Annotated in this window: 35 protein-coding genes, 2 tRNA genes and 1 pseudogene (2 of these 38 running past the window's edge); 12 read left to right on the top strand and 26 right to left on the bottom strand. The window is 26.8% G+C overall.

Annotated elements, in window-relative coordinates; genetic code table 11:
• On the top strand, positions 1-502 hold the 3' portion of the coding sequence (gene fmt / locus AB4W73_RS02585) for a methionyl-tRNA formyltransferase (RefSeq protein ID WP_367680289.1). The gene continues 461 nt to the left of window position 1, outside the view; 502 of the gene's 963 nt are visible here — the last part of the coding sequence; the start codon falls outside the window, past its left edge; the stop codon is at positions 500-502.
• 14 nt (positions 503-516) lie between these two features.
• A complete protein-coding gene (gene rsmB, locus AB4W73_RS02580; protein ID WP_367680288.1) occupies positions 517-1812 on the top strand; it encodes a 16S rRNA (cytosine(967)-C(5))-methyltransferase RsmB in 1296 nt (431 codons plus the stop codon).
• 352 nt (positions 1813-2164) lie between these two features.
• Here the strand turns inward: rsmB and wzz(fepE) are convergent, their stop codons facing one another.
• The 4 genes from wzz(fepE) to AB4W73_RS02560 all read right to left on the bottom strand — a co-directional run bounded on the left by wzz(fepE) (position 2165) and on the right by AB4W73_RS02560 (position 7482).
• The gene (wzz(fepE), locus tag AB4W73_RS02575; protein ID WP_367680287.1) at positions 2165-3280 is read right to left on the bottom strand and encodes an LPS O-antigen length regulator Wzz(fepE); all 1116 of its coding nucleotides are present in this window, start codon (positions 3278-3280) and stop codon (positions 2165-2167) included.
• A gap of 47 nt (positions 3281-3327) precedes the next feature.
• A complete protein-coding gene (gene galE, locus AB4W73_RS02570; protein WP_367680286.1) occupies positions 3328-4359 on the bottom strand; it encodes a UDP-glucose 4-epimerase GalE in 1032 nt (343 codons plus the stop codon).
• 38 nt (positions 4360-4397) lie between these two features.
• Positions 4398-5774 (bottom strand): phosphomannomutase CpsG, encoded by a 1377-nt coding sequence (locus tag AB4W73_RS02565; protein WP_367680764.1) that lies wholly within the window; start codon positions 5772-5774, stop codon positions 4398-4400.
• A gap of 751 nt (positions 5775-6525) precedes the next feature.
• Complete coding sequence (locus AB4W73_RS02560) at positions 6526-7482, bottom strand: NAD-dependent epimerase/dehydratase family protein (protein WP_367680285.1); 957 nt, start codon at positions 7480-7482, stop codon at positions 6526-6528.
• A 542-nt stretch (positions 7483-8024) separates the two neighbouring features.
• Between AB4W73_RS02560 and AB4W73_RS02555 the strand changes: the two genes are divergently transcribed.
• The 5 genes from AB4W73_RS02555 (at position 8025) to coaE (ending at position 15222) form a co-directional block, all read left to right on the top strand.
• Positions 8025-9269, top strand: a complete 1245-nt coding sequence (locus AB4W73_RS02555) for an aromatic amino acid transport family protein (protein ID WP_367680284.1) — start codon at positions 8025-8027, stop codon at positions 9267-9269.
• A gap of 928 nt (positions 9270-10197) precedes the next feature.
• Positions 10198-10950, top strand: coding sequence for a UDP-2,3-diacylglucosamine diphosphatase (locus AB4W73_RS02550; protein WP_367680283.1), 753 nt, complete (start codon positions 10198-10200; stop codon positions 10948-10950).
• Positions 10951-11174: 224 nt separating this feature from the next.
• Entirely contained in the window at positions 11175-11699 is a 525-nt protein-coding gene (gene purE, locus AB4W73_RS02545; protein ID WP_367680282.1) for a 5-(carboxyamino)imidazole ribonucleotide mutase, read from the top strand.
• Complete coding sequence (purK, locus tag AB4W73_RS02540) at positions 11696-12778, top strand: 5-(carboxyamino)imidazole ribonucleotide synthase (protein ID WP_367680281.1); 1083 nt, start codon at positions 11696-11698, stop codon at positions 12776-12778. The genes purE and purK overlap by 4 nt, the downstream gene beginning before the upstream one ends.
• A gap of 1826 nt (positions 12779-14604) precedes the next feature.
• Positions 14605-15222, top strand: coding sequence for a dephospho-CoA kinase (coaE, locus tag AB4W73_RS02535; RefSeq protein WP_367680280.1), 618 nt, complete (start codon positions 14605-14607; stop codon positions 15220-15222).
• Positions 15223-15731: 509 nt separating this feature from the next.
• Here coaE and truB read toward each other — a convergent pair.
• From truB to clpP, 13 genes are all read right to left on the bottom strand, one after another.
• Positions 15732-16697, bottom strand: a complete 966-nt coding sequence (gene truB, locus AB4W73_RS02530; RefSeq protein WP_367680279.1) for a tRNA pseudouridine(55) synthase TruB — start codon at positions 16695-16697, stop codon at positions 15732-15734.
• Positions 16697-17116 carry a 30S ribosome-binding factor RbfA gene (gene rbfA / locus AB4W73_RS02525; RefSeq protein ID WP_367680278.1) on the bottom strand — a complete coding sequence of 140 codons (420 nt, stop codon included), beginning with the start codon at positions 17114-17116 and terminating at the stop codon, positions 16697-16699. The genes truB and rbfA overlap by 1 nt, the downstream gene beginning before the upstream one ends.
• 101 nt (positions 17117-17217) lie before the next feature.
• Positions 17218-19830 carry a translation initiation factor IF-2 gene (infB, locus tag AB4W73_RS02520; protein ID WP_367680277.1) on the bottom strand — a complete coding sequence of 871 codons (2613 nt, stop codon included), beginning with the start codon at positions 19828-19830 and terminating at the stop codon, positions 17218-17220.
• A 20-nt stretch (positions 19831-19850) separates the two neighbouring features.
• Positions 19851-21377 (bottom strand): transcription termination factor NusA, encoded by a 1527-nt coding sequence (gene nusA / locus AB4W73_RS02515; protein ID WP_367680276.1) that lies wholly within the window; start codon positions 21375-21377, stop codon positions 19851-19853.
• 753 nt (positions 21378-22130) lie between these two features.
• Positions 22131-22207, bottom strand: a tRNA-Met gene (locus AB4W73_RS02510).
• Between the two features lie 60 nt (positions 22208-22267).
• Positions 22268-22354: transfer RNA gene (locus tag AB4W73_RS02505), tRNA-Leu, on the bottom strand.
• Between the two features lie 49 nt (positions 22355-22403).
• Positions 22404-22730: a preprotein translocase subunit SecG gene (gene secG, locus AB4W73_RS02500; protein ID WP_367680275.1), complete on the bottom strand. Its 327-nt coding sequence runs from the start codon at positions 22728-22730 to the stop codon at positions 22404-22406.
• 186 nt (positions 22731-22916) lie between these two features.
• Positions 22917-24263, bottom strand: a complete 1347-nt coding sequence (gene glmM, locus AB4W73_RS02495; RefSeq protein ID WP_367680274.1) for a phosphoglucosamine mutase — start codon at positions 24261-24263, stop codon at positions 22917-22919.
• Positions 24260-25120 (bottom strand): dihydropteroate synthase, encoded by an 861-nt coding sequence (gene folP / locus AB4W73_RS02490; protein WP_367680273.1) that lies wholly within the window; start codon positions 25118-25120, stop codon positions 24260-24262. Before folP ends, glmM begins: the two co-directional genes overlap by 4 nt.
• Positions 25121-27168: 2048 nt before the next feature.
• The gene (ppiD, locus tag AB4W73_RS02485; protein ID WP_367680272.1) at positions 27169-29043 is read right to left on the bottom strand and encodes a peptidylprolyl isomerase; all 1875 of its coding nucleotides are present in this window, start codon (positions 29041-29043) and stop codon (positions 27169-27171) included.
• A gap of 76 nt (positions 29044-29119) precedes the next feature.
• Complete coding sequence (lon, locus tag AB4W73_RS02480; protein ID WP_367680271.1) at positions 29120-31486, bottom strand: endopeptidase La; 2367 nt, start codon at positions 31484-31486, stop codon at positions 29120-29122.
• A 193-nt stretch (positions 31487-31679) separates the two neighbouring features.
• Positions 31680-32939: an ATP-dependent protease ATP-binding subunit ClpX gene (clpX, locus tag AB4W73_RS02475; protein ID WP_367680270.1), complete on the bottom strand. Its 1260-nt coding sequence runs from the start codon at positions 32937-32939 to the stop codon at positions 31680-31682.
• A gap of 260 nt (positions 32940-33199) precedes the next feature.
• Entirely contained in the window at positions 33200-33868 is a 669-nt protein-coding gene (gene clpP, locus AB4W73_RS02470) for an ATP-dependent Clp endopeptidase proteolytic subunit ClpP (RefSeq protein ID WP_367680269.1), read from the bottom strand.
• Positions 33869-35684: 1816 nt separating this feature from the next.
• Between clpP and AB4W73_RS02465 the strand changes: the two genes are divergently transcribed.
• Positions 35685-36401: a 1-acylglycerol-3-phosphate O-acyltransferase gene (locus tag AB4W73_RS02465; RefSeq protein WP_367680268.1), complete on the top strand. Its 717-nt coding sequence runs from the start codon at positions 35685-35687 to the stop codon at positions 36399-36401.
• A gap of 1337 nt (positions 36402-37738) precedes the next feature.
• On the opposite strand, the gene hemX is transcribed toward AB4W73_RS02465, so the two are convergent.
• Complete coding sequence (hemX, locus tag AB4W73_RS02460) at positions 37739-38839, bottom strand: uroporphyrinogen-III C-methyltransferase (RefSeq protein WP_367680267.1); 1101 nt, start codon at positions 38837-38839, stop codon at positions 37739-37741.
• Between the two features lie 1654 nt (positions 38840-40493).
• Here hemX and msbA point away from each other — a divergent pair.
• The 4 genes and pseudogenes from msbA (at position 40494) to AB4W73_RS02440 (ending at position 46934) form a co-directional block, all read left to right on the top strand.
• Positions 40494-42239, top strand: a complete 1746-nt coding sequence (gene msbA, locus AB4W73_RS02455) for a lipid A ABC transporter ATP-binding protein/permease MsbA (RefSeq protein ID WP_367680266.1) — start codon at positions 40494-40496, stop codon at positions 42237-42239.
• Positions 42239-43216: a tetraacyldisaccharide 4'-kinase gene (gene lpxK / locus AB4W73_RS02450; RefSeq protein ID WP_367680265.1), complete on the top strand. Its 978-nt coding sequence runs from the start codon at positions 42239-42241 to the stop codon at positions 43214-43216. Before msbA ends, lpxK begins: the two co-directional genes overlap by 1 nt.
• A gap of 2264 nt (positions 43217-45480) precedes the next feature.
• The gene (locus AB4W73_RS02445) at positions 45481-45708 is read left to right on the top strand and encodes a twin-arginine translocase subunit TatA (RefSeq protein WP_367680264.1); all 228 of its coding nucleotides are present in this window, start codon (positions 45481-45483) and stop codon (positions 45706-45708) included.
• A gap of 484 nt (positions 45709-46192) precedes the next feature.
• Positions 46193-46934: pseudogene (locus AB4W73_RS02440) on the top strand (twin-arginine translocase subunit TatC).
• A 1001-nt stretch (positions 46935-47935) separates the two neighbouring features.
• Here the strand turns inward: AB4W73_RS02440 and AB4W73_RS02435 are convergent.
• The 8 genes from AB4W73_RS02435 to tolB all read right to left on the bottom strand — a co-directional run.
• Positions 47936-48211 carry an HU family DNA-binding protein gene (locus AB4W73_RS02435; protein WP_367680763.1) on the bottom strand — a complete coding sequence of 92 codons (276 nt, stop codon included), beginning with the start codon at positions 48209-48211 and terminating at the stop codon, positions 47936-47938.
• 100 nt (positions 48212-48311) lie between these two features.
• Positions 48312-49997, bottom strand: a complete 1686-nt coding sequence (rpsA, locus tag AB4W73_RS02430; RefSeq protein ID WP_367680263.1) for a 30S ribosomal protein S1 — start codon at positions 49995-49997, stop codon at positions 48312-48314.
• A gap of 77 nt (positions 49998-50074) precedes the next feature.
• Positions 50075-50833, bottom strand: a complete 759-nt coding sequence (gene cmk, locus AB4W73_RS02425; protein WP_367680262.1) for a (d)CMP kinase — start codon at positions 50831-50833, stop codon at positions 50075-50077.
• A gap of 1420 nt (positions 50834-52253) precedes the next feature.
• On the bottom strand, positions 52254-53345 hold the full coding sequence (gene serC / locus AB4W73_RS02420) for a 3-phosphoserine/phosphohydroxythreonine transaminase (RefSeq protein ID WP_367680261.1): 1092 nt from the start codon (positions 53343-53345) through the stop codon (positions 52254-52256).
• 816 nt (positions 53346-54161) lie between these two features.
• Positions 54162-54716 (bottom strand): L-threonylcarbamoyladenylate synthase type 1 TsaC, encoded by a 555-nt coding sequence (gene tsaC, locus AB4W73_RS02415; RefSeq protein ID WP_367680260.1) that lies wholly within the window; start codon positions 54714-54716, stop codon positions 54162-54164.
• 498 nt (positions 54717-55214) lie between these two features.
• Positions 55215-55985, bottom strand: a complete 771-nt coding sequence (gene ybgF / locus AB4W73_RS02410; protein WP_367680259.1) for a tol-pal system protein YbgF — start codon at positions 55983-55985, stop codon at positions 55215-55217.
• Complete coding sequence (pal, locus tag AB4W73_RS02405; RefSeq protein WP_367680258.1) at positions 55986-56507, bottom strand: peptidoglycan-associated lipoprotein Pal; 522 nt, start codon at positions 56505-56507, stop codon at positions 55986-55988.
• A gap of 45 nt (positions 56508-56552) precedes the next feature.
• Positions 56553-57671: the 3' portion of a Tol-Pal system beta propeller repeat protein TolB gene (gene tolB / locus AB4W73_RS02400; protein ID WP_367680257.1), read on the bottom strand. The gene runs 180 nt beyond the window's last position; only the last 1119 of its 1299 coding nucleotides appear in the window; the start codon falls outside the window, past its right edge — the gene reads right to left on this strand; the stop codon is at positions 56553-56555.

The following is a 57671-nucleotide window of genomic DNA, read 5'->3' as shown; positions in this document are numbered from 1 at the left end:
CATGTTATATAAGGTTACCTGTAGTATACAACCTAATGATAATAGTGCTACTTTATATCTTAAACTAGCAAAATTAGGATCAATTGGATTACTAAATATACTTAAACAGTTTAACAATAACATACAGGGAGAAAAACAAGATGAAAGACAGGTTACTTATGCAGCAAAACTTAGCAAAGAAGAGGCTAAACTTAACTGGTCACTTTCTGCTTCCCAGTTAGAACGTTGTATTCGCGCATTTAATCCATGGCCTGTTAGTTACTTTACTATTAATCAACAACGTATAAAGGTTTGGAAAGCAGAAGTACTACCTGAAATAAATCAACTAAATCTCCATTATGGTACAGTTATTAATGCTAATAGCAATGGCATTCAGATTATAACTACTAATGGTGTGCTTAATATTACACAACTACAACCTGCAGGAAAAAAAGTAATGTCCGCTGCTAATTTCCTAAATTCTCGACGTGAATGGTTTTCTATTGGAAATCAACTTGAATAATAATTTTTTTAACTATGAAAAATACTTATAATCTGCGTAGTATTGCTGCTAATGTAATTAGTCAGGTATTAGATCATGGGAAGTCATTAAATACTATACTGCTAGACTTACAACAAAATATCTCTGTTAAAGATCGTGCATTATTGCAAGAGTTATGTTATGGTACATTACGTATTTTACCTAAACTTGAATATTATATTCAACAATTAATGATACATCCAATGATAGGTAAGCAGCGTGTATTTCATTATTTGCTAATGATTGGTATCTATCAGTTAATTTATACAAGAATCCCTGCGCATGCAGCATTATTTGAAACAGTTTCTGCCGTAAATACACTAAAACAACCAAAATTAAAAAAATTAATCAATGGTGTATTGCGTCAATTTCAACGTAAACAGATTAAATTATTAAAACAAATAGAAGAAATAAATAAAGATGAGATTTATTATTTACATCCTAACTGGTTATTAACCCGTATTCAACTAGCTTATCCACATCAATGGCAACAAATCCTAATAGCAAATAATCAAAAACCACCCATGTGGCTACGAGTAAACAGGCTTCATCAATCTCGTTGTAAATATTTAGCACTATTACAACAGGTAGGAATTAAGGCATACGCTCATCCATCCTATAAGGATGCAATTCGTTTAATAGCACCTTGCTCAGTTAATAAACTACCTGGTTTTACACTTGGCTGGATTACTATTCAAGATATCTCAGCACAAGGGTGTGTTTACTTGCTTGATCCACAAAATGGTGAGAAAATTCTTGATTTATGTGCGGCGCCAGGAGGAAAAACTACTCATATTCTTGAAGTAGCACCTAATTCTCAAGTATTAGCTATTGATATTAATAAACAACGATTACAGTGTATTAAAGAAAATCTACAACGTCTGCAATTACAAGCTACAATTAAAATAGGCGATGGTCGCAATCCTAAGGCGTGGTGTGGTAATCAAATATTTGATCGGATATTATTTGATGCACCTTGTTCTGCTACTGGCGTGATTCGTCGTCATCCTGATATAAAATGGCTACGTCGAGATAATGATATTGTTAAGCTTACACGATTACAGGCAGAGATTATGGATGCTATCTGGCCAAAATTAAAAAAAGGAGGGTTAATGCTCTATGTTACCTGTTCTATTTTACCAGAAGAAAATCAACAGCAAATTATATCATTTTTGCAACGTCATCCAGATGCGCAATTTATAAAAACTGAAACAACAGACACCTTTGGTAAACAATATTTACCTCATCCTGAAGGAGGGGACGGTTTTTTTTGTGCTAAATTAACTAAATAATTGAAAGAAAAAAATTAATCCATGAAATCTTATTTAAGAACGAAAAATAAAGAAGATAAAAATAATTATTTCTGAAGCAAGAAAGAGAAATTTAATTTATAAGATATATAAATGAGATACTTATCATCAAATATTATAAAAAACTAATACTAAAATATAGACATGTTAGTTATATAATTAAATACAATGAGACTAACATAATTATTTATTAAACCACTTATTTATTATTAATAGATTAAATAATATTACTTATATTGCTATTTTGCCATAACTCAAAATTGATTAGCATATAATTTAAATAAATTTATTCTATTATCTAGAATGTATAATAAAAAAGAAATAAATTATTTAATTAACTAATTTTTCGTTTAGTAATAATATGCTGACTTAAAACATAACCTACTGAACAAAATAATCCCATTAATATACTAAGAAGAATAATAAAAGTACTTTTTGATGAATTTTTTTTTATTGAACCAGAGGCTTGTTGTAAATATTGGAAAGGCATTACAACTAGTTTAGGAATAGTTAATATGTTTAATTGATTCAAGTGTAATTTATAATTTAAAAGATCAGCATTAATAGTGGTGATATCACTAATAGCTTGTAATGCTTCTAATTTTTTGTTGAGAGCATAAGAACCGATAGTAATAGGAAAAGTATCGTCATCATTAAATACATTACTACCATTTATTGGTTTTTTTACTCCAGCCACATCAGCAATTGAAATTGCAATTTTTAATTTCTCAATATTAACATTCAAATTATTTTTAGCTTTTAATAGATCAAACTTATATTGTTTATCTGTATTTAATTTTGCTATATCTACTGCCCGTTTAATTTTTATTTCTATATTTTGATTAACAACAGAGTTAATATAATTAATATATCCTTGTAATAAATTACAAGCGTCCTGTGGCGTTTCAGCACTATAAGATATGATATAAAAATTATAATGCTTATTATCCTTATCTTTTTTATCTAAAAATGATCTAGAAAGAATATTATTATTTACGATATTTTCAATTAATATACGTTGTTCAATTTTATTTATTGGATTCTTTTTTATTTTTGATTTAAAATAATCAGAGTTAATTAAATATTTTTCACGTAAATCAGTAGATTCAAAATTTTGTTTAAAAATTTCTAGTAAATAATTTGAATCAATACCTATATTGATACCTAATATCATAAGTTCAATAGATAATTTATCTAATACTTGTAACTGTCGATCAGTAGCATAGGTAATAATTGCTGTACTAGTCCATTTTTGTGGCAATAAATAACAAACTCCAGCTGTAATAATAGCGAATAATAAAGTTACTAATAAAATAATTTTTTTAGATTTAAAAATAATTAAAAAAAGATCAAATAAATCAATTTCATCTCTTGATGATGACAGAGTTGAAAAATTATAATTATTTGATTCTATATCAGTACTTTGATTATGTTTAATTTCTTTATTCATTAATAGATATCCATATTATTAATTAATTATGTTTCACTAAAGATTTATTACTTATTATAGCCATGGGGATTTTTTTGCTGCCATCGCCATGTATCACTAATCATGTCATCTAAACTTTTTTTTGCTTGCCAACCTAATTCTCTATAAGCTAACTTAGTATCTGACCAACATTCAGCAATATCTCCAGGGCGACGAGCAACAATATCATAAGGAATTTTTTTTCCAGAGATAGTTTCAAATGTATGTATCATTTCAAAAACAGAAACTCCAATACCAGTACCTAAATTATATACTTTAAAGCTAAGATTTTTAGTAGTATCGTTTTGAGTAATATAATCTAAAGCACTAAGATGACCTTCAGCAAGATCCATTACATGAATATAATCACGGATTCCTGTTCCATCTCTAGTAGAATAATCATTACCATATACTAATAATCTAGTAAGTTTACCTGTTGCTACTTGAGTAATATAGGGTAAAAGATTATTAGGTATTCCACGAGGGTCTTCACCAATTAAACCAGAAACATGAGCACCAAGTGGGTTAAAATAACGTAATATAATAATCGAATAATCAGATTGAGTATAAGAAAAATCTTTAAGTAATTGTTCTACCATGAATTTAGATGTACCATAAGGATTACTTGTTATGCCTATTTGTGCATTTTCAGTTAGTGGCACTGATTTTGGCTTACCATAAACAGTAGCAGAAGAACTAAAAATAAATTTTTTTACTCCTGCAGCAATCATTTCTTTAAGTAGAATTAGTGAACCTATTACGTTATTTTGATAATACTTAATAGGATGGCTAATAGATTCTGCTACTGATTTTAATCCAGCAAAATGCATAACAACATCAATTGTATGGTGAGAAAAAATATTTTTTAAACTATTCCTATCTAGAATATCAACGTGATAAAACGTTACTGTACATCCAGTAATAGTTAAAATTCGCGATAATGATTCAGCAGATGAATTAGATAAATTATCAATAATAACTACATTATCACCACGTTCTAATAATTTTAAAACAGTATGTGACCCAATATAACCAGTACCACCTGTAACTAAAATAACCATTTTAGTCTCTTTTAATTGTTATTTAATATAAAATTAGATTAATGTATTCGTCTTAGTAATTCTAATATTTCATTTGTTTTTTTATTTAACAGTGTTTTATTAGCACGAGATTCTACATTGAGTCGTACAACAGGTTCGGTATTTGAACTGCGTAAATTAAAACGCCAATCGGTAAATTCTAAATTAATACCATCAATTTCATCAGAATAAAGTGCATACTGCTGATATGCTGTACGGATGTATTCCATTGCTATAGTAGGGTTAACTAATTTAAAATTAATTTCTCCTGAAATAGGATAAGTTGCTATACGATGTTTAATAACTTGTTCAAGTGTTTTATTTTTAACACATAATAATTCTATTACTAGTAACCAAGGGATCATGCCAGAATCACAGTAAGAAAAATCACGAAAATAGTGATGAGCACTCATCTCTCCACCATAGATCGCATTTTCTTTACGCATACACTGTTTAATAAAAGCATGACCTGATTTAGATATTATAGGCTGTCCTCCTATGGCCCTAACTAATTCTATAGTATTCCAATTTAAACGTGGATCATAAACAATCTTAGCACCGGGTTCTTTTTTTAAGAAAACTTCTGCTAGTAAACCAACAATATAATATCCTTCAATAAACTCACCTCTATGGTTAAATAGAAAACAACGATCAAAATCACTATCAAAAGCAATGCCAATATCTGCGCCATGGGCTAGTACTATATTGCTAGTATCTTGTCGACATTCTGGTAATTGTGGATTGGGAATTCCATTAGGGAAAGTTCCATCAGGTTGATGGTGAATTTTAATTAGGGTAATAGGTATTTTTAATTGCTTAAATCTATTTTCTAAAGCATCAATTACATGGCCTGCAGCTCCATTACCACTATTAATCACTAATTTTAAGGTTTTAAGGTGAGCTGGATTAAGATAACTCATTAAGTGATCAATATAAGCATCAAGGATAGAAATCTGTCGATAACTTCCCATGTTTATTGAATTAATAGATGAAAATTTATTTAATTTTACTAAGCGTTCAATATCTAATAAACCAGTATTACTACTAATAGGACGAGCTCCTGCACCTACTAATTTCATACCATTATAATTAATAGGATTATGGCTAGCAGTTACCGCAATACCACCATCTATTGCAAGATGGAAAGTAGCAAAATAAATTTCTTCAGTGCCTGCAAGACCTATATCTAAAACATTAACTCCAGCATCCCGTAAACCACTACTCAGAGCTAGTTTAAGACTTTTACTGGTCAAACGAACATCATTTCCAACAACTACTACTTTAGGTTTAATAAATTCAGCATAAGCACGACCAATACGGTAAGCAATATCTTCATTTAATTCTTCACCTAACTGTCCACGAATATCATAAGCTTTAAAACAAGATAATTTTGTCATCATATTATTTTTAAAATTGTAAATAGGACAGTATATATCTAATAAATCTAGAGTTATAGTAAAGTAGTAATTAATCTAGTTCTCAAATATATTAGAACACATAACCTAGATTAGTACGTATAACTAAAGTTATAGTAATTTAAATATGAAGGATATATAGTCTAATGACTTGCTTAAAATTTTTATAATTACTATTTTGATCAAGTAGTTTATTAAAAATATATTGAAAACAATTATGCTATTTAATAAAAATTATTTAGTAATCTATAAATTTAGCTTATTTATACTCTAATATAAATTCTTATTGTATATCTTATTGTATATCTTATTGTATATCCTATTGTGCGTACTATATTATAGTTAAATTCTATTTTATTATATAGTTTAGCATAATACGTTATATGTATACGCATTTAATTTTTATTTATAATAATTATATTTAAATTAAGTTATAAGAAAAATAGAAAAATGATATTACATATTAATTTTTGCAAAGTACTTTGACTTAATCTAATTTATATTTAATAGAATTTTAAACCTAGGAAATAAGTAAAAATATATAATGCTATCATATCTATTTAGTATTATACTTATTACTTATTAAGCAATTTATTTAACTATTAGATTAAATTTATGCTTTCTATACCAAAATTAATTACTATTTTGTATATATCATAGTTTTTTTTATTAGAGTTTATTTTTATAAAGTTAAATTACTATTAATAGTATTACAGTCTATAAAAACTTATATTTATTTTATAAATTCACTATGTATAGTTTTAATAATTCCCTCTTTTAATGATACTGGTGCTTTAAAATTATACTGTTTAATATTATTAGATTTAAATTGTGTACATGCGCAAAATTTTTTAATTCGAATATAACTAATAGGATATTTCTTTCCTGTTATCTTAGTTAATAAATCAAAGCAATAACCTATAAACAACCCAATAATATAAGGTATGTGAAAATTATTTCTTTTTTTATTTAATGTATAATAAATGATTTGAGTTAATTCATTCATAGTAAAATCAGGTTTATCGACATAATTAAATACATATCGATTAATAGGTAACATAGTTACATAATGCAAAAACGCAGTAATATTATCAATATATGCCATTGATTTTTTATTATTACCTGTTCCTATCATAAAAAATTTACCAAAAACAATCTGCTTAAATAAATTATAAACATTACCACGATTATTTTTTCCAAAAACAACAGTAGGACGTATTATAACTAATGTTCTGTTTGCATTTTTTGCGACCCACTTATCATAAACCTGCTCAGCCGCTAATTTTGATTTACCATAATTATTAAATGGTTGATAAGCACCATCCTCAGCAGTTTCATGTTCTATAAAACCATAAATAGCAACAGAAGAAGTAAAAATAATATACTTAATATTTAAATATTCAGCTACTGCACAAATATTTTTAGCACCTTGAACATTAACATCATAATACAAACTTTTTGGTTCAATATTATCTTGGTGTTCTGCAGCTAAATTAATAATAACATCAACTGCTGATAATGTTTTATGCAATTCTAATGGTCGGGTAACATCAGCAAATTGCCATTTTTTAGGAAATTGAATGCTTTGAATTTTATCAAGAATAATAAAATCAATATTCATTTTATTTAGATATTGACTTAAGTGAGAACCAATAAAACCAGAACCACCTAAAATTGCTATTTTTTTCAATTTTTTATCCTATAATTAAAAATTTAATATATTAATTAAAAATTTATTTAGATCCATCATATTTACTAATATAAAATTTATCTTATGATACAACTTTTCACCTATTTTTGATAATTTATTAATGTTTAAATAAAATCACTAATTTTCTTTCTTTATAGTTGTATTTTAGAGAGGATAGACTTCTTTAAAAATTAATACTGATTATTATAGTATTGTTAACAACCTCTTAAATAAAGAGTTATGTATAATATAAAATAATAAATATGTTAAAAAAGAAAAACCTATTACTTTAATTAGTACAAATAAATATATATTAAAAATAATAAAAATATTTAATAAAGTAAATAAATCTAAATAAAGAAAGTACTTAAAAATTTAAGTCGTACTTAAAATATCTATTATTTACAAACCTTGAGTTTCTAAGAAAATATTAGATTATATAGAACTATTATTTATAGAATATATAGATAGTATAAAAGTTTAATTTTTACTAAAGTTGATCTAAAATAAAATCATTATAAAATAGCGTTTAGGAATTGCATATGTTAATAATGTTACCATCGTCTTCATTACAGCCATCTGTTTTTAGCGGTGTAATAATTGTCATTAGTACTACTATTGGCATTGGCATGTTTTCTATTCCTATTATTACCTCAGGTATATGGTTTAGCGGCTCTATACTATTACTAATTTACACTTGGGTATGTATGTTTATCTCCGGTTTAATGATTCTAGAAGTAAATCTTAACTACCCAATAAGCACTAGTTTTCATACTATGGTAAAAGATCTATTAGGTAATACATGGAGCTTAATTAATGGGTTATCTATTACTTTTGTACTATATATTTTAATGTATGCTTATATCTCTACGAGCGGTTCAATTATTACTAGTATGTTTAGTAAACTAGTAAGTATTAATTATACAGAAGTTAGTTTTATTTTTGCCTTGATTATAGCTTTTATTATTTTATTACCTACTTGTACAGTTAACTATTTAAGTAGAATTTTAATCATTGGGATGTTAATTAGTTTTATTTTATCAATTAGTCATATGTTCATTAACATTAAAATTAGAATACTTTTAAATCAAAGTAATCATAGCGCTAGCTATTTACCATATGCACTGGCTACTTTACCTTACTTATTAACCTCTTTTGGTTATCATGGCAATATCCCTAGATTAGTAAAATACTATAGAAAAAATAGTCAAGCAGTAGTGTTTAGCTTATTTTACGGTACACTAATTGCTTTAATAATTTATATTTTATGGCAGTGTGTAATTCAAGGTAATATAGCTCGTGAAACCTTTAAGCAAATTATCCTTGAAGGAGGTAATATTAGTAGTTTACTTAAGAGAATAGATATTGTTTCTAGTAGCATAGTTACAAAACAGTTGTTAAATACTTTTTCCTATATGGCACTAGCAAGCTCATTTTTAGGAGTATCACTAGGTTTGTTTGATTACATAGCTGATTTTTTTAAACTTGCTAATTATGGGATGGGAAAAGTTAAAATTATACTATTAACTTTTGTGCCACCTACGTTAGGTGCTTTATTATTTCCTAATGGCTTTTTATATGCAATTGGTTTTGCTGGTTTAGCAGCTACTATCTGGGCAGTAATTGTTCCGGCACTTATGGTTTATGTTAGTCGCCATCGTTTTCCGTTAATAAGTTATAAAGTGCCAGGTGGTAAAATTATAATTAGTTTTATTATTATTTTTGGTGTAGCTAATGTTACTATTTATATTGCTACTTCATTAAGTCTATTGCCAATTTATAAATAGCTAATATTATATAATGCTTAAAATAATCTATTAATCATATAAAATAAATAATATAAAATATATAATATAACTTAGATTATATTAAAATAGATTATGTATTGATGTAATTTTAACAATTAACTTATATTTGCATATTTACATATTTACATTAATAAATTAAAAGCTAAAAATTTACGTTTAATACCTATTTAAACGCTGACTTAACTTAAAGTAAATTGTAAATATAAATGGTAATATATAAAAAATTATTTATATTATTAGTAAGTTTTATAAATAAAGGATAAGAAAGAGAATTTAATACTAAAACTTAACTTAAATAATTAAATATTAAAAGAAAAGATGATTAAAATTAGAAAAAATTTATGATAATATCATTAAAATATTAGTTGAGAATAACACTATTTATCATGCTTAGATAAATTATTAGATCTATATTGTTTTCATATATTTACATATTTTACAAAAAAATATTTTAAATGGATTTTAAGAAAAAAATTAAAAAATATTTTTATTTAAGATATGAAAGGATGTGAATATAATCATTATAAATAACTAAGCTAAAGTAGTAATATTCTTAAAGTAAATTACTATATTAGTAATTATATAATATCATTACTTCTATTAATAACTATAATACGTAATAACATATTATTATTTAATAAATAAGTGATCATGTAGTTTTTACCATAATAATCAATATTTAGGTAGTAAATAATTTTTTATTAGCAACGCTGATAAAAAATTTATAAATTACTATTTAGAATATACTGATAGTAGGGCTACTATATTTTGTAAAAGTAGTTAAAAGTCTGAATATAGTGAATAAGATTAAGAGTGTGAAAAATTAATTATAGAATATAATTTAAAATATATCCGAAAAAACATTATTATTAATAATATAATAGCTTAGCATATTACTGTTACGAGGATGAAAACACTTTTTATTGCAGATTTACACCTTAGTATTCAACAACCGGCGATTACTGCTGGTTTTATGCGTTTTTTACAGTCTGAGGCTATTTATGCTGATAGCCTATATATTTTAGGTGATTTTTTTGAAGCTTGGATTGGTGATGATGATCCTAATCCTCTTTACCGACAAGTTGCTAGTGCGCTCGGATCTTTACAACAACAAGGTATTCCTTGTTATTTTATTCATGGGAATCGTGATTTTTTACTTGGAAAAAATTTTGCTAAAGAAAGTGGAATGATTTTGTTAGCACAAGAAAAGGTCATTACTCTATATGGTCGCAAAATTCTACTTTTACATGGGGATGCACTTTGTACTGATGATATTAACTATCAACGTTTTCGTCGTAAAATGCATAATTTATTGATTCAGAAGTTATTTCTATGGTTACCTTTAAGTATACGTTTAAGTATTGCTACAAAATTATGCCAACATAGCAAACAAAGTAATACAGACAAATCAGAAATTATTATGGACGTAAATCAACAAACCGTTATTGATATATTACAACGTAATCATGTTAATTGGATGATTCACGGGCATACCCATCGTCCAGCAATTCACTCCATTGAGTTGCCAAAAAATGATTTATCTACAACTATCTTACCAAAGATAGTAGCTCATCGAGCGGTATTAGGCTCATGGCATGAGCAAGGTTCAATGATTAAAGTTACGGCAGAAACTGTTGAATTAATTCCATTTCCTCTATAATAAAATCAAGAGTTTACTTTAAATTTTTTTACTATATTAAAAAGTAAATAGGTAAAAATTGAAGTTTACTTTATATATAAAATATTAGGAAGTAATTAAATATTCAAGCATAGTTTTAATAAAAAATTAATAAACATAAAAATTTTATACATATCCTTAATATATTAGTTCTAGTCAATACTAGTATATTTATAAATTCTAAAAATAATAGGAGCCTTATATTTATGCTAGCTAATCTTAACTCAGCTTATCCAGTTGAGGCTAAAGTTGCCATTATTATGGGTTCAAAAAATGACTGGTCTACAATGCAATATTCCGCTAGTTTACTTACTGAGCTAAAGATTCCATTTTATATTGAAATTATTTCTGCCCATCGTACACCAGATAGATTATTTAGTTTTGCTGAAAAAGCTAAAGAAGTAGGTTTGCATGTAATTATAGCTGGAGCTGGTGGTGCAGCTCATCTTCCAGGTATGTTAGCAGCAAAAACACTTGTGCCAATATTGGGTGTTCCATTACCAAGCACAATCTTAAACGGTATAGATAGTCTTTATTCAATTGTGCAGATGCCTCGAGGTATTCCTGTAGGAACTCTCGCTATTGGTAAAACAGGAGCAGCTAACGCTGCATTATTAGCGGCACAAATTTTAGCATTACATGATAAATCTATAACAGAACACCTTATCTCATGGCGTAATAAACAAACTAAAGCAGTACTTAATAATGCGAATTTAAGGGAAAATATATGAAACCAGTTTGCGTTCTTGGTAATGGTCAATTAGGACGTATGCTACGTCAGGCTGGTGAATCTTTAGGAATTAAAGTCTATCCTATTGGTTTAGATGCTAAACTAGAAACAATACCTTACCAGGAAAGCATTATTACTACTGAAATTGAATGTTGGCCAGAAACAATTTTAACTAGAAAACTAGCTAAGCAAGAAACATTTATTAATCGTGATATCTTTTCATGTTTAGCTGATCGCATGAAACAAAAAGAATTACTAGATAATCTTGGATTGCCAACAGCACCTTGGTTATTTTTAGAAAATACTGAACAGTATAAAAAGATATTTACTATATTTAACCAATTTGTCATTGTTAAACGTCGAACTGGTGGTTACGACGGTCATGGTCAGTGGCGTTTAAACCAAGGTGAACAATACCATCTGCCGCTAGATATTTATGGCAAATCTATTATTGAACAAGGGATAAATTTTTCTGCTGAGGTATCATTAATTGGTGCTCGTAGCAATAAAGAGAGGTTAGTATTCTATCCATTAACTAGTAATTTACATAAAGAAGGTATTTTACGCATTAGCGTTACTATTCCTCAACTAAGTAAGAAGTTGCAGCAAAAAGCAGAAACTATGTTATCAATGATTATGAAAAAATTAAATTATATTGGTGTAATGACAATGGAATGTTTTATTGATGGTAATAACTTATTAGTTAATGAATTAGCCCCTCGTGTTCATAATAGTGGTCATTGGACACAGAACGGAGCATCTATCAGTCAATTTGAATTACATTTGCGAGCAATTCTTAATTTACCATTACCAAAACCAGTAGTTAATAGTCCATCAGTTATGATTAATTTAATTGGCACTCCTATTAACTATGCATGGTTATCACTACCACTAATACATTTACACTGGTATGAAAAAGAAGCAAGGGTAGGCCGTAAATTAGGTCACTTGAATATGACAGACCTTAATACCAAACGACTTTCTAGTGCACTAATAAAGTTAGCTCCATTATTACCAAACGAATATCAACATAGTATAAATTGGGCAATACAAAAATTATCATCTATACTAGGATCATGATTTAAAATAAATGATATATTTAACTAATAAATATTATTATTAATCCTGTGTATTATCACATAAACTTCAATTAATATTATAAAAATAATTTAATAATTTTTATTATTATTTAGTTTAGTTAGTAGTATTTCTTTAAGTACTTCATTGCTTATTATGTAGTATAGATATAAATAATTTATTTTTATATAATATTAGGGTAACTTAATTTTTATTTTTTGTAATTAATTTATATAACTTCTATTATAAAAATATTTTAATATCCCAAAATTATTTATCGAGTTAAAAGTATTATAGATAAAGGTATAACCCTATGTATTATATTATTAATAAGTCATGCAATATGCTAACATTGTTGATGTGTTGCTTAATAAGTTTTTTAAGAAACTAGTATCAATATAAAGATGTTAGTATAAATTACTTTAAAAGAGACTTTATAAAATAAAGAGTAATAAATTTATTATAAAAGAAATTTTTTATATTTTAATTAATATTAACTTAGTATCTTTAAAAAGATGATAAGGATATTGAATAAATAAATATAATAAAAGAAAGGGGAGAGATTTTCAATTTCTAGTCCATGTTTAGAAAAACTATATATTAATAACCTTTAAATATCCACTTAAATATCCTAATTATTTTTTATTAACCAAAACTATGAGATAAACAGAATATATACTATAAGAGGTGCTATATAACGTAATTAAATTTATTAATAAATACTAATCAATAGTAATAGTAAATTACTTATTTTTATAAGTAATTTGTATAATATATGCTATAAGTATATGCTATAAAATTATTGGTTAATAATAGAATAATTTAGTTATTAAAATGTAATAAATACTAATATTCTTTTCTAAAAATTATCTCTTATAACAATATTAATACTGTTATTAATATTGTTATTTACTTCAAGTTGCTAATTTTAGCATGACAAATTTTCGTATAGTATCAAGTACTATGAAACTTAATATTATATTATGCTGTAACATTAATAGTTATTTATTATTTTTAATAAGTAATTACACGCCTTAAAAGCTAAGGCTAAATATTAATTAGCATTTTATAGGTGGAATTCTAGGGATAAGTAATAAAAATTAAAATACGCTACTAATGTAATATTTAAAGTTATTACTACTAGTAATACACAACCTTTTAATTATTTTATAGTATAAAATATACTAATACCTTTATAATATATTATTGTTGTTAACAATAATAAGGTAATAATAATTTCATATAAGCTAGTAATTTAATTAGAACTATTGATAATATTTTAAAACTAATTATCCCAAGTAAAAATCCCCAACAAGTAAAATATAATTTAGTTATTTTGATAATTTAATTTATATTCTTAAATTTTATTTGTTTCATACTTAAATTATAGAATTTAATTTATATAAAACTACTATTTAATAGTAAAATAATTATTAACTTTAACTAATCTAGTTATAAATATCTAACTAAAGAGAAAAAATATTTTTTGTATTAAACGGCTACTAAGAAAATAAAAGATAGGTAGTTTCTTGAATTTTAAAGTTAAAATAACTAAATAAAACTTATTAGTTGAATATATTATAATAAGATTACAGTATTAAATAATATCACTTATATGTAGATTAATTCTTCTAACAGTAATGTATAAAAGAAATATAATATTAGAAAGTAACTTTCTATATTAAAAACTAAAATTATTAAGTAATTAGTAAAGTAAATTCTATAAATTAATAAATTAAAACAAAGTAATGTTACTTTTACTATAAATAATAATAAGATAAGAAACATTCACGATTTGATATCGTAGGGTATAATTTATAGGTAGCAAAATGACTTATATTGTCGCTCTTACTGGTGGAATTTGCAGCGGAAAGAGTACTATCGCTAATATTTTTGCTGGGCTAGGTGTTCCTTTAGTAGATGCTGATATTATTGCACGTCAAGTAATTCAGTCTGATGCTAGTATATTAAATAAAATTATTGCTCATTATGGTCATAGTATACTACTCTCTAATGGTTCCCTAAACCGAAAGAAATTACGACAAAAAATATTTAGCAAGCAACGAGAAAGAACATGGTTAAATTCGTTGTTGCACCCCCTTATTAGACGAGAAACAAAATTAAGAATTTCCTTAGTTAAAAAATCATACGTGCTTTGGATTGTTCCTTTATTATTTGAAAACAGCTTACATAACAAAGCTAATCGAATATTATTAATTGATGTTATTCCAGAAATACAATTAACTAGAGTAATAGCAAGAGATGGTATAACTTACGAACAAGCAGAACAAATTTTGGCTTCACAAGCTTCTCGTGAACAGCGTCTAATTTATTCTAATGATGTTATTATTAATAATGGTGAACTTACAACTATTAATGAAAGTATTACTTTTTTACATAAATTATATTTAAAGTTAGCAATAATATTCCAACAAAAAACTAATTAATAATTACTACTATCTTAGTTAGATACATTGAATATTAATTAAATAAAGAATATAAATATAGTTTTATATTTAATTTTTATTGCAAAAACTAATAAATTAAAAAATTTAAATAGTATTATTAATACATTAATTTTTTCCGTATTTTAGTATGTAATAATCTAAAAAATTTATTTTTTATTTTTAAATTTAATAAGACTATAGTATTAGTTACTTATTACTTATTACTTATTACTTATTACTTATTACTTATTACTTATTTAACTTATGATAAAATAGTTAGCTAACATAAAGTAAGGGGTTCTTATCGATCTTTTACAGTGAACGTTGCTAGATTATTAATTTAGATGAGTTAGTTAATAAAAAATATACTTTAACCAGAAAAAATTTTAGAAATAATGAATAAAAGGTTAATATTAAATCTAGATAAATATAATAATTATTTAGATATATTATACGAAATTTGTCTTTAATTAAAATAAGATAACATATTTCTTTTCTTTAGTAAAAAATTAGTTTTTACGCTCAACAATTAAGCGCTTTGGCACGACATAATTATTATTAATAATACCAATACCAATAAAATAATGTTCTGCACCTTCAGTAATACGTACTATGCTAGTAGAAAGAGCAGTAGAAACCTGAACTGGTTGACCTTGTTTTATATAAGTGGCAGCAATCGGTGATAAATTAACTTCAGGAAAATTTAATACTGCACTTTCCATGGGTAATAGTAACGCGTCTAATGTTTGATATAATGAGTTTTGTCTAGCTAACTTAGTTTGTGTTGATTCGATTTTTTTTAATTTAATAAGTATATTTAATTGCTCTAAAGTTATCATATGTTCATATGGATATGTAGCAACTTGTAAACGACGTAATTGACTTACATGAGCACCGCAGCCTAATAATTCACCTAAATCATCGATAATAGTACGAATATAGGTGCCTTTAGAACAATAAATTTCTAACTCTAAACTAAACTCATTTCTACGAATAAGTTGCAGATCAAAAACAGTAATAGTACGTGCTTTACGTTTTATGTTAATTCCTTGTCGAGCATATTGATATAATGGTTTCCCATGATATTTTAATGCTGAATACATTGAGGGTATTTGTAAACTATCACCTAGAAAATGTTGTAACGCTTTCTCTAACTGGATTTGTGTAAAAATTGGTTTTCTTTCGGCAATTACAAAACCTTCCGTATCTGATGTATTTGTTCTCTGTCCTAAATGTGCAATTACATGATAACGTTTATTTGAATTAAGCAAAAATTGAGAAAATTTAGTTGCTTCACCAAAGCAAATAGGTAGCATACCCGTTGCCATTGGATCTAATGCTCCAGTATGGCCTACATGGTTAGCAGCAAAAATACGTTTAACTTTTTGTAAAACATTATTTGAAGAGATTTTAGCTGGTTTATCTAATAATAAAATACCATTAATATCACGACCGTGGTGACTTGGGCGTCCCATTATACTTCCTTGTTGCTATTATTATAATATTTGTAATTATAATATTTAGTATTTTTTTGTAAAACATTATTAATAAGATTAGAGATTCGTGTCCCTTCTGCTAAGGAATTATCATAAAAGAAACTAATATTAGGCACTATACGTAAGCGCATTGTCTTTCCTAATAAGTTACGAATATAACCAGAAGCATCTTGTAAGATAGTAATACCGTTAGTGATCACTTTAGAATCCGAGTTTTTAGTTAATATATTTAAAAAAGTGACAAATACTTTAGCACAAGTAAGATCACGAGAAATTTCAACACTCGAAACTGTTACCATGCATATTCGTGGATCTTTGATTTCACGTTGCAAAATAATGGCAATCTTTTTTTTTATTTCTTGGGCAACACGTTGAGCACGGCTAAATTCTTTTATCATTTGACTACCCAAACAAGATAAAGGGAAACAATCTAAAAATAGACTTCTTGTAAAAGCATATAGCTTTTACAAGAAGTCTATTATGAGTAACTATAAGGATATCAGGTGATGGTACGTTTAATTTCAATAGTTTCAAATACTTCAATTATATCACCAGCACAGATATTATTATAATTTTTAATACCAATACCACATTCTGTATTATTACGAACTTCGTTAATGTCATCTTTAAAACGACGTAAAGATTCTAGCTCGCCTTCATAAATGACAATATTATTACGTAAAATACGAATTGGACTATTACGCTTAATAATACCTTCTATCACCATGCAACCCGCAATAGCACCAAATTTTGGTGATGTAAAAACACTGCGAACTTCTGCTAGACCAATAGTTTGTTGTTTATATTCAGGAGTTAACATTCCACTTATTGCTTGTTTAATTTCATCAATTAAGCTATATATAACAAAATAATAACGTAGATCTAGATTTTCGCTGTCTATTATTCGGCGTGCTGATGCATCTGCCCGTACATTAAAGCCAATGATAATAGCATTAGAAGCAGCTGCTAAAGTTGCATCAGTTTCAGTAATACCTCCAACACCAGATCCTACAATTTTTACTTTTACTTCATTAGTAGATAATTGCTTAAGAGCATCACAAATAGCCTCACAAGAACCCTGTACATCAGATTTTAGTACAATATTTAATTCTGAAACCTCACCTTCAGTCATGTTAGTGAATATATTTTCTAGTTTTAATTTTTGCTGACGTGCTAATTTAACATCACGGAATTTACCTTGTCTATATAAGGCTACTTCGCGGGCTCTTTTTTCGTCACGTACTACTGTTATTTTATCTCCAGTAGCAGGAATGCTCGATAATCCAAGAATCTTTACCGGAACGGAAGGTCCTGCAGAAAGGATTGTACGTCCTATTTCATTGCGCATAGCTCGGATGCGGCCATATTCAAAACCACATAGTACAATATCACCTTTATTTAAGGTGCCTTCTTGTACTAATACAGTAGCAACTGGTCCATGACCTTTATCTAGGAAAGATTCAATAACCACACCACTTGCCATACCACTGCGAACTGCGTGTAATTCAAGTACTTCAGCTTGTAGAAGAATTGCATTTAATAATTTATCAATACCGGAACCAGTTTTTGCCGATACATAGATAAATTGACAATTACCTCCCCACTCTTCCGGTTGGATATCATATTGAGATAATTCTGTTTTAACACGTTCAAGATTAGCTTCTAATTTATCTATTTTATTAATTGCAACTACAATAGGTACTTGTGCGGCTTTAGCATGTTGGATAGCTTCAATTGTTTGTGGCATAACACCATCATCAGCTGCTACAACAAGCACAACAATATCAGTAACTTTAGCACCACGAGCACGCATTGAAGTGAAGGCCGCATGTCCTGGGGTATCCAAAAAAGTTACCATACCATTTCCAATTTTAACACGATAAGCACCAATATGCTGCGTAATACCGCCAGCCTCTCCTGTTGCAACTTTAGTTGAACGAATGAAATCTAGTAGTGAAGTTTTACCATGATCAACATGTCCCATTATAGTTACAACTGGCGCTCTCAATTCTAAATTAACTCCTGTATCACGATCGCTCATAAGCGCTTCTTCGAGCTCATTTTCGCGCCGTAGAATAACTTTATGGCCCATTTCTTCGGCAATTAACTGTGCTGTTTCCTGATCAATAATTTGATTAATTGTCGCCATAGCCCCTAGTTTCATCATTACTTTTATAACCTGAGAACCTTTAACTGCCATTTTATTAGCCAGTTCAGCAACTGATAATGTTTCACCAATAATCACATCACGATTAACGGCAATAACTGGCTTATTAAAACTTTGTTGCAAAATGCTTGGTTTGCGTTTATTTTTACGAGCTATAATACGAACTTCTTCCCGATCAGCTTTATGCTCAAAAAGTTTATTACCTTTTTTATGTTTTATCACTTTACTACTACGGCTACGGCTACGGCTACGACTACGGCGACTACCTTCAACTTTAGCATCGTTTTCATCTTCCGCTGCCTGTGCATGTTGTGAAGTTGTCATATGATAATCAACAGATTCAATTTGATCATCTATAGTTTTTGACCATTTACCTTCATTCTCTATTGCCATCTTACGAATTTCTTCAGCAAGATATTTTGTATTTTCTTTGACTTTACGATATGTTTCTTGTTCAACAGAACGTTTTATTTCAGCAGCTTTAATCTCATTACGTACTGTTTTATTTTGTACAAAGTTATTTTTCTTTTCATAAGAGGTTTGACGTATTATTTTTTCTCTTTCTATTACTTGCTTAGTTTTTTTTTCAGTAATTTTTTGGGCTTCATTTTTTGTTATAAATTTTATTTGTTCTTCTGTTTTAGCAGATTCTGTTTCTAACATATTAATATAAGTACGTTTTTTCCTAACTTCAATTTGTACTGATTTATTTTTTCCACCGATACTTGGAATATTTACAGTACTACGTATTTTACGTTGTAACGTAAGTTTATTTGGAACACTACCGTGTTCACGTTTTAAATACGCTAATAATGTTTCCTTCTCTTGCTGAGTAACAGAATCAGTTTTAAATTTATTGATCCCTGCTGCTATAAAATGTGCGACTAAGCGTTCAACTGGAGTTTGAATTTCTATTGCTAATGATTTTATTGTTATGTCTGTCATGCTGTTTTCCCTGCTACGATTTATTTCGTATCATCGCCAAACCAACAGATATTACGGGCGGTCATAATTAGCTCACCCGCTTTCTCGTCGCTAAGTCCTTTAATACTTGTTAAATCACTGACACCTTGCTCGGCAAGTTCTTCTAACGTGCATATACCAACTGCAGCTAGCTTAAATGCCATATCGCGTTTTAGGCCAGTTAAATTTAATAAGTCATTAGTGGGTTTGTATTTGCCAAGATTCTCTTCCTGCGTTAAAGCTAGTGTAGTCAAGGCGGCTTTAGCGCGTTCGCGCAGTTTCTCAACCATATCTTTATCAAAATCATTGATTGCTAATAACTCTTTTATCGGTATATAGGCTAATTCTTCCAAAGAAGAAAAACCTTCTTCAACTAAAATAGTAGCAAACTGCTCATCTATATTAAGATATTTGATAAAAATACTTATAGTGGCATAGGTTTCGGCATAGTTTTTTGCTTTAAGCTTATCCTCCGTTATGACATCTAATACCCATTTAGGAGCGTTTTCATCTTTTGCGTAATTTATGAGAGCTGTAGCTAAACGTACATTCTGACCATTACGACCAATTGCTTGCGCTAGATTATCAGCTTTAACAGCTACATCTATGGTATGCTTATCTTCATCAACTATAATTGATTCAACATCGGCTGGTGCCATGGCATTAACAACAAATTTAGTAAACTCATCATCCCACAAAACAACATCAATTCGTTCTCCACATAGTTCTTTAGAGACAGCTTGAACACGAGCTCCACGCATGCCAACGCAAGCACCTACAGGATCAATGCGTTTATCTTTAGTTTTGACAGCTATTTTAGCACGAGAAGTTGGCTCACGGGCAACTGCCTTAATTTCAATTATTCCTTCACCAATTTCTGGTACTTCAATACGAAATAGTTCAATTAATATTTCAGGACGCGAACGGCTTACAAATAGCTGAGGCCCGCGTACCTCAGGACGAATATCGTACAGAACACCACGAATACGATCGCCAGAACGTATGTTTTCATATGGTAATTTATCTTCACGACAAATAATAGCTTCAGCATTATTGCCATTTTTGACGAGTTCTAGAATGATATTATCATTACTTACCTTTTTAACGATGGCAGTTACAATTGTATTTAAGTCTTTTCGATATAACTCTACTACCATTGCTCGTTCAGCTTCACGTATTTTTTGTACAATAACCTGCTTAGCCGTTTGGGTAGTGATTCGATCAAAAGTAATAGATTTAATTTGTTCTTCAATATAATTATTTTTTTGGATAGTTGAATCTTCATATTGTGCGGCTTCTAGCGTAATCTCACGGGTTGGCATAGTTACTTCACTAACAACTTTCCAGCGACGAAAGGTATTAAAATCTCCTGTTTTACGATTAATTTTAATACGCACGTCAATTTCTTGTTCATATTTTTTTTTAGTTGCTGTTGCTAAAGCAATTTCTAATGCCTCAAATACCTTCTCAATTGGAAGGGCTTTTTCATTGGAAACTGCTTCTGTAACAGCCAGGATCTCTTTATTCATCCTAATTGCCTTATCCAAATTTTAAAAATGTGGTAACCAAGTTCGATTTTTAGATATTACTTAGTGTAAATACTTCATCTTTTTTATACGTAGTAACCGTAATTGTTTCTCCTTTAACGGCTTTAATGACGCCTTTCTATTTATGATATTTTGTATTGCTGTAAGTAATACTAAACTAATTTTTTCCACTAGATAGCGAGTATAATGTTTAGATCTAAATAAGGGACGATCAAAATTAGTAGGTGAAATCTTTAAATTATAAGAAACATTAATGGTATCTATAATATTTAATATTATGTTAATTTGATAACCAATATCAATATAAGCATTAATAGTGAGTTATTATTCCTATTACCAACATAGACGCTTAACGTTAATTAACGTTTCTAGATAAATTCAATATTAACTAGTTCATAACCTAAAGCTTTGACTAGTGCTAAAAAATTAATAAAGGTAATTTTATTTAAATGTAGCAAGTCTACTTCTAAGACGTAAAAAAAGGGCCTAATAGCCCAATATTTCAATATTTAAATATTTCAATAAAATGCAAAATAAATAGATATAAATAATTATAAATGATTAATACATAATATATTTTTATAAGCTATTATAATCTATCTAAGTTTACGTATTATTTTAAATGATACATGATAGTTTAATAAAAAAACTATAATTATAGTACTAATAAAAAATTTTTTCAAACTTATAAGTAAAAGTCATGAAACAGCATATTTGAAAAAATATTTTAAGAAATGGTTGCGGGAGTCGGATTTGAACCGACGACCTTCGGGTTATGAGCCCGACGAGCTACCGAACTGCTCCATCCCGCGTTTAAAAAACCTAATAAGTATATGTTGATAATTAAGTAAAAGCAAGCTATCTCTATTATTTGGTACCGAGGACGGGATTTGAACCCGTAAGCCTAATTAGGCACTACCACCTCAAGGTAGCGTGTCTACCAATTTCACCACCTCGGTACTAATATAGTTTTAAAAAATTTATTAAATTTATAGCAATTTTTTATGATTACTGTGGAATATCATTATTTGGTTTTAATAATTTATCTACTTGTTGATTATTAACAGGTTGATCTAAATTTTCCCATTTATGCCCTTTATATTGTTGTTTAGTACTCATATTTCCTAATACAAGACTAATAATAAAAAGTAACATTGCTAATATAACTGTCATTCGGATTATAAAATTACTAGAACCATTAGATCCAAATAAAGTTGTAGAAGCACCTACTCCAAATGAAGTACTTGCATCTACACCTTTCCCTTGTTGTAACAAGATAAGTGTAATTAATCCTATTGCAATTAATAGGAAAAATATCAGAAGAACTATATACATAATTATACCTACATTATTGGTAGTTTACTATATTTAACTTTTTAAAACTAGCATGAATAATAAATAAAGTGTTTAATCTATGCAAAAATAATTTTTGATAGCAAAAATTTATTTATGAAACAAAGTTATATTTTTAATAAAAAATATTTTTTAGTAGAAGTTTGCTATTTTATTTATTATAAGCAATTAACTTGCTAGTTTTACTGCTTTAGTAATACGATTAGCTAGATACTTTATTGTTTCTTTGTCTTTTTTGCCTTCAACCATAATTCGGATTAAAGGCTCTGTACCTGATTTACGTAATAATACACGTCCCTGTCCTGCTAACTCGGTTTTAACTTGTTGAGCTATTTTAGTTACTGCTAATGATTCTAAAGGATTATAATCTCTATTTAAGTGTACATTTACTAAAATTTGCGGCCATAATTGTATATCGCGACAAAGATCATATAAACTTTTATTATTACGTACCATAGCAGCAAGTATTTGTAAACCCGCGATGATACCATCACCTGTCGTTGTTTTATCTAATAGAATTACATGACCGGAATTTTCTGCACCAATACGCCAACCTTTTTCTTGCATTTTTTTTAATACATAACGATCACCAACTTTTGCCCGTGTAAAAGGAATACTCCGTTGCTTCAGGGCTAGCTCTAGCCCCATATTACTCATTAAAGTACCAACAACGCCGCCTCCCTTCAATTGCCCTTGATTTAATTCTTCATTAGCAATAATATAGATAATTTGGTCACCATCAACCTTATTACCTAAGTTATCAACCATTATTAAACGATCACCATCACCATCAAATGCTAAACCAACATCTACTTTCTTAGCACAAACTTGCTTTTGCAACATATTAGTATCAGTTGCACCACATTTTTTATTAATATTCATACCATCAGGTTCGCAACCAATAGAAATAACTGTTGCTCCTAGTTCGCGCAATACACTAGGTGCAATATGATAGGTTGCACCATGTGCACAATCAACAGCTATTGTTAAATTATTTAAATTAAGTTCACTAGGAAAGCTCCCTTTACAAAATTCAATATAACGTCCTGCCGCATCAACAATTCGTTTAGCTTTACCTAACTTTGCAGAAGGAACGCAGGTAAGAGGTTCTTCCATTGTAGTTTCAATAGCTTTTTCTATGTTATCAGGTAATTTTTTGCCATCAATGGAAAAAAATTTAATACCATTATCATCAAAAGGATTATGAGAGGCTGAAATTACTATACCAGCCTCAGCGCGAAAAGTACGAGTTAGATAAGCTATGGCAGGCGTGGGCATGGGGCCAGTAAATGCAGCTGATAACCCCGCAGCAGACAAACCTGCTTCTAGTGCAGATTCTAACATATAACCAGAAATACGAGTATCTTTACCAATAATAATTTTACGTGAACCATGCTGTCGCGCTAATACTTTTCCTGCTGCCCATCCTAGCTTTAATACAAAGTCAGGTGTAATAGGCTTATTGCCTACTTTGCCGCGAATACCATCTGTACCAAAGTATTTACGATTACTCATAATTTACTTAATTCCTTTTCAGAAAGTGCTGCTCTAACAATATACATTGCTTCGACGGTTTCTTTAACATCATGTACTCTAATAATTTTAGCGCCTGACATTGCTGCAATAACTGCACAGGTAATACTACCAATAACCCGCTGCTTCGGAAGAGTATCAAGTAAGATTTGTCCAACCATCGATTTTCGTGACATACCTACTAATAGTGGTAAATTAAAATGATGAAATTTTTCTAAGTGCATTAATAATCGATAATTATGCGCTAACGTTTTGCCAAAACCAAAACCAGGATCTAATAATAATTTATTTTTTGCAATACCTGCCATGATACAGCTATCAATACGCTGTTGAAAAAAATTATTAATCTTAGTTAGTAGATCATCATAGTGTAGTGATTGTTGTATATATTTTAGATTCTTTTGAGTATGATGCATTAAACAAATAGGCAAATTAGTTGCCGCAGCTGCTTTTAATGCACCTGGTTCTTGTAACGCACGTACATCATTAATTAAATGGACGCCAGCTTTAGCAGCTTCAGTAATAACTTGTGCTTTATAAGTATCAACTGATAGCCAAATTTTAAAATCAGCCGCCAAAGATGTTAGGTGTTCTATAATAGGAATAATCCGATCTAGTTCTTCTTGTTCACTTACTGGTCTTGCTCCTGGACGAGTAGATTCACCACCAATATCAATTAGTGTTGCGCCTGCTGTAATCATAGTTTTGGCATATTTAAATGCTTTGTTGAGGTTATTATGCTGCCCTCCATCAGAAAAAGAGTCTGGTGTTATATTTAAAATACCCATCACTTGTGGTTGACAAAGATCTAAGATTGAATTTCTAGCAATCAATTGCATATAATTTCACTTTATAGATGAGAATATGAAAATAGGATATTTTATAGATTAAACTTCTTTAAAAATATTATTTATCTAATTTTTTATGTTATAAATAACTATAATTAGATTGCACCTTAATTCAAACCATTATTACCTATTTTAGTAATAATCCAATATAACTTAGATTATTTAATTATACTAATAGCATTTTATTTAATGTATACTAACTTGATAATTATAATTATAATTATAATTATTGCATTACTTTTTAGTATCAAAGAATTTTCTTTATTTTTTAAAAAATATTAAGTTTAAATAAATTTTACTAGTCTTGAATAATCTATATTTATCACTATTTTTATTATAAGGTATATTTATACATAAAATCCTTAAGTAATCTAAAATTATAATATCTTTTATTAAAAAATAGTTATGCAGGTAACTGCCTTTGCTTTTTGTCTGCGATTGCTGGTTCTTTTTAAGAACATATCTTTTTTATAAATAAAACTCTTTATGTTTTTATTAATTTAACAGTATTTAGTAGCATTAATAAATATATGCTGATACTGTATATTACTTTTAATATATAATTATTACTTATTCTATAATTTTAGTTAATAGAAAAATAACTATAATACTTTTGTGAATGCTTGAAAATTATTAATAAATAATTAACTAAACATAACCTAAATTTTTTAATTACTGTTATTTATTTAGGCTAAATGTGATAAATTTTTGTTAGTTTTATAAATATCTAGTATTACTATTATGAATAACTATAAAGTAAAAATTAGAATATTCTTTTAAACCTAAACTATAGTTAAATTTAAATAAGAATATCAATAGATGTAATAAATTTTTTTATTTAAAAAATAGTTATTTTTATTTATTATTTTTAATATGAATTAGATGTATTATATAAAATTTATTTATTGATAAAAAATTATATTTATTATTATTTATAACTTATATTTAAATTGACTCTATAATTGCTATATTAAATATATATTACCTATTTTAAATAAATTTTAAGTAATATTAATACTACTTTTAAATTATTTATATATATTTTTTAAAAAATTAAATTCAATAAAAGAATTAGAAATATTTTTCTAACTAACTAACTAACTAACTATTAATCCATTATTTAGTAATAACCTATAATTTAAGTATACTACTACTCTTATAGTATTTTATAGCTTAAAAGTTATTTAAATTATTAAATTTTTAATAATAATAAATAGGGTTAATTTACGATCAAAATAAAAATTAAAGTAGCTTAACATTATTATGTTTAATAAAAGCTATGGATAAATTTAAAATAATAAAGAGTTAGCTAACATCTATTAAAAAATAATTTTTTATAAAAATTTATAACTATTTTTTAATAAAACAAATAGGTGCTTTATTATTATACTATTCATAACTTAAAGGTTAAAAAATATAAAATATACCTAATAATTAGTTTATATAAATAAGATATAAAATATAATTTTTTACTTACATATAGTTATATAAATTATTTTAATATCTTTAAAAGATATAGAAAATTTTTTATTTAAAGAAATAAATAAAAACAGTAGCGTACCTTACTTATTTATTTCTATATAGCTGGTATTTATAATATTTAATCTATCTTGGATTGCTATTATTTTAACAAGGGTTAAAATTCTTCCATCTATTTAATTTATACTAAAAATACTAAAAAATCTATTTTATTACATTTTAATTATAAATAATATAATTGTAAGAAAAAATTTAAGTTACAAAACTAGTGTAATAATTTAAGGTTAAGATTATAAAATCTTAGATATCTCATTATAAATCTAATGAAAGATAAAAAATAATAAAAAAGTAAACCTATACTTTAACCTTTAGTTACTATGTTTATAGTAGTGCTATATGAATACTCTTAATATTATTACATCACTACTTTTTAGACATAAAACTTACTTGTACCACAACTTATTAGCTGGTAATTTTTAGTAAAAAATATGAGATAAACTCACAAATTAGTATCATTTAGCTGCTTATTTTTTATCAATAGATATTGATACTTACTATTATTATTGTTCTATCATATTTATTTTTATAGTTGCTTTTTGGTATAGGTTTGTCATTAATGTTGCAAAAGTTATTTCGTTAGTACTCTGCTGCATCTGACTAATAAAATTTTTTATTTCGTTCTTAGGTAGCTTACCTGGAGTAATATTTAGTAATTCAATTAATACTATGTTATTTTGACTATCTTGAGATAAACCATATACTGGCTTATTTTTTTGTGGCGGTGATAGTTTAAAGATAGTTTTGGTTAGTAATCCATCATTTATAGAACGTGACATGGTTTTTTTCTTAGTAAATTTTAGCTTTATAGTTTTAATTGCAGTAGTATCTTTATTTTGCTTTAATATTGCTAAAATTTTTTTACTCTCAGCTTGAGCAAAGTATTGCGCTTTTTGATATTTAACTAATGTAATTAGTTCGTTATGGATCTGTTTAAAAGGTTTTATTTTTTCAACTTTATGTTTAGCTATACGAATAATAAAAGCTTTACCCTCTTCAACAGTAATGATATCAGAATTATTACCAGCTCTTTCTTTTGTTCTAATTAAAGAACCATCAAACATTATTTGTATTAAGGGGTTAAAGTTAAGTTTTTTAGGAACTGTTGCACGTGTAAACCAGTCAGTCTGTTGAATTTTTAGTCCTGTTATTTTTTCAATAGACATTAATGAATCATTATCTTTAGTAGCTGCTATGCTGGCTTTTTGTTGTAATACGTAATAGGTATCTAGCGCTTTTTCCTGTCTCACTTGTTTAGCTAGTTCACTTTGTATTTCATTTAATGGTTTAATATATTCTGTTTGAATATCATTTAAACGTATCAATAAATACCCTACTGAAGATTTTATAACACCTGAAAGTTGTCCTTTTTTAGTTAGATTAGCTTGTTTAAACTCATTACCAATAGTTTCAGTTTGTAACCAACCTAAGGCACCACCTTTTTTGCGTGAAATAATATCAGTTGATTTTTGTTTAGCTAGTATTTCAAAATTAGCACCGTTTTTTAGTTTATACAAAGTAGACTCTGCTTCTTTTTTAGTTTTAAATTGAATTACACTAAAATTTTTACGTTCTGGTTGTTTGTAGTTATTTTTATGCTGATTATAATAAGCTTGAATGTCCTTTTTATTAACTATAATTTTATCTTGTATTGCTGTTGCATCTATCTCAATAAAGTTAACTTTTATTTCTTCCGGTGTGATAAAATTATTTTTATGTTGATCGTAATAAGTTTGTAATTCTATTTCTGTTGTTTTTTGTTGAGTTTGTAATTTACTAATATTGAATGTTGCTAAACGGACATCACGTTGTTGTAAAATTAATTCTGATATATCTTTAATTTCTCTAGGTAAAATAAATTCGCTATTGCTAATCGCTTGTAATAGTTGTTTTATAATTATCTGCTGACGCTGTAGTTGAGCAAAATATTCAGCTGTATATCCCATACTAGTAATTAGGCTAAGATATTTAGCATTATCAAATTTATTATCTATCTGAAAATAAGGAATCTGGCGAATTGATGCTTTTACTTGTTCATCACTAACTGTTAAACCAAGTTTTTCAGCGTATTGATTAAGTAATGTACTGTTAATTAACTGTTTAAGTGCTTGCTGGCGTAACTGCTTCATATAACTTTCGTTACTTGCTAAGGTAAAAAATTGTTCTCCTAATTGTTGTTGTAAACGGAAACGTTCACCTTGAAATACTTCTTCTAACTGTTTATAATTAATTTTTTTGCCATTAACTTTAGCAGCATACTTATCATTCTCATCTATTAAATAGCTACTGATACTGGTTAGTATAATAGAGAGGATGATTAAGGTAACGATAATCTTAAGAATAATACTCTTAGTTACTGCACGTGGTTTTTCTATCATAAAATAACAATACTCTACTGTGTATAGTAACTGATAAACTAGACAGATTTACCAGCATTAACATTATTAATGTTTATCATGCATCTTCACTCTTTAAAGGAGATAGTTGTGTACTAAAAGGTGGATTTTGCAATGCTAAAGTTAAAACATCATCAATAGCTTTTACTGGATAAATAATGAGATCAATAATTATATTATTGGGGATTTCTTCTAGGTTACGTCTATTTTCATCAGGAATCAATACTATTTTAATACCACCACGATGCGCTGCTAGTAATTTTTCTTTTAAACCACCGATAGGTAATACCTGTCCACGTAATGTGATCTCACCTGTCATTGCAACATCTGCACGTACTGGATTTCCAGTTAGACAAGAAACTAATGCTGTACACATTGCAATACCAGCACTTGGGCCGTCTTTTGGGGTTGCCCCTTCTGGAACATGTACGTGAATATCATGTTTTTCATGAAAATCAGCAGCGATACCTAATTTATCAGCACGAGCACGTACTACCGTTAATGCCGCTTGAATAGATTCTTGCATCACTTCACCTAGCGAGCCTGTATAACTAAGTTTACTTTTTCCTGGAACACTAGCTGTTTCGATAGTAAGTAAATCACCTCCCGTTTCTGTCCAAGCGAGCCCAGTCACTTGTCCGATTCGATTTTCTGTATCTGCCCTACCATAGTTAATTTTTTGTATACCAAGAAAATCCTTTAAATTATCCTTATTAATCTTAATTTGCTTAAGAGATTTTTCTATTAATAATTTTTTAACTACTTTGCGACATAGTTTAGATATCTCACGTTCTAGACTGCGTACGCCTGCTTCTCTAGTATAAAAACGGATAATATTAACTATAGCATTATCTTCAATCGTTAATTCAGTTTTTTTAACCGCATTACGTTCAAATTGTTTTGGTAGTAAATGTTTTTTCGCAATATTAAGTTTTTCGTCTTCGGTATAACCAGAAAGACGAATTACTTCCATACGATCTAATAATGGCGCAGGAATATTCATTGAATTAGAAGTTGCTACAAACATTACATTAGATAGATCATAATCAACTTCAAGATAGTTATCATTAAATGCTATATTTTGTTCTGGATCAAGAACTTCTAGTAATGCTGAAGCTGGATCACCACGCATATCAGCAGCCATTTTATCAATTTCATCTAATAGAAAAAGCGGATTTTTTACCTTTACTTTAGCCATTTTCTGAATTAACTTACCTGGCATAGAACCAATATAAGTTTTACGATGACCGCGTATTTCAGCTTCATCACGTACGCCTCCTAGTGCCATACGTATATATTTACGGCCAGTTGCTTGGGCAATAGATTGACCAAGAGAAGTTTTACCAACTCCTGGTGGACCAACTAAACAGAGAATAGGACCCTTTATTTTATTAATACGACTTTGTACAGCAAGATATTCTAAAATACGTTCTTTAACTTGTTTTAAACCATAATGATCAGTATCCAATATTTGCTCTGCTTTAATTAAAGTTTTTTTAACTTTGCTACGACTACTCCAGGGTACTTGCAACATCCAGTCAATATAGCTACGTATAACCGTTGCTTCTGCTGACATTGGTGACATCATTTTCAGTTTTCGTAATTCAGTTTCAGTTTTTTCGCGTGCATCTCGTGGCATTTTTGACGCTTTAATTTTACGTTTTAGTATCTCCTGTTCATCAGGATTATTATCTATTTCTCCTAATTCTTTTTGAATTGCTTTCATTTGCTCATTAAGATAGTATTCACGTTGACTTTTTTCCATTTGTTTTTTTATACGACTACGGATACGTCTTTCAACCTGTAATAAATCGATTTCTGATTCTATCATTGTCATTAAGTATTCAAGACGCTTAGTCACCGAAAACATCTCAAGTACAGCCTGTTTATCACTTAGCTTTAATGGCATATGAGCAGTAATAGTATCAGCAAGGCGTGCTGCATCTTCAATATTATTTAAAGAAGTTAAAACTTCAGGAGGAATTTTTTTATTAAGTTTTATGTAACCTTCAAATTGGTTAATGGCTGTACGCATTAAAACTTCTTGTTCACGTTCATCTATTAGTACTGGTTTTAAATATTCAGCAAATGCTGAAAAATATTTACCACTATCTAAAAGCGTCGTAATATTTGCTCGCTGTAATCCTTCTACTAGCACTTTTACCGTACCATCTGGTAATTTTAACATTTGTAAAATAGAAGCTATAGTACCAACAGAAAATAGATCTTTAACACAAGGATCATCTGTTGAAGCTTCTTTTTGCGCAACTAACATGATTTTTTTATCATGATCCATCGCAGCTTCTAAGCAACGAATTGATTTTTCTCGACCTACAAACAATGGGATCACCATATAGGGGTAAACCACCATATCACGCAATGGTAATACAGGGATTTTTATGTGCTCAGAATGTTCAAGGTTCATAGAACTCTCTCTTAGCTTATTGCCTAACTTATAATAAATCTCATAAAATATGGGTCGTCACGAAGTTTACTATATAAATTTCTAACTATATTGGGATGAAAATATGAGATTCAATAATAATGATATAATGATAAAAACTAAAGATAAGACCCCGTCTTGCATTGCCTCTTTGAATTAATTATTCAACAATTACTTAAGTTTTAATATTATTATAAATCAATAATGGAGAAGATTGGCCAATTATAACTGATTCATCTATTACTACTTTATTTACTCTTTTCATTGATGGTAGATGATACATAGTATCTAGTAATACTTCTTCAAGAATAGAACGTAAACCACGTGCGCCTGTTTTATGTGTCATTGCCTTTTTGACAACTGCCATTAAAGCATCTTCACTGAATTCAAGTTTAACACCCTCTAGGTTAAATAGTATTTGATATTGCTTTGTTAATGCATTTTTTGGTTCTTTTAAAATCTTAATTAATGTATCTTCATTTAATTCACTGAGTGTTGTCATTACTGGTAAACGCCCTATAAATTCAGGAATTAAACCAAATTTAATTAAATCTTCCGGTTTGGTTTGTTTTAATAATTCGTTTTCATTTGCCTGTTCAGATATATTTTTCACTATAGCGCTAAAACCAATACCAGTACCAGTATTTATACGTTGATTAATAACTTTATCTAATCCAGCAAAAGCTCCACCACAGATGAAAAGAATTTTTGAAGTGTCAACTTGTAAGAAATCTTGTTGTGGATGTTTACGTCCGCCTTGTGGGGGTACTGATGCAATAGTGCCTTCTATTAGTTTTAATAGTGCTTGCTGTACGCCTTCACCAGAAACATCACGGGTTATTGATGGGTTATCTAATTTACGTGAAATTTTATCAATTTCATCAATATAAACAATGCCTAGTTGTGCTTTTTGTATATCGTAATCACATTTTTGTAATAGCTTTTGTATAATATTTTCTACGTCTTCTCCTACGTAACCGGCTTCAGTTAAAGTAGTCGCGTCCGCTATAGTAAAGGGTACATCTAAAAAACGAGCTAAAGTTTCTGCTAATAAGGTTTTCCCGCTACCAGTAGGACCAATCAATAAAATATTACTTTTACCTAACTCAACACCATTACTAATATGGCTATTACGAATACGTTTATAGTGGTTATATACCGCAACAGCTAATGCTTTTTTTGTTGATTCCTGTCCAACAACATAGTCATCAAGATGATGACGAATCTCCTGTGGTGTTGGTAATACGCTTTGTTCTTTGTATGACGGAACTGTTTCCTTGATTTCCTGGCGAATGATATCGTTACATAAATCAACACATTCGTTGCAGATATATACTGCTGAACCAGCAATTAATTTAAGTACTTCATCTTGATTTTTACCACAGAAAGAACAATATAATAGCTTTTCTGACCCCTTTTTGCATTTTTCTGTCATTAATAAACCTCTTTTTAGTCCTTATCACCATAGAATAAATACTATAATAAAGTAATCGTTTAAATTATTATTTAATATTCTATTATTGTGAAATATGATGGTAAATTCTTTAATATTGTTTGAATAATCTCTAATTTATATTAGAAAATGCTTATACCATAATATTTTACTATAGTAGATTTAATCGTCGAAATAAATCATTGATGAGGTTATATATAACATACATGTAGTGGAGTATACTTTATAACAGTGGAAGAAGATTATTTTTTACTTTTTTTGACACTATTTATTTTATTAGTATCAGATAAAATTCGATAAGCTAGTACACTATCTATTAAACCGTACTTAACTGATTCTTCGGCAGATAAAAAGTAGTCGCGTTCTGTATCTTTTTCTATTATTTTAAGTGGTTTACCTGTATGTTTTGCTATAAGTACATTAATACGTATTTTTGCTTTTAAAATTTCTTGAGCATGAATTTCTATATCACTAGCTTGACCTTGATAGCTACCTAACGGTTGGTGAATCATTACACGAGAATTAGGCAAACAATAACGTTTACCTTTTGCTCCAGCAGTCAATAGAAAAGCTCCCATTGAGCACGCTTGCCCAATACACATTGTACTAATATCAGGCTTAATAAACTGCATAGTGTCATAAATAGACATACCAGCTGTAACTACTCCTCCTGGTGAATTAATATACAGAAAAATATCTTTTTCTGGATTTTCAGCTTCTAAAAATAACATCTGCGCTACAATTAGATTAGCCATATGATCTTCAATTTGCCCGGTTAAAAAAATAACACGTTCTTTTAATAAACGAGAATAAATATCATAAGCACGTTCCCCGCGGGGAGTTTGATCTATAACCATTGGTACAAGAGCCATGTTTGATACAAATTGATTTTGTTTTTTATTATATGACATTGTTATATCCTAATAGCATTTAACATCATTTATTATAGATCTTACTTAAGATAATTAGTAATAATTAATAATAGCAATACAAACAAAAAACCTAAAGCTAATAACTACTAGTTTAATAAATTAAATATTTATTAATTAAATATTTTAAAATATCATATGTTAGTAGACAAGTTTATTAATTAACTAAAGGTAGTTATTTTTATTTATTTTAACTGTAACTAGGATCTTTTCTGCTACTTTTCTTCTAGAACTATATTGCATGTATTATTTATAGATTTTTCTGATTATTTTAAAAATTAAAGACTTGTTATAGATCTTCATAAAAAGATACCATTTTAATTAATTTCTTAATACGATTTTTATCTAATTTTAGTTTATTTTTATAGATAATTTTATAAAATAACAAGTTAGTAATAGTTTTATTTTAGTTTTATTTTTAAATTATTTACGTTATTTTAATGTCGCTATTTTGCTTTACTTCTAAATTATACGAGTTATTAGATAAAAGAATTAACTTTTCTAATAATTAAAATTTTTGGAACTTTGATCTTGTTTAGCTTGACTAAGTACTTTTAATTTTAGTTTTAACACGGTTATATATATGTTTTAATTCATATATATATTTTTATATATTTTATTATCAAACTAAGTTAAAAAGCTATTAGCTATACTAAAAATCTTTGATAAATTTTTCTATTAATCATATCAATTACTGTTTTCTAACTTTTTAAGAAGATAGCAAATTTAACTAATTTACCTTTAATATATCTAATATAATAATCTTTAAAAAATTTACTTTTATAATAGATTTTTGTTAATTTTATAACTAATAATGCTTTTAGCAAAACCTAGAATTATATACTATTAATAATTATAAAAAATTAAATATATTCTTTTAAACTTTATGCAGTTAATATAATTAGTAAAACTAAGTATAACTTAATCTTTTATTTATATAGTTATTTTATTTTCACTAACCTACTTATTATTTAATTAAAAATTTTAACATATTAGTACATTTGTATTACTGAGGATAATAATTAGTTATTTATTAGGATAGTTTTTAGATTTTTTTTATTTATCTAGAAAATAAATTAATTAATTGATAGAATTAATATTCTCTTAATCAAATACTTCAATAAAATAGTGACATATGAACTTACTAAGTATATTCTAAAAAAATAGAAAAATGAAAATGTTATTCAATAATATTTATTAGTATCTTTTTATTACTAAAGTTATCTACACAAATAAATTTCTTTCAGTTACTAACCAGCTTTATACTATTTTTAATACTATTAACAATAATTATAGTATTTATATACTCCATAAATCCTTTAGTAATTTAAACAGAAGCTTATATTTTATTTACCTTAAAATATTAAAGATTTTAGTTAATTATATAAATTTACATAAAACAATAATGGATAGTAATATTATCAACATTTTTAAAAATTAAGATAACTATATGATAAAATTAAGTACCTTAAATGTTAAAAGTTTTCTAAAGTTATTTTAGAAAGATAAATATATTATTATATTAATATATGAGATACTACTAGAGTAATTTGATAGATTTTATAATATACTCTATTTAATAAATAAATAATCAATAAATTTATTATCAGTTTAATTAAGTAATTTTAAACTAAATTAATATAATTCTCATAAATAAAAATATTATTATTTATCTATTTACTTTAAAGGCAATCTAAATAGTAAGTCAATGACTTTAAGTAAATAATAAATGTATTGAATATATTTTAATTTAGTATTAATAAATATAATAATTTATAATAGACCCTCAGAGGAAGTTATGTTATTAGTTTTACGTCTACTATTTGCGATTTTGTATTGTATTCTTATTTGTATTTTTGGTTCTATTTATTGTTTATTTAGCCCATGTAATCCTAAGCATGTTGCTTTTTTCGGGCGTTTATTTGGCTGGATGTCAACGTTATTTGGTATTACTGTAGAGCAACGTATACCACAAAGAACTACTCAATTTAATAATTGTATCTACATTGCTAATCATCAAAATAATTATGACATGGTTACTATAGCAAAAGTTATTCCTTTTGGTTGTGTTACTATTGGTAAAAAAAGTTTATTATGGATTCCGTTATTTGGGTTAATATATTGGTTAACTGGTAATTTATTAATAGATCGTAATAACCAAACAAGAGCATATAATACTATAACTCAAGTTATTAAAGAAATTAAAAAAAGAAAACTTTCTTTTTTGATATTTCCTGAAGGAACTCGCAGTTATGGAAGAGGTTTGTTGCCTTTTAAAACTGGTGCTTTTCATGCTGCTATTGCTGCTAATGTACCTATTATACCAATTTGCGTTTCCAATACTCATGGTAATATAAATTTAAATCATTGGTCTAATGGACGAGTGATTATTGAAATCATGCCGCCAATTGATACGCGTTATTACAGTAGGAAGCAAGTACGTATATTAACTAATTATTGTTATGAACTTATGTCGCTAAAAATAAAGCAATTAAATAAAGAAATATTAGCATAAATTCTATATAAATAATGGTATTTTAATTTATTATTTTTTATATAGCAAGCTATTGATATTATATTATAGATATATAACTTTATATAATATTTTACTTTATATATTTTAAAATTAATATATTAATTTTAAAAATTGAAAAATAATAATAAATTATGTTAGTAACATACATTTATATTATACTAACATTTGATATAATATAAATGGATAGTGAAATTACTAATATTATAGTTATGTTATAAAAATACTAATTTAGTTATGTATTAATCTTTTATTTAGCAGCTTAGTTAGATATTAAAAAGTTATTATATAAGATTTAATAGAGCATGTTGTTCTTTTAATATAAGAAGATAGTATTGATAATTTTATAAATTTAATTAAAAATAAATAAGAAAAATAATTAAAGAAAAGTTAATAACTATAAAATAAGTAAATAGTTGTTACGTATATTAAATCTAATTACTTAGATTTTATAGGTAATTTATTTAATCTTATATTAGAATATGGAAAATATTTAATAGTTTTTTTATTTAAAAAGACTATATAAATAGTTAAAATTATCTTATAAGTAAAAGGTAATACTGCATCATCCAGTTATAATAGAGCATCTATACTGTAATATCTATTACTAATGTAATAAATTAACTTATAATTAAATAGTAAAAAAATTTTAAACAATAGCATTTTCAGATACTTTATTAGAATAGTTAAATCTATTTATTCTGTTTAATTGTAACATTTAAATATAGTAGATAAATATTTCTTGTCTAGTAAATTTAACGAAGTAATTATTAGGAAGAGCATTAATATAGAATGTAAATTGCTTTTATACTTAAATATAATTATTTTACTACCAATTAAAACTAAGTTGAATAATACAATAAATGTAATCTTAGTAATAGTTCTCATTAATAATAAATTAAAAATTATTTATGCATTCTTTATTATTAGATTAGTAATAGCAATAATGTTATAGTTATACCAACTTCTACTTCATAAAAGTAATATTTTCTATATCTAGTTAGTTAGATACATTACCTTTAGTAAATATACTAATTAATTTATCTAATGATATTTTTTCTTAAATAGTTATCTAACAATATTACTATGTTAGTAATATTGTTCATTTGCTATTTTATAACATAGATAAAGTTTATTTAAAAATTAATATTTTTAAGAAATTTAATAATTATAATATAATAAGTATTTTAATTATACAAATAGTTATTGTTATTAACAACAACCTTGAGATTTAAACTTTTACTAATTTATTTGATTAATATAAAAGAATAATATTCTTATATTAATACGGATTAATAATATAATCTATTAGATAAATACTAACAGATTATATTATTAATCCGTATTAAATTTTTTAAAATTGATGAGCTTTTTAGGTTATTAGGTAGATTTATTGAGATTGATTGTTGGTTTAGTTTATCAAGCTTAAGTAAAAACATTTTATTATTAATGTTGTTAGTATCAAAATAAATCCGTATCCAGGTAGAGCTTGTCTTAAGTGATTTTTTATAAATTTTATCCTTATGATGATAAATAGCCTGAGCTGCTATTAACAGACTGGCACGGATATTTTCACGTAAATAAATATCCTGATTTGGCGCTAATATTAACTTGTTATTATCACGACGTCGAATACTAATAAAATTAGCAATAAAATTTTGCCAACTTTTATTTAAATTCTTTCTCCATTCAGACATGGAGCTAGAAAGTACTTTATTTTTTTTATTTGTTAGTTGATTATATTTATTATTATCAGATAAATAGAGGTTATCAACTTGATTTACTAGTTGATTTAAATGAAGAATAATACCATCAAAATCAATCTGATTAATAGTAGATATTGTATGAATATCTTCTATAATAGCACGACTTACTTTTATTAAACTAGGATCATTTATACCTACTAAGTTAGTATAAGCATTTTTTAACAAGATAATAGTACTAGTAATATCTTGATCTATCCATAATTTATACTCAGCCATTTTCACAAGAAAATCTGTTTTAGCAAGTAACCAGATCTTAGTATTACCGCTCGAAACAGAAATAATTTTCCTCTGTAATTTATTTAATTGATAGATTAAAGAGTTTTGTTGATGATTTGATATTTCTAACGCTTTACTATGTTTTTGTAGTAAATATTTTAAATATTTTCTTTCTTCTGCTTGAATTTGTTTTAATTGATTTAATTCTTGAAGTAATAATTGATTAGTTATATGTTGTTGCTGAAATTGTTGTTTGTAAAAATAAAAACTTATACTCAACATGCTAACAAGCATGATAATTACCATACTTAATAATAGTAAGTTTAAAGATTTAAAATATTTTTTTAGTGTTATTAATCTATATTCTTTTTTTAGCGCCTTTCTATCTATAGTTATAGTGTCTTTTATAGGGATAGATTGAATATTTTGTTCCATCATAATGATACTTTATAGTTAGATTATAAAACTAAGGTATCTTAGAAGATAATTAAAATTTCTTAAGATTATCATATTTTAGTCAAATAATTTTATTAAATACGTTTATACATTTATTAAAACTATACTTTTCTTCTACCTAAGAGCCTTATTTAATAGATTTAAAATAAGTTCTAAGAAATCTATTGTAACTTATAAATTAAGATATTATTAGCGCTCTTAATTATGTACCATCTATGTTAAACTAAGTCTTATTTAGCATAAAATAACTAAGCTTTATTCTATAACAATTATTATACGGGGTAGTTAAGTAGCTAAAATAGTAATATACTAAAATTAAAACATAGAGTTATTATAACATTTTTGCAATTAGTTATTATTATATATTAATCCTCATATGTTATCAGTAAATACTTTGTTTGCTAATATTATAATAAACTAAACTTTATTAAGAGTGCTAATAATAACTCATTCTACTTCTTAAATAAAAATATTTTTCCTAGTAATATTAGGCTACTATTATCACATAAAAGTAAAACCTAATTGTTACTAACTCATTACAATTTATATAAGGCAGATAATTTTGCTAGTTAAAATATTAACTAGATAATCTAGTAATGAATGACTAATAGCTTATAGCATTAAATTACAGTATACTACTATATACTAAGTTGTATAGCTAAGCTATGGTAATTTGTTTTGTTTAATAGTAAGTAAATATAACAAATGATATTTCGTAACATTATAAAAATTAAATTCTTAATTTCTTGTAACTTTATTTTAATTAATTGATTTGTCAATCTTTTAGTATACCATACTTATTTTTTATTAGATAAAGCTATAGTAAATAAAAAATTATATATAAAATTTTTAAATAAATAAAGAATATACTAATAAAATACGCTAATTTAGTCCTAGATATATAATATTTTTAAGTATTTTAAGGAATTTAATATTTAATGCATCCTAAAATTAGGATAGTTATATATACAAGTTATTAAAGGTTTGATAAGATTATTAAAAATAAATGTTCTCTAGGAGGAAAATAAAAACTCTTTTAATATAATAGATAAACGTAATATTCTTAGATTATTAAGTTAGTATGTATTAAATGAAAATATTATTAGTATAATAGGGAAGATTATATAAGTTTATTTTAAAATAAATAATAATATATTGATGTTAATTATTATTTTAATAATTTTAATAAAAATAATTATTTATACAGTACTTACTGGTTTATACAGTACTTACTGTATTAAGAATAAATAACTTAAGTTAAATTATTTTATAGTAATTAGTAATATTATATTCTATATAAATAAAAAATTTAAATAATATTAGATAATTCTATAAAATAAAAGATAGTTTAAATTAGGCTATAATTTCATTGTAGTAATTTATAATATAGAAATTAGATAGATGAAATTTTCTAAGAGGTTTGTTATATAGCATAACACCTATGTATCTAGGTTACTCAGGCTATTTTTAGTAAAAAGTAATATGCAAGTAGTTATCATGGGTAATTAATACCTTATTAGTAACATAAATGGTTTAGTATTAGAGGATATTATTATGTAGAATGGGTTTCTTAGAAACTATTCTAAACCTCTTGTGCTTACTAATACTTCGTCAAATCTTTTTAGGTTAATCTTTGATGATCAATGATAAAGATCTTTCCACATGGCAAACTTTTCAGCGTTTATGGCCGATGATTACTCCATTTAAAACTGGTCTTATCACTGCGGCAATAGCATTAATCCTTAACGCAACTAGTGATGCTTTTATGTTATCATTACTTAAACCATTACTAGATGATGGTTTTGGTAAGGCAGATAGTTCAATTTTGATGTGGATGCCATTAGCTATTATTAGTCTGATGCTAGTACGAGGTATAATGGGATTTATTTCAACTTATTGTATTGCATGGGTTTCTGGTAAAGTAGTAATGTATATGCGCTGTCGTCTATTTAGTCATATGATGGGTATGCCAGTTTCATTTTTTGATCAGCAATCTACAGGGATGTTGCTTTCTCGTATTACCTACGATTCGGAACAGGTAGCATCCTCTTCTTCTAGTGCGTTAATTACAGCTGTTAGAGAAGGTACGTCTATCATTGGGTTATTTGTTATGATGTTTTATTATAGTTGGCAACTATCATTAATTTTAATTATTATTGCTCCTATTGTTTCATTAGCAATTCGTATTGTATCTAAACGTTTCCGTGATATTAGTAAAAATATGCAAAATACTATGGGACAAGTAACTACTAGTACAGAGCAAATGCTAAAAGGACATAAAGAAGTTTTAGTTTTTGGTGGACAAAAAACAGAAATTGAGCGTTTTGACGTAGTTAGTAACCAAATGAGACAACAAGGAATGCGTTTAGTTTCTGCTTCATCAATCTCTGATCCTATTATTCAGTTAATTGCTTCTTTTGCTCTTGCCTTTATATTATATGCAGCTAGTTTTCCTAGTGTAATGGAAAACCTAACTGCTGGTACTATTACTGTAGTATTTGCTTCTATGATTTCATTAATGCGTCCATTAAAATCATTAACTAATATTAATTCTCAATTTCAGCGTGGTATGGCAGCTTGCCAAAGCTTATTTTCTATTCTTGATACTAAGCAAGAAAAAGATCAAGGCAAATTAGAAGTAACTCGGGTAAATGGAGATATTCAGTTTCAAAATGTTAGCTTTTGTTATGCGGGAAAAGAAACACCAGTACTAAAAGATATTAACATACATATTCAGGTAGGTAAAATAGTGGCACTAGTTGGACGCTCAGGCTCAGGCAAGTCAACTATTGTCAATCTTCTTACTCGTTTCTATGATGTTAATAAAGGTAACATCTTAATTGATCAGCATGATTTACGTGATTATAAACTACGATCACTACGTAATCAGATTGCATTAGTCTCACAGAATGTGCATTTATTTAATGATACTATTGCTAATAATATTGCCTATGCTAGAAATCAGCAATATAGCCGTGAGGAAATAAAAGAAGCAGCACGAATGGCTTGTGCTACTGATTTTATTAATAAAATGGAGAATGGATTTGATACTTTAATTGGTGAAAATGGCGTAATGCTATCTGGAGGGCAGCGTCAACGTATTGCAATTGCACGTGCTTTACTGCGTAACTGTCCTATTTTAATTCTTGATGAAGCTACCTCAGCATTAGATGCTGAATCTGAATGTGCTATTCAAGCTGCTCTCGAAACATTACAAAAAAATTGTACCTCATTAGTTATTGCGCATCGCTTATCTACAATTGAAAAAGCAGATGAAATCTTAGTAATAGAAGGTGGTTACATTATAGAACGAGGTAAACATAGTGAATTATTAGCAAAACAAGGTGTTTATGCTCAACTTAACCATATACAATTTAATTAATGATAAATTATATTTGGTTTAGTCAGTCACATCTTTATTTATTGTTATTACCTTTATCTTGGTTATATGGATTAGTAACCTGGTTAATTCGTATAAGTTACTTACAAGGCTGGCGTGCTAGTTGGCGCTCACCAATACCAATCGTGATAGTAGGCAATCTTACCGTAGGAGGTAACGGTAAAACACCTGTAGTTATCTGGTTAGTAAAACAATTACGAAAACGCGGATTACGTATTGGAGTAGTTACACGTGGTTATGGCGGTAAATCATCAAATTATCCAATAATACTTACAATGCAGACTACTACTAAACAAGTTGGTGATGAACCTATACTAATTTTTCAACGTACTGGAGTGCCTGTTGCTGTGTCACCTAACCGTTCTGCAGCAGTTCAGTCCTTATTAAATATGCATTCATTAGATTTAGTAATAATGGATGATGGTTTACAACATTATGCTTTACAAAGAGATTTTGAACTAGTTGTCATTGATGCATTACATCGTTTTGGCAATGGTTGGTGGTTACCTGCTGGTCCAATGCGTGAACGTGAAGGACGGCTTACTTCAGTAAATGCCATTATTATTAATGGTGGTTACGCAAGATCAGAAGAAATTTCTATGCAATTACAAGCTTCTAAGGCAGTTAATCTAGTAACTGGAGAACAAAGACCTGTTCAGGAATTAATACAGGTTATAGCCATGGCAGGTATTGGTTATCCGTTACGATTTTTTTTAATGCTTAAACAATTAGGTGTCACTACGCAAAAAGAATATCAATTTGCTGATCATCAAAATTATTCGTTGAAACAATTATTACCACTTGCTAGTAAGCAACAATCATTATTAATGACTGAAAAAGATGCAGTAAAATGTCGTACATTTGCAAAATCATATTGGTGGTATCTACCAGTTGATGCGCAATTAGCTTCACCACAAGCAGAAAAGTTATTGATGACTATTAGCTTATTATGTAACTAAGAAATAAGATTTTAACGTTAAACTTCTTACAAAATCTATTATACATTTATAATACGTGTCATAAATTTTACATTGTCTGATACTTGTGATCTTCATATTTTTAAATAAATTATATAGAGTTATTTTATATAAATCATCCAGACATTGTGTATAAAAGATTATTTTACAAGTTAATCTATTTTCTTAATAAACCTATTTAAATCAAAAGAAAAATAATAAATTAAAAAAACCACTGATTTTAGTTTTACACTATTACTAAAAAATAGATATAGTAGAGAAATTTTCATTGCATTGCTACAAAATATATTCTAATAAATAATCTAATATCATTTAAAGTTATTTACTCTAAAAATATTTATCACATGGATAATAATACGTTTAATTTAGTTAAAAAGTATTAGATTCAACTAAAGATATTAGTTTTTAATCTAAATTAGGAAATATTTAAATATATGATAAGTTATGATAGCTTTTAAAATATTACTTATTATAATTTAATTAGTGTTATTACTTATTTCTAATAAAATAATAATTTAAGAGAATTTAACATCTTTATTTAATAATTTATAATAATTATTTATAATCTAAATACATTAATTCTAATTATTTACTTAACTTTATTCCTTATCTATTGATTACTAATTACTTTTTGGCTAATAAATCATTACAAAAATGAATTAATTAGTAAATAATTACATCTATTTTATAAACATTAGAACTAGTCTAAATAAAAATTTAGTTTAATAATACTAATTAATCGTAATTTTTTATCAAAGATGATTTCTGATTAGGTGTAATTATTACATGATTTAGTATATTATTTCTATGATATGTATATTTATAAACATATTAAATAACAATAAATACACCTTTATAAATCTATTTTAATGATTTTAATTAATAAGTTTTAATATTAGGGTTAATTGTTTAGGTATATATTATTAGTTTTAAAAATTGGCAAAAGTAGTATGAAAAGTTATATACCCTAATATCTACTTAATTATTATAATCTATATCTGTTCAGTGTATTTTTTAGTAAAATAGATATGTAAATTATTACTTAATAGGTAGTTATTTTACTCATATAAAATCATCAAAGAGCATAAAATACTCTATAGTAAACTAAATTTACTACACTGAGTCATTAATACTATTCAGTTACATTAAAATTTTTAATAATTGCTACTAAATACTATATATTTCTAAATTTACATATAAATTTCTATCAAAAATACATTAGTTATAAAATTGTATAATATACTAGTATTAGATACTACTATAGCAGAAAGTAAAGCAAGGAATTAATATGAATTTACTTATTAAATAAGGTATGTAAATTTTTTTACTTAAGCATTTCATGCTGATTTCTTACACGTAAATATGAACTAAAATAATATTATTATAGGCTACTAATAATTACAGGATCTAATGAATACATATACATTAATTAGTCATTATTAACATATAAGATAAGCAGACAAATACTATCTAATAGAAATTTTTTATTTACATTAATTAAGATTACTGATGTATTGTAAGCTACATACTAATGCAAGCTGGATACTAAGTAATACTAAGATGCAAGACTTTAAGTTCTCTATTTAAATAGTTTATAAGTCTATTTTAAGAAGTTATTAACTGAAATATCATCTAGTACATACTCTATTAAACTTATTTAGTACTGCCTATTATTTTGATATAGAAATAACCTTAGTTAATTTGGTTGTAAAAATATTATTACATGTAGAATAACTAGAATGGTAGATTCACTCTAAACTGGATCTATAAATAATAGCTAACTATTTTTAGAAACTATCTATATGATTAAATTAATTTATCCAAAATAATTAGAAATTAACAGAAAAGGCATCTTTTTAAAAGATATCTTTTTAAGTGAAAAAATTTTTTAAGCTACTTGATATTATTAACAATAATTTTTAATAACATAAAATGTTATAATAAGATCTAAATCAATTATTCTTGTAGATTAAAAAGTATAAATATTAAGAATAATCTCATTATTTATTTAGTTTCAGCGCTATACTATTTATTAGTGTTATAATTTTGCAATTAATTGATATTTCTATACCATTGATAACATTTATTATTATTAGTATTCTAATATAATTAATGGATATAAATAAACTTATTAATAGTAGTAAAAAATTAGTGTAAATATGATTGTTATACGAGATAAATCATAAGATTAAACGATACATAAAGATAGGTATAATGGGGAGGGTAACATAAGTGTTTAGTAATTAATGATTATTGCTATAATTGTGGTTCTACTATTTAGTACTAATAAGCTACGATCTCTTAAATCCAATTTAAGATCCTTAATTAGAGATTTTAAAAAATTAATGAATGATGATATTTCTATACCTTCAACAGATAAATCTTTAGTCAATACTGATAGTACGATTAATGATACTAATTTTACGATAAATACTTTTACCAATAACCCGCCTTATGTAAAAAGAATAATTTAAAAACAGCAAAATAGGTATAACCATGTTTAATATTAGATTTAGTAGATTACTATTAATTATAGTAATTAGTCTTGTTATGATTAGGCTATAAAATAATTATCTATGGTAATAAAGATGGATTATACAAGCTGGATTAAAACATTGCATTTTTTAGCTACTACAGTATAGTAAAAACTACCTTAAAAACTAAAACTCTAAGAGTTACAAGATAATCTAAAACAAGTTTAATAGTAAATTTAGAGGGCATTACTCTAAAACTTTAAGTTTCTATTAATGAACTAAAACATACTATAAAAATGTTTTAATAAACCTATTATACAGAAAATTTTATACTGACAATAATCTATATCTTGTTAATTCATAGGTAATTAAAATAAGATCGTATTCTCAATGAGGCTCGTATTAATAATGATAACTAGTAATATTAAGAATATTAAATCTTTTCTTTAATAACTCTAGATAACTCTAAAAGAAATTAGTAAATATGACTCTTAATAATACTCAATCTCTTATTGGTTATTTAATAGAATTACGAAAACAGTTATTAAATTATATCGTTACAATATTAATTATTTTTTATTATTAGTATATTTTGCTAATAATATTTATTAATTAGTCTCTGCACCATTAATTAAACAACTACTATAAAGCGCAAATATGATTGTGATTGATATAGCCTTCACTTTTCTTCATGGCTATTAAGTTAACTACAATGGTATCATTATTTATTTTTGCTCTGTTCATTATTTATCAAGTTTAGAGATTTATTATTATAGCACTGCATAAACATGAATATCGTCTAATTTTACTATTATTAGCTTTAAATAGTATTTTATTTTACTTAGATATAGTATTTGTATATTTTGTTATTTTTTACTAACATTTAGTTTTGTAAAAACTTTTTGACATGTGTGTTAATAGTAACAGATATGAATAATTATCTTGATTTTTTTGTTATGATATTATTGCAATCTTTGCATTTCTTTTGAGAGATATTTATCATTATTATTTTACTATATTGGAGTAGTATGACCATGCTAGAAGATTTAAAGAAAAATATCCATACATATTAGTTGGTACTTTTATAGTTGGGATACTACCCAACTTCACCTAATGTTTTTTCACAAACATTACTTACTATTTTAATATATTTACTATTCAAAATAAGTATTTTTAGCACTTATTTTTATCCATTAAAGCAACGCCATTTTTCTGTAGAGGAATAATAGTTTTTATAAAAAACATACTACATATTATAAATTAAATATATTTAATAATAAATCTAGAAAAGATACACAAATTATAGAATTTAATAAAAAATTATTTCTATTTAGTAAAATAGAGAAAAATTATTCTTTATCTTTATTTCTTAATTAAATAATCATCAAAAACTTATTAATGCTTAATGATCAAAATAATTTATTTTAAAATTAATATAAGTGTTATTAATTACTTATACTTTTGTAACTTTAATATATTAATATTATATAGAATATTTACGAAAACTTTGATCTAAAAGATTTTATTAATAACATTAAATTTTAAATTTAACATTTAGTTATTTAAATTATTTAATAATCTATATCTTTTATATCAAGATTTAATAAGTAATTTAAAATCTAGTAGCACTATGTGTATATGAACAATACTACTTTAATGTATTAAATTCATGGACTTCATTTAATAATCAGATAGATTAAGTAACTTATTCTACTACTAAACATAAGCTTATATTTAGCAATATAATCGTAAAGTTTAAAACTAAAAGGAGTTTATTTTTATTTTTCTATGTAGTAAAATAAATGCTAATATTTTCTTATTATATATACTATTATCTATTTTTAAATACTAATAAAGATAATAAAAAAGTTGAAATATCTTTTCTGAAATAATTACTACTAACATGAAGTATAAATGTATTTTGTATATATTTCTGAAATAGCTATTTTATTATATAAGAATATAGGTTATTAATTACATTAGCAGAATTACCTACTAATAAAAAATTAGTTTTTTATTTAAAATATTAAAACTCTAAGATTATAGATAACCTTAATTATATAATATATTATGTTCCTCTTAAGGTATAGATTACCTTAAATATTATTAACCTAGTTATTATATACAATTATATTAATAAATAATATTTTTTAATACAAAAACGGTACTTATCATACAGTACCGTTTAATACTTCTAAAATTTTATGAATTTATTATTTAATATATTTTATTTTATAGCCTCACGTAATTCTTTACCTGGTTTAAAGAATGGAACATATTTACAGTTCATCTTAACTGATTCACCAGTTTTAGGGTTACGGGCATATCGTTGAGCTCGATAACGGAGCTTTAGACTACCAAAGCCTCGTACTTCCATATGCTCACCTCTAGCTAAGCTCTCTATAATATAATTTAATATTTCAGTTATAACTTCTGTAACAACTTTATTTGATAGTCTAGTTTCTTTATCAGCTATTCTCTTAATTAATATAGACTTAGGCACCTCTGGTTTCTTCTTGGGTATTTTTATCATATTACCTCTAAGTTTTTAACTAAACCACCTAAAAAAGATGGAAAAACGATAGCATTTATTCCTATTATAATTATTCGCCTTTTGCTATTTTAAATGCTTCAGCCATAACATTAGAAAAATTATCTTCTTCTTGTTTGTTAGCATTACTCATACCTGCTACTATGGTTTCTTTCTCGTTAGTTTCATCCTTGTTATAAATAGATAATATAATAACACGGTTTTTACGATCAACATTAGCATATTTAACTTCTATAATATTACCTATCTTTAAAGTTGGTATGATAGTTTTAGTCTGATCATGAGTGGCGGCATCAGAAGCACGTAGGTAACCTTCTACGCCATCTGCTAATTTAACTTTAGCACCTTTAGCCTCAACTAATGTAATTTTACCTGATACTACGGCCCCTTTCTTATGTACTGATAGATAATTATTAAATGGGTCTTCTGTTAGTTGTTTTATACCTAAAGATATGCGCTCACGTTCTGCGTCAACTTGTAAAACTATAGCAGCTATTTCGTCACCTTTTTTATATTTATGTACTACTGTTTCACCAGATTCTTCCCAAGAAAGATCAGATAAATGAACTAAGCCATCAATGCCACCATCTAAACCAATAAAAATACCAAAATCAGTAACAGATTTAATTTTTCCTTTAACACGATCATTTTTACTATGAGTTTCCGCAAATTGTTCCCATGGATTTATTTTACACTGCTTTAAACCAAGAGAAATACGACGACGATCTTCATTTATATCAAGTACCATTACTTCAACTTTGTTACCAACATCAACAACTTTAGATGGATGAATATTTTTATTTGTCCAATCCATTTCGGAAACGTGTACTAAACCCTCAACACCTTCTTCTATTTCTACAAAACAACCATAATCAGTTAGATTAGTAACTCGACCCACTAACCTAGTTTTTTCAGGATAACGCCTAGCAATAGCAACCCAAGGATCTTCACCTAATTGTTTTAAGCCTAGTGATACACGAGTACGTTCACGATCATACTTTAAAATTTTAACTTTTATTTCATTACCTACAGAGACAATCTCACCAGGATGTTTAACACGTTTCCAAGCCATATCAGTAATATGCAATAAGCCATCAACGCCACCTAAATCAATGAATGCACCATAATCAGTTAAATTTTTAACGATACCTTTAACTACTCCGCCTTCTTGTAGATTCTCTAGTAATTGATCACGTTCAGCGCTATTTTCTGATTCGATAACGGCACGACGAGAAACTACAACATTATTACGTTTTTGATCTAGTTTTATAACTTTAAATTCAAGATTTTTACCTTCTAGATGTAGAGTATCATGAATAGGACGAACATCAACTAATGAACCAGGCAAAAACGCACGAATACTATCAATCTCGACAGTAAAACCACCTTTTACTTTACCAGTAATAATGCCATTAACGATTTCTGTATTTTCATAAGCCTTATCCAAACTCATCCATGCTTCGTAACGTTTGGCTTTCTCACGAGATAATAATGTTTCACCAAAACCATCTTCAATCGCATCTAATGCAACATCGATTTTATCACCAACCTGAATTTCTAATTTACCTTGTTTATCTTTAAATTGTTCTAAGGGAATAGCTGATTCAGATTTTAGACCAGCATCCACTAATACGATACCTTTATTAATAGAGATTACAATACCGCAGACGATAGAACCAGGACGTGTTTGAATTTCTTTTAAGGATTCTGTAAAGAGTTGAGCAAAAGATTCTATCATTTTAATGATCTTCAAGAATTATCATATAACTTCCATTTAGCCTCTTGCCGAATGGGGTTGTTTTATATATCTCACTACTAATCCTTAGTAGCAAGGTTAATTAACGCTTTATCTGTTAGTATAAGTTTATTAAAATTATCCATTTTATACTCTGTACAAGGATAACTAAATTTTTCTCGAATATACGCTAATGACTCTATAAATACCTGTGTAATAGACATCTTAGTTGTATCTAATACTAACGCGTCTACTGCAGATATTAAAGGTGCAATAGATCGATTGCAATCACGGTTATTGCGCTCTTGTATATCGACTAAAAGTCTTTTAAAGTTAACATTAAACTCCTTTTCTTGCAACTGGAGAGTACGTCGCCATGCGCATTCTTTTGTGTTAGCAGAGAGAAATATTTTAACAGGAGCGTCCGGAAATACTACTGTCCCCATATCACGACCATCAGCGATTAAACCAGGTTTTTTACGAAACTCTCGTTGACGAGACAATAATACTTCACGGATTCGTGGAAATATTGCTATTTTAGATGCTCTGTTACCTATGTTTTCAGAACGAATTTCATTACTAACATCTTTGCCTTCTAGGATGACTTGAAATTGTTTATTACTTGAAGTAAAGTAAACATCAAGATTTTTAGCAACAGCAACTAATAACTCTTCAGCATTAATATCAATTTGATAATACGAAGTTGCCAATGCTAAAACACGATAAATAGCGCCAGAATCTAATAAATGCCACTTTAGTAAATTAGCTAATGTATTACATAAAGTGCTTTTACCTACTCCACTAGGTCCATCAATTGTTATTACTGGAACTATCACCATTATTTTTATTTCCTATTAACAAACCTTATATTAGTTGCTAATATAATTAATAGTAGTGTAGCATTATGTGCTTTATTATTACTAACTATTAACTCTATAGCTATTAAAAATGTAGTAACTTATTCAAATCTATTGCGTCTCTTAACTAGGCTTTCGTATAATCTACTAAGTAGTAGAGATCTAATACTAGATAGTATTAAAGCTTTATATTTCTATATAGTTATTATTAATCCTAATTTTATATAACAAAGAATAATTTTATAAAAGATTTATTAATAAAAATAGTTATAACGCTAAAAATAATCAGGAAAAATATTATCAATACAATTAAAATTCAGTATAATTATCAGGATATCTAATAGCTTTAATGGTAAAAAGTAACATGTTATATGATAGTTATCGTAGATGTTTGTTTTTATTAGTAATATGCTTTTCTAGCATAATAACATAGATGTATTCTATATTTTTATATTTGACCCTATTTCTCGAGCTCTATTACTGTTATGAATAAACGATTTATTACTTTTATTTATTAGTTATAAATGTTATGCAGGATAATAGATTTTGTAATAAACAATATGGTAATAATAGTTATTACATGTTAGATATTAGGTTTTTATTTGTATAAATACCATATAACTAACTGTAGTATTATCTAATATAACTTACCCCACTTCATCTTAATTTATTATTAGAAGTGTTTTATTGTATATAATATATTATGAATAAATGATACTGTTACCTGCTCTTAATATAGAATCATTAATAATTTTATCTATAGATATAACAATAAAAACTTTTATTAAATACAATATATATTAATATATAGGTAGAATATTACATTGAGCTAAATATAAATATATTACCCTAACTACTATAAAACTACTATAAAAAACTACTATAAATAATATATCAAGAAACTAATTAGAAATATTATTATTAAGCATTAAATTATCAGTATAAATACTATTCGTTAAGTAACTTAAGAGATAGTTAATTCTAGATAGTAGATTTGTGCATCCTCTTTAGCATAATACATGAACCAAACATCTAATGGATTTCTATTTCATATATATTCGTAAATCAAAAGAATCTAATTAATTAAAATAACCTCATTATTATTATTTACATATAAAATAATTTAATAAAAGGTACGTGACTAATAAATAATACTTTACTTGATCTATTAATTTTGTAACAAATATTATTAATAATAAACTAATAAGTAATACTAATATTTTTAATGTTTTGAATATATGTCAAATATCATTATTATTTTGTAATTATCGATCTAGATTATCCTTATCTCTTATGTTGTTAATATTAATATATTAGTTAGAAATATGTTTAAATATTATAAGTTAAAAGTATCTTTAACTAAATAGATAGGTTATAAATAGATAGGTTATAATATAAAGACTCATCTATAATGATATTGCTCAAACTTAAACATAAAATTAACTAATGTTTTCACACCATTAAGTGGCATAGCATTATAAATAGAAGCTCTCATTCCACCAACTTTAGAATGACCTTTTAGTGCTTGTAAACCTTGCTCTTTAGCTATTTTTAGGAAAGTTTTATTTAACATAGGATTAGTTAATTGAAAAGGTACATTCATTAATGAACGGTTATTCTTAGCAACCTTATTATAATAAAGCTTACTATTATCAATAAATGAATACAATAAATTAGCTTTAGCTTTATTACGTTTTTCCATCTCAGTAAGTCCTCCTTGTTCTTTAAGCCATTTAAATACTAAATTAACAAGGTACCAGGTAAAAGTAGGTGGGGTATTAAACATAGAGTTATAATCAGCCAGCATTTTATAATTAAGAATAGAAGGTGTTAAGGGATGTGCTCTACCTAATAAATCCTTTCGTATAATTACAAGTGTTAATCCTGTAGGACCAATATTTTTTTGTGCCCCAGCATAAATCATGCCATAATGACTTATATCTATTGGATGAGAAAGTAATGATGAAGAAAAATCAGCAACTACAATTTTATCTAAAAAATTGGGTTGTTCATAGATAGTAATACCATCAATAGTTTCATTTTGGCAATAGTGCACATAAGCAGCATCATCATGTAATAACCATTGACTCATAGGTTTAACACCATTTAGACCGTCGCTATATGTAGTAGCTATATTAACTATTTTAGGTTTGCAATAACGAACTGCTTCTTTAATTGCACTATCTGCCCAAAAACCACCATTAACATAATCGGCAGTTATATTTGTACCTAATAAATTAAGTGGAACTGCTGCAAATTGCCCCCTAGCTCCACCTTGACAAAATAGTACTTGATAATTATTTGGAATATTTAATAATTCACATAAATTTTTTTCAGACTCTTGAGCTAAAGCAATAAATTCTTCGCTACGATGGCTAATTTCCATTACAGAAGTACCTAGATTTTGCCAATTTGATAATTCTTTTGTCGCACGACAAAGAACTTCGGTAGGTAGCATTGCTGGTCCAGCACTAAAATTATAAATTATAGACATTTATTATTTGTTAGTAAATATTAATCATGTGTAGTAATTTTACTACTAGTACAACATTAAATATTATACTACATTAAAAATTAAAATACGTATATTAATTAGTCAACTAATATGTCTAAATTATTAGCATAGTATATTATAATTATATTGCGTAATCTAAATAAGAAAGAAAAAATTAAACCTAAATAATAGAATAAATTATAGTAGTTTCTATTATTTCATGCAATAGAGCAGATAATTTTAACATGTTATTATTTATTAATAAATAGTTATATTGATAATTAAATTAAATAGTTTCTAACTAATACTATTAGCATCTTATATAACTGTACTGTATATAGTAAAGTATAAGTTATTGTATACAACTACGCACACTAAAAGTATATTTAGTAATAAAAATATAATAATTATAAAAACAATATAGGTATTTTTTATAAACTATACTATTAACTTTGATTTATAAAATATAATTTTTGTCTGGATTAAAATCAACTTTAAAAAGTTATTTAATAAGCTTATAAGTTGGTATTATAGCAAATTATATTTTTGTTATCTAAATACTTTAGATTATCTACTATTTTTTATTATCTAAATATTTTAGAGCATCTACTGCATGTTAATTAGCATTATTTTGTACAAGTTAATGATATAACTTCTATAATAAAATCTATTTATTATAAATAAATAATACGTAAGTACGTTCCTTAGCACGTTTTTTTAAAATCTTTTATAAATTCATAATAAATCTTAAGCATTTAACAATATATAATTTACAGTTAGTAATAAATTTTGTAAAAAATTAATATTAGCTTATCTTTAACGTATTTGCTTTCCAGTTAAACTATCTCTAATTTCTGATGGTTTTTTGTGACCACCAATCTTCCCAGATAATATAGATAAAGCTGCGCCAAATTGCATTTTAACTTCACTCTCATTTCGACAAGGTTGGCAACCATTTAAATTAGCACTAGTCGAAACTATTGGCTTGCCATAATAAGTGCAAAGCTGTTGTATTAAAGGATGATTAATTACCCTAACGGCAAGTGAGTTAAAACGCCCAGTTAACCAATAAGGAGTTTTTGTGCTAGCAGGGATTATCCAGGTAATGGCACCTGGCCAGCTAGTAAAGATGTTTTGTTTTTGTATCCTATTTAGTTTTGAATCATCTAGATAAGGTCTTAATTGATTATAATTTGCTGCTACTAAAATTAATCCTTTTTCTTGAGAACGTTGTTTTAAGGTTAATAAAGTATTAACAGCTTTTTCATTATCAGGATTACAACCTAAGCCAAATACAGCTTCTGTAGGGTAGGCGATTACTTCTTGATGTTGTAAAGTTAATATTATTTTAGCTATATTTTTTTGTATCACAGATATTTTCTTAATTTTCTACTTAAAGATAAAGATTATTTACAGTATTAATACTAATAGTATCTTCTTTATTTATATTAAGCTACAGTTATTTATTAAGCTTAATTATCATATTAATCAATATAATAAAATTTGCGCATAATTTATTAATTAAGTGCTTATAATTATCAATATTTTATTGTCGCATTCTAGGTATATAACTAATATGTGATAGGATAATAGTTTTATACTAATTTTTTATATTATTCTTTATTCTATAATATTTTTTTATTATCAGGTATAAAAATTAAGTATCATAATCTATAGTATAGAATTAATATCTTTTGAATAGAAATTCACTTATTATCCTATCTTTTTATTTATTAATATAATATTAGTACTAATTTATTTTTTAATTAAAATACGTAAAACAACATTTATTTAATTTATTTTATAAGTTATCTTAAAATTAATTTCCTTTATCTAAGATATGGTAAAAGTTTTTAATAAATAAAAAAATTAAAAAGAAACTAATTTCTTTTGTGCTTCTATAGCTGCTTGGCTATTAGGATATTTTTTAATTACTTGTTGATAGACTATCTTTGCTTTATCAGTTTGTTTTTTATCTTGCATAATTATGCCTACTTTAAGCATTGCATCAGCACTTTTTGCTGATTTTGGATAATTTTTAACTACAAATGCATAATAAGAAACAGCAATATTTTTTTCACCTTTACTATAATATAACTGCCCTAACCAATAATTAACATTAGGTAAATAAACCGATTTTGGATATTGTGTTAGAAATTTTTTTAATACTATAATAGCTTGATTATATTGCTGTATTTCTCGTAAATAAGTAGCTTGTTTGTAAGCGTTATCATCATTATTTACAGTTATTTTTGTATTATTAACAGATCCCGGAACTATAGTGCTATTAGTATTAGTATTAAATTTTATATTACCTGGTATTTCTTGCTTTATTAGATTATTTACCTGTTGTTGAGTTAACTTTAATTGTCCAAAGATCTGATTAAATTGATGATGATTATTCTGGATTTGACCACGTAAACTTTCAATATCGTATTGCAAAGATGATAACTGTTGTTGTAATTGGATTAATAATTGACTGTGTGTATTAACAATGTATTCTAACTGAATAATGTGATCTTCTAATAATTTAGAACTAATATCACTGATTGGCGCATCATCGGCTTTAGCAGCCGATGAAACTACCATACCAAAAAGCGATAACGAACCTAATAAATAGTATCTATATTTACTACTCATCTAATTCTCTTGGTAAACTAAAACTGCACGACGATTTTTCGCGTAAGCTTCTTCATTGTGCCCTAATTCTATTGGTTTAGCTTTACCATAAGAAATGATAGAGGTTTGATCTGCAGATACACCATTACTTTGTAGGTACATACTAACAGCGTTTGCACGACGTTCACCTAAAGCAATGTTATATTCTGGTGTACCGCGTTCATCCGCATAACCTTCAATAATTACCTTGAATTTTCTATGATCCCTCAGAAAATTAGCATGTTTATTTAGTATATCCATACTACTTAAATTAATATCATATTTATCAAGATTAAAATAGACTGTATGATTTGCTTTTAGTTCTTGTATTTGCAAGCTCGCTTTTTCATCAAAAGATAAATTATTAATATTTTCATTATCCATGCTGGAGTTAGAGGTGATAGTTGATTGATTACTATCAATTTTTTTATTAGAACTACAAGAAGTAATAATTAGAATAGGTAACGCTAACATGAGCCCTTTTAGTATTTTATTTATTTGCATTTTTTTGTATCCTTTAATTTAAAGTTAATTATAAATTATACACGTTTATAAATACGGTGACCAGGCAGGAAATTTAACTTGTCCATTAGTTGCTGGAAGATTTGCTTTGAAACGTCCATCAATTGATACTAGTTGTAATACTGAACCTGATTCTTTAGTCGAGCTATATATTACCATAGTACCGTTAGGTGCGATACTAGGTGTTTCATCCAGAAAGGTATTTGTTAATACTTGAATAACTCCTGTTGCTAGATTTTGTTTGATAATGTGCTGCATTCCATTCTTACTACTTACCATGATTAAAAATTTACTATCAGAACTAACACTTGCATCCTGATTTTGAAATCCTTCCCAAGTAATTCGCTCTGATATATTACTTTTAATGTGTATTTTATATATTTGAGGACGTCCGCTTTGATCTGAAGTATAAGCTAGGTGTTGATTATCTTGGAACCAACTTGGTTCAGTATTATTGCTATAATTATTAGTAATCTGACTAATACTACCCGAAGTAAGATTCATTAAATAAATATTAAGACTGCCGCTTTTAGATAAAGCAAAAGCTAACTTAGATCCGTCTGGAGAAAATGCAGGCGCACCATTATGACGTGGAAATGAAGTAATTAATTTAATATTATGATTAGCAAGCGTCTGCATAACTAAAGTAGATTTACCATGCTCAAAAGTAACATAAGCAATTTTGCTACCATCCGCTGACCAAGCAGGTGACATTAAAGGTTGAGAAGAACGATGGATAATTACCTGATTATAACCATCGTAATCTGAAACACATAATTTATAAGGAAAATGACTACTATTACTAGTTTCTATAATATAAGCAATGCGAGTACAAAAAGCACCTTTAATACCCGTTAATTTTTTAAACACTTCATCACTGACAGTATGAGCTGCATAACGTAGCCATTGTTTAGTAACTTTGTACTCATTTTGTGCTAAAATAAGATTTCCTATACCAGAAGTGTTGATTAGTTGATAAGAAACCATATAACTACCATTAATATTTAGTTGGATTCTACCATGTACGATAGCATCAATTCCTAGCTTAGTCCAAGCTGTAGAAACAATTTTAACTAAGCTTCCTGGCTGCTGCTGTGGCATGCATGATACATCTATGGGGTTAAATTTACCGCTATTACGTAAATC

The sequence above is a fragment of the Candidatus Fukatsuia anoeciicola genome (assembly GCF_964059965.1).
GTDB lineage: Bacteria > Pseudomonadota > Gammaproteobacteria > Enterobacterales > Enterobacteriaceae > Fukatsuia > Fukatsuia anoeciicola.
The sequence above is the reverse complement of the archived record's forward strand: the minus strand, read 5'-3'. Positions and strand labels throughout refer to the sequence as shown.

Bases quoted from the DNA above. Each gene is read 5' to 3' on its own strand.
- hemX (WP_367680267.1), bottom strand. From the start codon at position 38,839: ATGATGGAACAAAATATTCAATCTATCCCTATAAAAGACACTATAACT.
- rsmB (WP_367680288.1), top strand. From the start codon at position 517: ATGAAAAATACTTATAATCTGCGTAGTATTGCTGCTAATGTAATTAGT.
- coaE (WP_367680280.1), top strand. From the start codon at position 14,605: ATGACTTATATTGTCGCTCTTACTGGTGGAATTTGCAGCGGAAAGAGT.
- AB4W73_RS02565 (WP_367680764.1), bottom strand. From the start codon at position 5,774: ATGACAAAATTATCTTGTTTTAAAGCTTATGATATTCGTGGACAGTTA.
- rpsA (WP_367680263.1), bottom strand. From the start codon at position 49,997: ATGATAGAATCTTTTGCTCAACTCTTTACAGAATCCTTAAAAGAAATT.
- lpxK (WP_367680265.1), top strand. From the start codon at position 42,239: ATGATAAATTATATTTGGTTTAGTCAGTCACATCTTTATTTATTGTTA.
- clpP (WP_367680269.1), bottom strand. From the start codon at position 33,868: ATGTCATATAATAAAAAACAAAATCAATTTGTATCAAACATGGCTCTT.
- cmk (WP_367680262.1), bottom strand. From the start codon at position 50,833: ATGGTGATAGTTCCAGTAATAACAATTGATGGACCTAGTGGAGTAGGT.
- secG (WP_367680275.1), bottom strand. From the start codon at position 22,730: ATGTATATAGTTCTTCTGATATTTTTCCTATTAATTGCAATAGGATTA.
- AB4W73_RS02465 (WP_367680268.1), top strand. From the start codon at position 35,685: ATGTTATTAGTTTTACGTCTACTATTTGCGATTTTGTATTGTATTCTT.
- nusA (WP_367680276.1), bottom strand. From the start codon at position 21,377: ATGAATAAAGAGATCCTGGCTGTTACAGAAGCAGTTTCCAATGAAAAA.
- msbA (WP_367680266.1), top strand. From the start codon at position 40,494: ATGATCAATGATAAAGATCTTTCCACATGGCAAACTTTTCAGCGTTTA.
- ppiD (WP_367680272.1), bottom strand. From the start codon at position 29,043: ATGATAGAAAAACCACGTGCAGTAACTAAGAGTATTATTCTTAAGATT.
- purE (WP_367680282.1), top strand. From the start codon at position 11,175: ATGCTAGCTAATCTTAACTCAGCTTATCCAGTTGAGGCTAAAGTTGCC.
- folP (WP_367680273.1), bottom strand. From the start codon at position 25,120: ATGCAATTGATTGCTAGAAATTCAATCTTAGATCTTTGTCAACCACAA.
- AB4W73_RS02445 (WP_367680264.1), top strand. From the start codon at position 45,481: ATGATTATTGCTATAATTGTGGTTCTACTATTTAGTACTAATAAGCTA.
- infB (WP_367680277.1), bottom strand. From the start codon at position 19,830: ATGACAGACATAACAATAAAATCATTAGCAATAGAAATTCAAACTCCA.
- AB4W73_RS02555 (WP_367680284.1), top strand. From the start codon at position 8,025: ATGTTAATAATGTTACCATCGTCTTCATTACAGCCATCTGTTTTTAGC.
- galE (WP_367680286.1), bottom strand. From the start codon at position 4,359: ATGGTTATTTTAGTTACAGGTGGTACTGGTTATATTGGGTCACATACT.
- pal (WP_367680258.1), bottom strand. From the start codon at position 56,507: ATGCAAATAAATAAAATACTAAAAGGGCTCATGTTAGCGTTACCTATT.
- AB4W73_RS02550 (WP_367680283.1), top strand. From the start codon at position 10,198: ATGAAAACACTTTTTATTGCAGATTTACACCTTAGTATTCAACAACCG.
- truB (WP_367680279.1), bottom strand. From the start codon at position 16,697: ATGGGACGCCCAAGTCACCACGGTCGTGATATTAATGGTATTTTATTA.
- purK (WP_367680281.1), top strand. From the start codon at position 11,696: ATGAAACCAGTTTGCGTTCTTGGTAATGGTCAATTAGGACGTATGCTA.
- glmM (WP_367680274.1), bottom strand. From the start codon at position 24,263: ATGAGTAATCGTAAATACTTTGGTACAGATGGTATTCGCGGCAAAGTA.
- serC (WP_367680261.1), bottom strand. From the start codon at position 53,345: ATGTCTATAATTTATAATTTTAGTGCTGGACCAGCAATGCTACCTACC.
- clpX (WP_367680270.1), bottom strand. From the start codon at position 32,939: ATGACAGAAAAATGCAAAAAGGGGTCAGAAAAGCTATTATATTGTTCT.
- lon (WP_367680271.1), bottom strand. From the start codon at position 31,486: ATGAACCTTGAACATTCTGAGCACATAAAAATCCCTGTATTACCATTG.
- rbfA (WP_367680278.1), bottom strand. From the start codon at position 17,116: ATGATAAAAGAATTTAGCCGTGCTCAACGTGTTGCCCAAGAAATAAAA.
- ybgF (WP_367680259.1), bottom strand. From the start codon at position 55,985: ATGAGTAGTAAATATAGATACTATTTATTAGGTTCGTTATCGCTTTTT.